Source organism: Massilibacillus massiliensis, from assembly GCF_900086705.1.
Classification (GTDB): domain Bacteria; phylum Bacillota; class Negativicutes; order FLKF01; family FLKF01; genus Massilibacillus; species Massilibacillus massiliensis.
Genome location: NZ_LT575483.1, coordinates 3,846,387 through 3,904,057, shown reverse-complemented (window position 1 = coordinate 3,904,057; position 57,671 = coordinate 3,846,387). Strand labels below are relative to the sequence as shown.

51 protein-coding genes, 4 rRNA genes and 1 other annotated feature (2 of these 56 cut by a window edge) are annotated in these 57,671 nt (G+C 36.5%); of the genes, 18 read left to right on the top strand and 37 right to left on the bottom strand.

Annotation, left to right across the window (positions count from 1 at the left end):
* The 6 genes from murB to cobO form a co-directional block, all read right to left on the bottom strand.
* Positions 1-475, bottom strand: the 5' portion of a protein-coding gene (gene murB, locus BN6559_RS18645) for a UDP-N-acetylmuramate dehydrogenase (RefSeq protein WP_456060977.1). 443 nt of this gene lie to the left of the window's left edge; 475 of the gene's 918 nt are visible here — the first part of the coding sequence; it begins with the start codon at positions 473-475; its stop codon lies beyond the left edge, outside the window.
* Between the two features lie 115 nt (positions 476-590).
* Positions 591-1,049, bottom strand: a complete 459-nt coding sequence (trmL, locus tag BN6559_RS18640; protein WP_110956128.1) for a tRNA (uridine(34)/cytosine(34)/5-carboxymethylaminomethyluridine(34)-2'-O)-methyltransferase TrmL — start codon at positions 1,047-1,049, stop codon at positions 591-593.
* Between the two features lie 126 nt (positions 1,050-1,175).
* Positions 1,176-2,594 carry a [FeFe] hydrogenase H-cluster radical SAM maturase HydG gene (gene hydG / locus BN6559_RS18635; RefSeq protein ID WP_110956127.1) on the bottom strand — a complete coding sequence of 473 codons (1,419 nt, stop codon included), beginning with the start codon at positions 2,592-2,594 and terminating at the stop codon, positions 1,176-1,178.
* Between the two features lie 83 nt (positions 2,595-2,677).
* Positions 2,678-2,923, bottom strand: a complete 246-nt coding sequence (locus tag BN6559_RS18630; protein ID WP_110956126.1) for a TM1266 family iron-only hydrogenase system putative regulator — start codon at positions 2,921-2,923, stop codon at positions 2,678-2,680.
* 370 nt (positions 2,924-3,293) lie between these two features.
* Complete coding sequence (gene ilvD / locus BN6559_RS18625; RefSeq protein WP_110956125.1) at positions 3,294-4,946, bottom strand: dihydroxy-acid dehydratase; 1,653 nt, start codon at positions 4,944-4,946, stop codon at positions 3,294-3,296.
* A 189-nt stretch (positions 4,947-5,135) separates the two neighbouring features.
* A complete protein-coding gene (gene cobO / locus BN6559_RS18620) occupies positions 5,136-5,666 on the bottom strand; it encodes a cob(I)yrinic acid a,c-diamide adenosyltransferase (RefSeq protein WP_110956124.1) in 531 nt (176 codons plus the stop codon).
* 91 nt (positions 5,667-5,757) lie between these two features.
* Between cobO and BN6559_RS18615 the strand changes: the two genes are divergently transcribed.
* On the top strand, positions 5,758-7,137 hold the full coding sequence (locus BN6559_RS18615; RefSeq protein ID WP_110956123.1) for an SGNH/GDSL hydrolase family protein: 1,380 nt from the start codon (positions 5,758-5,760) through the stop codon (positions 7,135-7,137).
* Positions 7,138-7,229: 92 nt separating this feature from the next.
* Here BN6559_RS18615 and BN6559_RS18610 read toward each other — a convergent pair whose 3' ends face one another.
* From BN6559_RS18610 to BN6559_RS18585, 6 genes are all read right to left on the bottom strand, one after another.
* The gene (locus BN6559_RS18610; RefSeq protein WP_110956122.1) at positions 7,230-8,117 is read right to left on the bottom strand and encodes a prephenate dehydrogenase; all 888 of its coding nucleotides are present in this window, start codon (positions 8,115-8,117) and stop codon (positions 7,230-7,232) included.
* Positions 8,110-9,126 carry a 3-deoxy-7-phosphoheptulonate synthase gene (gene aroF, locus BN6559_RS18605; RefSeq protein ID WP_110956121.1) on the bottom strand — a complete coding sequence of 339 codons (1,017 nt, stop codon included), beginning with the start codon at positions 9,124-9,126 and terminating at the stop codon, positions 8,110-8,112. The genes BN6559_RS18610 and aroF overlap by 8 nt, the downstream gene beginning before the upstream one ends.
* A 56-nt stretch (positions 9,127-9,182) precedes the next feature.
* Positions 9,183-9,425, bottom strand: a binding site (T-box leader).
* 203 nt (positions 9,426-9,628) lie between these two features.
* Positions 9,629-10,081 (bottom strand): N-acetyltransferase, encoded by a 453-nt coding sequence (locus BN6559_RS18600; RefSeq protein ID WP_110956120.1) that lies wholly within the window; start codon positions 10,079-10,081, stop codon positions 9,629-9,631.
* Positions 10,082-10,130: 49 nt separating this feature from the next.
* A complete protein-coding gene (gene nth / locus BN6559_RS18595) occupies positions 10,131-10,766 on the bottom strand; it encodes an endonuclease III (RefSeq protein ID WP_110956472.1) in 636 nt (211 codons plus the stop codon).
* Between the two features lie 68 nt (positions 10,767-10,834).
* Positions 10,835-12,193: a PFL family protein gene (locus tag BN6559_RS18590; protein WP_110956119.1), complete on the bottom strand. Its 1,359-nt coding sequence runs from the start codon at positions 12,191-12,193 to the stop codon at positions 10,835-10,837.
* A 21-nt stretch (positions 12,194-12,214) separates the two neighbouring features.
* Positions 12,215-12,484 carry an ACT domain-containing protein gene (locus tag BN6559_RS18585; protein ID WP_110956118.1) on the bottom strand — a complete coding sequence of 90 codons (270 nt, stop codon included), beginning with the start codon at positions 12,482-12,484 and terminating at the stop codon, positions 12,215-12,217.
* 436 nt (positions 12,485-12,920) lie between these two features.
* Here BN6559_RS18585 and dat point away from each other — a divergent pair, with 436 nt between their 5' ends.
* The 5 genes from dat to BN6559_RS18560 all read left to right on the top strand — a co-directional run bounded on the left by dat (position 12,921) and on the right by BN6559_RS18560 (position 17,889).
* Positions 12,921-13,778 carry a D-amino-acid transaminase gene (dat, locus tag BN6559_RS18580; protein ID WP_110956117.1) on the top strand — a complete coding sequence of 286 codons (858 nt, stop codon included), beginning with the start codon at positions 12,921-12,923 and terminating at the stop codon, positions 13,776-13,778.
* Between the two features lie 136 nt (positions 13,779-13,914).
* A complete protein-coding gene (locus BN6559_RS18575; RefSeq protein WP_110956116.1) occupies positions 13,915-14,109 on the top strand; it encodes a DUF896 domain-containing protein in 195 nt (64 codons plus the stop codon).
* Positions 14,110-14,114: 5 nt separating this feature from the next.
* Positions 14,115-15,311: an MFS transporter gene (locus BN6559_RS18570; protein WP_199884146.1), complete on the top strand. Its 1,197-nt coding sequence runs from the start codon at positions 14,115-14,117 to the stop codon at positions 15,309-15,311.
* Positions 15,312-15,446: 135 nt separating this feature from the next.
* Positions 15,447-16,292: a GGDEF domain-containing protein gene (locus BN6559_RS18565; RefSeq protein WP_110956471.1), complete on the top strand. Its 846-nt coding sequence runs from the start codon at positions 15,447-15,449 to the stop codon at positions 16,290-16,292.
* Between the two features lie 250 nt (positions 16,293-16,542).
* Positions 16,543-17,889, top strand: a complete 1,347-nt coding sequence (locus BN6559_RS18560; RefSeq protein ID WP_110956114.1) for a pyruvate carboxylase subunit B — start codon at positions 16,543-16,545, stop codon at positions 17,887-17,889.
* 98 nt (positions 17,890-17,987) lie between these two features.
* On the opposite strand, the gene dapF is transcribed toward BN6559_RS18560, so the two are convergent.
* Positions 17,988-18,830: a diaminopimelate epimerase gene (dapF, locus tag BN6559_RS18555; RefSeq protein ID WP_110956113.1), complete on the bottom strand. Its 843-nt coding sequence runs from the start codon at positions 18,828-18,830 to the stop codon at positions 17,988-17,990.
* Between the two features lie 175 nt (positions 18,831-19,005).
* Here dapF and BN6559_RS18550 point away from each other — a divergent pair, with 175 nt between their 5' ends.
* On the top strand, positions 19,006-19,857 hold the full coding sequence (locus BN6559_RS18550; protein ID WP_110956112.1) for an AraC family transcriptional regulator: 852 nt from the start codon (positions 19,006-19,008) through the stop codon (positions 19,855-19,857).
* 79 nt (positions 19,858-19,936) lie between these two features.
* Here BN6559_RS18550 and BN6559_RS19620 read toward each other — a convergent pair whose 3' ends face one another.
* The 5 genes from BN6559_RS19620 to BN6559_RS18525 form a co-directional block, all read right to left on the bottom strand.
* The gene (locus BN6559_RS19620; RefSeq protein WP_110956111.1) at positions 19,937-21,601 is read right to left on the bottom strand and encodes a nucleoside kinase; all 1,665 of its coding nucleotides are present in this window, start codon (positions 21,599-21,601) and stop codon (positions 19,937-19,939) included.
* Positions 21,602-21,684: 83 nt separating this feature from the next.
* A complete protein-coding gene (locus BN6559_RS18540) occupies positions 21,685-22,683 on the bottom strand; it encodes an inorganic phosphate transporter (protein ID WP_110956110.1) in 999 nt (332 codons plus the stop codon).
* On the bottom strand, positions 22,676-23,302 hold the full coding sequence (locus BN6559_RS18535; RefSeq protein ID WP_110956109.1) for a DUF47 domain-containing protein: 627 nt from the start codon (positions 23,300-23,302) through the stop codon (positions 22,676-22,678). The genes BN6559_RS18540 and BN6559_RS18535 overlap by 8 nt, the downstream gene beginning before the upstream one ends.
* A gap of 283 nt (positions 23,303-23,585) precedes the next feature.
* Positions 23,586-24,836 carry an aminotransferase class I/II-fold pyridoxal phosphate-dependent enzyme gene (locus BN6559_RS18530; RefSeq protein WP_110956108.1) on the bottom strand — a complete coding sequence of 417 codons (1,251 nt, stop codon included), beginning with the start codon at positions 24,834-24,836 and terminating at the stop codon, positions 23,586-23,588.
* Between the two features lie 162 nt (positions 24,837-24,998).
* A complete protein-coding gene (locus BN6559_RS18525; RefSeq protein ID WP_110956107.1) occupies positions 24,999-26,228 on the bottom strand; it encodes an aspartate kinase in 1,230 nt (409 codons plus the stop codon).
* Positions 26,229-26,605: 377 nt separating this feature from the next.
* Between BN6559_RS18525 and uraA the strand changes: the two genes are divergently transcribed.
* Complete coding sequence (gene uraA, locus BN6559_RS18520; RefSeq protein ID WP_110956106.1) at positions 26,606-27,850, top strand: uracil permease; 1,245 nt, start codon at positions 26,606-26,608, stop codon at positions 27,848-27,850.
* A gap of 66 nt (positions 27,851-27,916) precedes the next feature.
* On the opposite strand, the gene BN6559_RS18515 is transcribed toward uraA, so the two are convergent.
* A complete protein-coding gene (locus tag BN6559_RS18515; protein WP_110956105.1) occupies positions 27,917-28,411 on the bottom strand; it encodes a YajQ family cyclic di-GMP-binding protein in 495 nt (164 codons plus the stop codon).
* Between the two features lie 171 nt (positions 28,412-28,582).
* Between BN6559_RS18515 and BN6559_RS18510 the strand changes: the two genes are divergently transcribed.
* The 4 genes from BN6559_RS18510 to fba all read left to right on the top strand — a co-directional run bounded on the left by BN6559_RS18510 (position 28,583) and on the right by fba (position 31,431).
* On the top strand, positions 28,583-28,894 hold the full coding sequence (locus BN6559_RS18510) for a hypothetical protein (protein WP_110956104.1): 312 nt from the start codon (positions 28,583-28,585) through the stop codon (positions 28,892-28,894).
* A 43-nt stretch (positions 28,895-28,937) separates the two neighbouring features.
* The gene (locus BN6559_RS19440) at positions 28,938-29,402 is read left to right on the top strand and encodes a hypothetical protein (RefSeq protein ID WP_199884144.1); all 465 of its coding nucleotides are present in this window, start codon (positions 28,938-28,940) and stop codon (positions 29,400-29,402) included.
* A 112-nt stretch (positions 29,403-29,514) separates the two neighbouring features.
* Entirely contained in the window at positions 29,515-30,390 is an 876-nt protein-coding gene (locus BN6559_RS18500; RefSeq protein WP_110956103.1) for an RluA family pseudouridine synthase, read from the top strand.
* A 105-nt stretch (positions 30,391-30,495) separates the two neighbouring features.
* Complete coding sequence (gene fba, locus BN6559_RS18495; RefSeq protein ID WP_110956102.1) at positions 30,496-31,431, top strand: class II fructose-1,6-bisphosphate aldolase; 936 nt, start codon at positions 30,496-30,498, stop codon at positions 31,429-31,431.
* 98 nt (positions 31,432-31,529) lie between these two features.
* Here the strand turns inward: fba and BN6559_RS18490 are convergent, their stop codons facing one another.
* The 7 genes from BN6559_RS18490 to BN6559_RS18460 all read right to left on the bottom strand — a co-directional run bounded on the left by BN6559_RS18490 (position 31,530) and on the right by BN6559_RS18460 (position 40,918).
* The gene (locus BN6559_RS18490; RefSeq protein ID WP_110956101.1) at positions 31,530-32,594 is read right to left on the bottom strand and encodes an HD-GYP domain-containing protein; all 1,065 of its coding nucleotides are present in this window, start codon (positions 32,592-32,594) and stop codon (positions 31,530-31,532) included.
* A gap of 402 nt (positions 32,595-32,996) precedes the next feature.
* Positions 32,997-33,107 (bottom strand): 5S ribosomal RNA (gene rrf, locus BN6559_RS18485).
* 179 nt (positions 33,108-33,286) lie between these two features.
* Positions 33,287-33,403: ribosomal RNA gene (gene rrf / locus BN6559_RS18480) — 5S ribosomal RNA — on the bottom strand.
* A 107-nt stretch (positions 33,404-33,510) separates the two neighbouring features.
* Positions 33,511-36,445 (bottom strand): 23S ribosomal RNA (locus tag BN6559_RS18475).
* A 290-nt stretch (positions 36,446-36,735) separates the two neighbouring features.
* Positions 36,736-38,399 (bottom strand): 16S ribosomal RNA (locus BN6559_RS18470).
* Together the 16S, 23S and 5S rRNA genes form the textbook arrangement of a ribosomal RNA operon.
* A gap of 554 nt (positions 38,400-38,953) precedes the next feature.
* The gene (locus BN6559_RS18465; protein WP_110956100.1) at positions 38,954-40,174 is read right to left on the bottom strand and encodes a hypothetical protein; all 1,221 of its coding nucleotides are present in this window, start codon (positions 40,172-40,174) and stop codon (positions 38,954-38,956) included.
* Between the two features lie 78 nt (positions 40,175-40,252).
* Complete coding sequence (locus BN6559_RS18460) at positions 40,253-40,918, bottom strand: Crp/Fnr family transcriptional regulator (RefSeq protein WP_110956099.1); 666 nt, start codon at positions 40,916-40,918, stop codon at positions 40,253-40,255.
* A 95-nt stretch (positions 40,919-41,013) separates the two neighbouring features.
* On the opposite strand from BN6559_RS18460, the gene hcp reads away from it, so the two are divergent.
* Entirely contained in the window at positions 41,014-42,591 is a 1,578-nt protein-coding gene (gene hcp, locus BN6559_RS18455) for a hydroxylamine reductase (RefSeq protein ID WP_110956098.1), read from the top strand.
* Between the two features lie 81 nt (positions 42,592-42,672).
* Here hcp and sdaAA read toward each other — a convergent pair whose 3' ends face one another.
* From sdaAA to BN6559_RS18440, 3 genes are all read right to left on the bottom strand, one after another.
* Positions 42,673-43,557: an L-serine ammonia-lyase, iron-sulfur-dependent, subunit alpha gene (gene sdaAA / locus BN6559_RS18450; RefSeq protein ID WP_110956097.1), complete on the bottom strand. Its 885-nt coding sequence runs from the start codon at positions 43,555-43,557 to the stop codon at positions 42,673-42,675.
* Between the two features lie 21 nt (positions 43,558-43,578).
* Entirely contained in the window at positions 43,579-44,241 is a 663-nt protein-coding gene (gene sdaAB, locus BN6559_RS18445; protein ID WP_110956096.1) for an L-serine ammonia-lyase, iron-sulfur-dependent subunit beta, read from the bottom strand.
* A 127-nt stretch (positions 44,242-44,368) separates the two neighbouring features.
* The gene (locus BN6559_RS18440) at positions 44,369-45,511 is read right to left on the bottom strand and encodes an iron-containing alcohol dehydrogenase (RefSeq protein WP_110956095.1); all 1,143 of its coding nucleotides are present in this window, start codon (positions 45,509-45,511) and stop codon (positions 44,369-44,371) included.
* Between the two features lie 176 nt (positions 45,512-45,687).
* Here BN6559_RS18440 and BN6559_RS18435 point away from each other — a divergent pair, with 176 nt between their 5' ends.
* Positions 45,688-46,338, top strand: coding sequence for an ATP-binding protein (locus BN6559_RS18435; RefSeq protein ID WP_110956094.1), 651 nt, complete (start codon positions 45,688-45,690; stop codon positions 46,336-46,338).
* A 139-nt stretch (positions 46,339-46,477) separates the two neighbouring features.
* Positions 46,478-46,750: a hypothetical protein gene (locus BN6559_RS18430; protein ID WP_110956093.1), complete on the top strand. Its 273-nt coding sequence runs from the start codon at positions 46,478-46,480 to the stop codon at positions 46,748-46,750.
* A 119-nt stretch (positions 46,751-46,869) separates the two neighbouring features.
* Here BN6559_RS18430 and BN6559_RS18425 read toward each other — a convergent pair whose 3' ends face one another.
* The 4 genes from BN6559_RS18425 to ttdA all read right to left on the bottom strand — a co-directional run bounded on the left by BN6559_RS18425 (position 46,870) and on the right by ttdA (position 50,320).
* A complete protein-coding gene (locus BN6559_RS18425) occupies positions 46,870-47,157 on the bottom strand; it encodes an acylphosphatase (protein ID WP_234407864.1) in 288 nt (95 codons plus the stop codon).
* A 141-nt stretch (positions 47,158-47,298) separates the two neighbouring features.
* Positions 47,299-48,642 (bottom strand): anaerobic C4-dicarboxylate transporter, encoded by a 1,344-nt coding sequence (locus BN6559_RS18420; RefSeq protein WP_110956092.1) that lies wholly within the window; start codon positions 48,640-48,642, stop codon positions 47,299-47,301.
* 167 nt (positions 48,643-48,809) lie between these two features.
* A complete protein-coding gene (gene ttdB / locus BN6559_RS18415) occupies positions 48,810-49,424 on the bottom strand; it encodes a L(+)-tartrate dehydratase subunit beta (protein WP_456060916.1) in 615 nt (204 codons plus the stop codon).
* Positions 49,421-50,320, bottom strand: coding sequence for a L(+)-tartrate dehydratase subunit alpha (gene ttdA / locus BN6559_RS18410; RefSeq protein WP_110956090.1), 900 nt, complete (start codon positions 50,318-50,320; stop codon positions 49,421-49,423). Before ttdA ends, ttdB begins: the two co-directional genes overlap by 4 nt.
* 137 nt (positions 50,321-50,457) lie before the next feature.
* On the opposite strand from ttdA, the gene BN6559_RS18405 reads away from it, so the two are divergent.
* The 3 genes from BN6559_RS18405 (at position 50,458) to mutY (ending at position 53,110) form a co-directional block, all read left to right on the top strand.
* On the top strand, positions 50,458-51,393 hold the full coding sequence (locus BN6559_RS18405) for a LysR family transcriptional regulator (protein WP_110956089.1): 936 nt from the start codon (positions 50,458-50,460) through the stop codon (positions 51,391-51,393).
* A gap of 93 nt (positions 51,394-51,486) precedes the next feature.
* Positions 51,487-52,065 (top strand): NUDIX hydrolase, encoded by a 579-nt coding sequence (locus BN6559_RS18400; protein WP_110956088.1) that lies wholly within the window; start codon positions 51,487-51,489, stop codon positions 52,063-52,065.
* Positions 52,046-53,110, top strand: a complete 1,065-nt coding sequence (gene mutY, locus BN6559_RS18395) for an A/G-specific adenine glycosylase (protein WP_110956087.1) — start codon at positions 52,046-52,048, stop codon at positions 53,108-53,110. The genes BN6559_RS18400 and mutY overlap by 20 nt, the downstream gene beginning before the upstream one ends.
* Before the next feature lie 96 nt (positions 53,111-53,206).
* Here the strand turns inward: mutY and BN6559_RS18390 are convergent, their stop codons facing one another.
* The 4 genes from BN6559_RS18390 to BN6559_RS18375 form a co-directional block, all read right to left on the bottom strand.
* Positions 53,207-54,445 carry an IS256 family transposase gene (locus tag BN6559_RS18390; protein ID WP_110952991.1) on the bottom strand — a complete coding sequence of 413 codons (1,239 nt, stop codon included), beginning with the start codon at positions 54,443-54,445 and terminating at the stop codon, positions 53,207-53,209.
* Positions 54,446-54,559: 114 nt separating this feature from the next.
* On the bottom strand, positions 54,560-54,979 hold the full coding sequence (locus BN6559_RS18385; protein ID WP_110956086.1) for a MarR family winged helix-turn-helix transcriptional regulator: 420 nt from the start codon (positions 54,977-54,979) through the stop codon (positions 54,560-54,562).
* Between the two features lie 398 nt (positions 54,980-55,377).
* Entirely contained in the window at positions 55,378-56,661 is a 1,284-nt protein-coding gene (locus BN6559_RS18380) for a dicarboxylate/amino acid:cation symporter (protein ID WP_110956085.1), read from the bottom strand.
* A gap of 496 nt (positions 56,662-57,157) precedes the next feature.
* On the bottom strand, positions 57,158-57,671 hold the 3' portion of the coding sequence (locus BN6559_RS18375) for an alpha/beta hydrolase (protein ID WP_110956084.1). Its footprint extends 194 nt past the window's final position; 514 of the gene's 708 nt are visible here — the last part of the coding sequence; its start codon lies off the right edge, out of view; it ends in the stop codon at positions 57,158-57,160.

The window sequence follows — 57,671 nt, the reverse complement described above, 5'->3', positions numbered from 1 at the left end:
CCGTTACTTTAGTTACAATATTACTTATTTCTCCGTCATAGGCACCCGCATTCATAAAAATAGCGCCACCAATACTGCCTGGTATACCAATTGCGAATTCCATACCGCTTAAAGATAAACTTGCTGCAAACACACACACATCTTTTAACAGTGATCCAGAACCAACAAAAATTTTATTTCCCTCAGACTTCATATAAGACATTCTCTCGTCAAATTTAACGACAACTCCACGTATTCCGTTATCTAAGACCAGTACATTAGATCCGTTGCCAAGCACAGTAAATGGCATTCCATATTTTTTTATTAATCCAAAAACATTTACAACCTCTTCGACAGTCGAAGGTAAAACCAAACAATCGGCAGGTCCACCGATTTTAAATGTTGTATGATTTTTCATGGGCTCATCTAATAAAACCCTCGATTTAGGTAATATATTATTTAGCGATGCTATAAATTCACTGTTTTTTTGCAAGATACATTCATTCCTCCAATCAAATAATACTATAAATACACCTTTTTAATAGTCTTTTTAGGGTTACTCTACTAATCTATTGCTATTCATCCTATTTTTAAATTAGTATAATAAAACTTCAACACAAATTCGGGAATTTTTGTTGTTTTAGTGCCTCATACGCGACGATCGCCACAGAATTAGATAAATTTAAAGAACGTGCATCACTGATCATCGGAATTCGAATACAATTTTCCCAATTTTCTTTTAAAATATTTTCTGGAATTCCAGCAGTTTCTTTCCCAAAAACCAAAAAATCATCTGGAGTAAATTTAATTTCACTATAAGATTTCGTTGTTTTGGTCGTATTATAATAAAACTTATGTTCACTATACTGTTCTAAAACCTCGGAGAAATTTTCGTGATATTGTATTTTTACTAAACTCCAATAATCAAGCCCCGCCCTTTTTAAATATTTATCATCAACAGAAAAACCTAATGGTTTTACTAAATGAAGTTCACAGCCTGTCGCCGCACAAAGTCTAGCAATATTTCCTGTATTTCCTGGTATTTCTGGTTCAATCAATACGATATGCATACTTACACCTCTATAAAAATTCATTTCAATCTATTTAATCAAAACACACAATCTTAATATATTCCACAAAAAAAAAAAAAATCCTACTAAACTATCAAGTAGGATTTTAATTCCCTTAAAAAATGATTAAAATCTAAAATCACGTTTTCCTTCATGTAATTGTGTTAAATATTCTTCAGCAATTTTTCTTACTTTTTCGTTCGGAATCCGTGTAAGTTCTTCCAAAATTACTTTTTCCCCTCGCTCCTTTGTATCCGCCGCTGCATAATCCTCCAAATACTCTTTCAATGTCATAAGTGCATTAGGTTGACAACAATTTGCAATTTGCCCTGCCTTTACAAGCGTCATAAATCGGTCACCTGTACGACCTTCCCGATAACAAGCAGTACAAAAACTAGGTATATATCCCAAACTTAACAGCCAATTTACAATTTCATCAAGCGTACGAGTGTCATTCACATCAAATTGCGCTGAATTATCATTCTCATCTTCAGGTTCCACGTACCCACCAACACTTGTGCTCGAGCCTCCGCTAATTTGAGAAACACCCAATTTCAGAACACGTTCACGTGTCTTTTTCGACTCACGTGTAGATACAATCATCCCAGTATAGGGAACTGCAATCCGAAGTACTGCAACAATTTTTTCGAAAATATCATCTGAGATTGCATTGCTAAAATTTTCTGGATCAATATCATCCGCGGGACGAATCCTAGGCACACTAATCGTATGCGGTCCAACCCCCATAGTTGCCTCCAAATGCTGTGCATGCATAAGTAAGCCAACAAAATCATATCGATACATATTTAAACCAAATAAAACACCAATCCCAACATCATCGATCCCGGCTTCCATGGCACGATCCATAGCCTCAGTATGATATGCATAATCACGTTTTGGGCCTGTCGGATGAAGTTCTTCATAACTTTTTTTGTGATAAGTTTCTTGAAAAAGAATATAGGTACCAATCCCAGCTTCTTTTAATTTACGATAATTCTCTACCGTAGTCGCTGCAATATTTACATTAACACGACGAATCGCTCCATTTTTATGTTTAATACTATAAATAGTTTTAATACTCTCCAATACATATTCAAGCGGATTATGTATCGGATCTTCCCCAGTTTCTAAAGCTAACCGTTTATGTCCCATATCTTGTAAAGCAATCACTTCACGCGCAATATCTTCTTGCGAAAGTTTTTTACGTGAAATATTTTTATTCTTTAAATGATATGGACAATACACGCAGCCATTTATACAATAATTTGACAAATATAGAGGAGCAAACATCACAATACGATTGCCATAAAATTTTTGTTTGATTTCTTTTGCTAAATCAAACATCTTTTTATTTGCATCGTCTAAATCACATTCTAATAAAACAGCAGCTTCCCTATAGGATAAACCTTTACATGCTCTTGCACGCTCAATAATACCAGTAATCAATGCACGATTGCTTTTATTTGCTTTTGCATAAGCAATTGTATCTAAAATTTCCTGGTCGTCAATAAATTCAGTTGCAGTTTTCGATTTTACATTGTACATCCTTAAAACGCCTCTTTACTTTTCATAGATTTCTGCTCAAATTATCTTTTTGATTCATGCTCATTTCACTTAAAAATTCACATTTACATTTTTGCATATACCGTCTTACTGCTTACATTGGGAAGCATCCCTAGTTTTCCTGAAAAAGCACTGATAATATCAGCCGGTGCATCTATAACAATACTGATCACAGAAACATTTTTCTTATGATAGGGAATCCCCATTCTTCCAACGATATAGTCTCCATACTCTTGAATAATAGCATTTAGTCGTACAACCGACTCTCTACTACCTAGCATGATACCAATTAAAGCTACACGTGTTTCCATTGTATGAACCCTCTCTTTTTAAAAATAATAAAAATCCTTGAGCACAAAAAGGCCCAAGGATAGCATCTCAAACTACGAAGAAATAGAAACTATAATGAATTTCTCGCAATATTTTCAACTATTCTACCGCCTTCTCATTAGGGACAAACCCGCATGTTGTCAGAACGATAACAATTTTCAAAAAAGAAGGTTTACTGTCAGATATGCTTTTAACATTATCTTAACCGAGCACCTTAATTACGCATTTAGTATACTATGAATTCATACAAAAAGCTAGGATATTTTATAAATAAGACTTATTCATAAAATATCCCTAATTATATACTTAGATAAACAGTTCGACAAAACAGCCCGCTTATCTTTATTGCTTTTATTCCAAAACTGCTCCCGTACTTGCAGAAGTTGCCAATCGTGCATAACGAGATAAATACCCTTTTGTTACTTTTGGTTGCGGTCTAATCCAAGCAGCTCGGCGATTTTTCAATTCCTCCTCACTAACTAATAAATCAAGTTTACGGTTTGGAATATCAATATCAATTTCATCTCCGTCTTGGACAAGTGCAATCGGTCCACCTGCCATTGCTTCCGGAGAAACATGTCCAATACAAGCCCCACGCGTCGCACCGCTAAAACGTCCATCCGTAAGCAATGCCACTTTTAATCCCATACCTGTAATTACGGCAGTCGGATTGAGCATTTCACGCATTCCCGGTCCGCCTTTCGGTCCTTCATAGCGAATAATGACTACATGTCCATCTTTAATTTCACCGCTGACAATCGCTTCAATCGCTTGTTCTTCTGAATCATATACTTTAGCTGTACCTTTAAATACAAGCATATCCTCAGTAACCGCACTTTCTTTGACAACTGCGTAATCTGGCGCCAAATTCCCCTTTAATATTGCTATACCACCTTTATTACGATATGGTGCGTCTACGGTTTTAATAACATCTGCGCGTGTAATTTTTGCATCTTTAATACGTTTTTCAAGAGTTCCCGTAACCGTAAGTGCATCTAAATGAAGTAAGTTTTTATTTGCAAGTTCATGCATTACTGCATTTAACCCGCCCGCTTCATTTAAATCTTGCATATGATGTGTGCCGCCTGGACTTAATTTCGTAATATAAGGCGTCTTCGCACTGATTTGATCAAACAATGGCAACGGCAATGTAATCCCTGCTTCGTGAGCAATTGCAGTCAAATGAAGGACTGTATTAGAAGACCCACCGATTGCCATATCTACAGTAATCGCATTTTCAAATGCTTCTTTTGTCATAATATCGCATGGTTTTATATCCCGTTTTACTAGATCTAAAATAACTTGTCCAGCTTTTTTGGCTAGCATTCTCCTCGCCCCAGTTTGTGCAGCTGGAATTGTGCCATTCCCCGGTAATCCCATACCTAAAACTTCAGTTAAAGAATTCATGGTATTTGCGGTAAATAAGCCAGAGCAAGAACCACACCCTGGGCAAGCTGCTTTTTCAAGTTCCGAAAGTTCATCTGCCGTAATTTTGCCAGATTCAAATTGTCCTGCTGCTTCAAATATACTGCTTACACTGACATCAGTTCCTTTATAACGCCCCGCCATCATTGGACCGCCACTTACTACTACACAAGGAATATTCAGTCGAGCAGCTGCCATAAGCATTCCTGGAACTACTTTATCACAGTTAGGAATCAACACTAAACCATCGAATCCATGCCCTGTTGCTACCGCTTCTATTGAATCAGCAATTAGTTCACGACTTGCCAAAGAAAATTTCATTCCTTCATGCCCCATCGCGATTCCATCGCAAACACCAATCGCTGGAAATTCTATTGGTGTTCCGCCGGCAGCAGCGACCCCAAGTTTTACTGCTTCTGCAATTGTCCGTAAGTGAAAATGCCCTGGAATAATCTCATTAAAGGCATTTACCACACCAATCAACGGTTTTTCCAAATCTTCTGGTCCATATCCCATCGCATAAAATAAAGCTCTATGTGCAGCACGCGTTGACCCTTTTTTTACAATATCACTTCTCATATAAACTCCCCACCTATTCTTTCAGATATAAATTTCTATATCATAATTTATAAAATTTATCTAGCTCGACAAAACCTTGTATACAACTTTACACTTTTTGTCGTGAATTATACTAATTCAATGCGGACTTCTATAATCCTTCTAAAATACTTTTTAAGAAACAAAATTTTCTCTTTTTCTTTATTTACATTAAAATTCTATGCCTTTTTGTGCTTTTACACCTTGTTTATAAGGATGTTTAATTTCTTTCATTTCAGTTACTAAGTCTGCACAAGCAATAATTTCTTCTCTTGCTTCGCGTCCAGTAATAACCAAATGCAAATTATTTGATTTGAGTGCAATCAAATCCATCACCGGTTCAAGTTGAATCAGTCCAAATTTTAGCGCATAATTTAACTCATCTAAAATAATCATATCCCAAGAGCCCGAAATTATTTCTCGTTTCGCAATTTCTAAAGTTTTTTTCGCTGCTGCAATATGTTTTTCTTTATCATCATGATCCTTTTGACTAAACCCCTCACCCATCTGCTGAATTACAATTCCAGGCGAAAGCTGTTGCAACGCTTTTAATTCACCATATTTCCAACTGCCTTTTATAAATTGTAAGATTAAAGTTTTATATCCATTTCCCCATGCTCTAAGTGCAAGTCCCAAAGCAGCTGTAGTTTTCCCCTTACCATTTCCTGTATGAACAATAAGCAACCCTTGTCGATTTTCCATTTTATGCTCCTTTCATCTTATGAAAAAGAGAACCATTTTAAAATTTACAAAAAGTGATATACTATATGTTACCACAAATTAAGGAGTCAATATGAAAAAATTTATGATGGCTTTATGCATAGCCGCTTCTATCATTTACATAATAAATTTTCTATTCAACACACAAAAAACTCCAGATCAAGCAAATATAGAGCAGATGAAGCAACAAATTACGCAAGAAAAAAATGTATTCTCAGAAGCAAATAAACCGACTTTAATTACTAAATATACAACGGAAAAACCCGCTAGCGTAACCCCGCTCCTACTTTGGCATACATTTCCCGGCGCGGTCTCTTACGAACTAGAATTTTTAAACCAAACACCTGAAATTCCAAATGGTATTGTTGCATCTCGCTATCGAATTTTCAGCACCAATGAAATATTTACAAATGGATATTACGCCGACTTATCCGATTATTTAAATAATGAGAAATTTTATTGGCGCGTTCGCGCTTTAGATTATGATGGAAATGCCATCAGCGAATTTTCTGATGCAGAGCAAATTATTGTAAACAAGAAACTGCATATTACACAGAAACCTATTATAAATAATATAGATAGAATAATGAATCTTCCGATTCCCCTGTATCCCGTATATAATTGGATCCCTATTCATAATATTACAGATTATGAGGTAGAGTTATTATCTGAACCGCCGGAGATAGAAAACAATACGATCCCTTCTGAAAATCGTATTTGGAGTAAAATCGTCAATAATACATTAGACTGTTACGATGATTTTGCACGGCTATTATCACCAGGCACTTATTATTGGCGCGTTCGCGCTATTGATGCAAATGGCAATACAATTGGAGAATACTCCGATACGGAAAGTTTTGTTGTCACAGAACAATCCCACCGCGTCCAAATTGCCACATTCGGGGATAGCATTACACATGGAGGCGGTGCACTTTCATATTCACCTGCAAATTATGAATACAGTTATCAAACCTATTTAGAATTTGCTACTCTTAACCTCGGTAAAAGTGGTGACACTTCAAAAAGTATGGTAGAACGTTTCGATAGTGATGTTTTACCTTTTAGACCGAAAAACTTAATTATTTTGTGCGGCGCAAATAGCATTCGTGCCGGTACATCAGCAAATGAGATCATTAAGGATTTAAATTCGATTAAAACTAAATGTTATTTACACAATATCCGCCCAATTTTCTTAACTCTTTTGCCATTAAATCCTGCCAACATTTCTAAAACCTTTGGAACAGAAACTTCTCCTAATTGGAAGCTAGAACTTACTAAAGTCAATGCGTTTATTCGCACACAACATTACTATATTGATATTGAACCTTATTTCTATGATGAAAACGGTGAAATGGCAACCTATTTGGCAACGGATGGACTCCACCCTGATATTATTGGGAAAAAACTTATGGCGGAAATTATAAATGCAAATAAAAACCGTGTTCTTCGTTAAGCACTTGACCACACTCTATTTAAACTATGTCATATCACAATTCACCAAAACGAGATATCAAAGTAAAGAACATGCAAAATGCATGTTCTTTACTATACCTCAAATAAATTATTGGCTTTATCCAAAATAGTATCACGTCTCTGTTTGGCTGATGAAAAATAATCATACAATCCTTGTCGGTCAGTTTCCCCAATGTGCGTAATCACCACATCGAGAATTTCTTTTAATTCTTGTAAATTGCGCATAATAGGCTCTGCATTTGATATGCAAATATCTGCCCACATATCTGCATTCGAAGATGCAATCCTTGTCGTATCTTTAAACCCACCACCCGCAAGTTTCAAGTTTGCCTCTATATCACTTGAACTTTGATTGAGCAGTGTTACCAAAGCCGCTGCTACCACATGCGGCACATGACTGATAATAGAAGCGCAGCGATCATGTTGGGCAATATCCATCGTTGTGATATTTGCCTTCGTTGCTTTTAATATCTCGCAAACTTTTTCGATCGCGTGATTTGGTGCTCCTGTATCTTGAACAATAACATAGCTCTTATTCCGAAAAAGATTTTTATCTGCCGCCATAATACCACTATGCTCTTTGCCCGCCATTGGATGTCCGGCAACATAGTAAATATCATTAGGAAGGATATTTTTTATCCGATCCCATATATAACGTTTTGTACTTCCTGTATCTGTAATAATGGTACCGGCTTTTAAAAAGGGCAAAATCATTTCTATCATTGGAACAATTTGCAAAACCGGAGTGCTCAAAAAAACCATATCGGCATCTTTTACCGCAACTCCATATTCGCAAGTAAACGAATCAATCGCGCCAAGCGCTGCAGCTTTTTTCAATGTTTCCTCATGAGAATCTAATCCCCAAATATGAACATCTTCTTTAAAATAATCCTTAATCGCAAGTCCAAGAGATCCACCAATTAAGCCAATCCCGATAATTACAATATTTTTTTTATTCATTTACTTTTCCCATCAAGTTTGCAACAGCTTTTACTTCATCCATTACAATACGAAAATTTTCTGGTGTTAAAGATTGATTTCCATCACACAAAGCGATTTCAGGATGCGGATGCACTTCAATCATGAGACCATCTGCTCCAGCAGCAATTGCCGCTCTAGACATTGGACGAACCATTTTCCACCGACCAGTTCCATGACTTGGATCCACAATAATTGGTAAATGAGACAATTGTTTTACTGCAGCTACGGCAGCTAAGTCTAATGTATTACGTGTATATGTTTCAAAAGTCCGTACACCACGTTCACATAAAATGACATTATAATTACCTTCACTCATAATATATTCTGCTGCATTTAACCACTCGCTGATTGTAGCTGATAAACCTCTTTTTAATAGGACTGGTTTATTGGCTTTTCCTACCACTTTTAACAAATGAAAATTTTGCATATTTCTTGCACCCACTTGAAGCACATCCGCGTACGCACAATGTAAATCAATTGCGTTCACATCAACAATTTCTGTGACTACTTTTAAATCATATTTCTGACCTGCTTCGGCAAGCATTTTTAAGCCGGTTTCAGCTAATCCTTGGAAATCATATGGCGATGTACGAGGTTTAAAGGCTCCGCCCCGTAAAAAATGAGCACCGGCACTTTTTACACAATGAGCAGCTTCAAAAAGCTGTTCTCTGCTTTCAACTGCACAAGGTCCTGCCATAACTCCGATGTGTCCGCCGCCAACTAAAACTCCTTTTACATCTACAATGGTATCGGCTGGCTTAAATTCTCGACTCACGAGTTTATAGCTTTCTGTGATTCGGACAGATTTTTCAACGCCATCAAATACATCCATTTGTAACTGTGCAATCGTTTTTTTGTCACCAATTACTCCCACAATCGTGCGAGACTGCCCCTGAGATAAATGATATTCCAGCCCCGAACTTATTATCTTTTTGGTTACCCTATCAATTTCTTCTTGTGTTGCATCTGAACTCATTACAATAATCATAATTCAAACTACCTCCCAAATTAATAAAAATAAATACAAAAAAACCCGCCCCTAAAATCAGGGACGAGTTAACTACCCGTGGTACCACCCTACTTGCAAGATAAAGCAAGCCGCTCAAATTCAAGTACAAACATACTCTAGCCTATGATAACGGTGGCACTCCGATACAACTTACTAAACAAAAGTCGTTCAGTCTATAGCTCACAAGTGTATTTCTATCAGCCCATTTACTAGGTTACACCATCCCCTAGCTCTCTAAAAAATGTAACTTATATACTTCTCTTGATCTTCGCATTTGCTCTGTATTAATTGTTAATATAACAAAGTAAAACTCAATTGTCAATTAAAACTTTATATAAATTTACACTTTCAAGCAATCCAGATCATAATTCCAACGAAAACTGTAATGAATTTTAACAAAACATACTAGATTATTACAAAATATACTCTAATCCCGCTCAATCCTATGCTTTATAAATCCTATCGTTATTTACTAAATATTTCATATCTTCCTCATCATAGCGATCTCGTCACAATTTGGGAATTTAGGGCAATTAATACATTCTTTCCAAACTTTATGCGGCAATAATTCTTTAGTAATTTCATCAAAGCCTAGTTTTCCAAAGAACTCCGGTTGATAAGTAAGCGTAAATAATGTTTTCACGCCTAACAAGCTTCCTTCTTCAACCAGCATATTCACAATTTTCCTGCCAATTCCTTGTCTTGTTACTTCTTTAGAAATAGCCATTGCTCTAATTTCAGCAAGCTCGTCCCAAACTAAATGAAGTGCACCAACCCCTACAATTCTTCCATCTTCCTCCGCAACTATCATATCACGTAAAGTTTCATAAAGGACATTGCGTGATCGTGCCAGCATTACACCATCATTCGCATAAGCATTGACTAATTCATAGATCTGTTCTACATCCTGAAATGTCGGTTTGCGGTAAATCATTTATTTTCATCCCTTCGTTTTAAGTATAATTATACTATTATTATAATATTTATGCACTCACATTGCTAGGGCAAAGATGCTGTAACGGACATTTCTTACATAAAGGCGCACGTGATTTACATAATAACCTGCCATGCCAAATTAGCCAGTGATGTGCCGCTGACCACTTCTCTATTGGTATAACTTTTTTCAGTTTTGCTTCAACCTCATCAGGTGTTTCACCAATTGCTAAATGCAATCGATTTGAAACTCTAAAAACATGCGTATCAACAGCAATAGCAGGTGTATTAAACGCTATACTAACAACAACATTTGCCGTCTTTCTTCCTACACCAGGCAATTTTATTAACTCATCGAATGTCTCAGGAACTTGCCCATTATATTCAGAACAAATTCTTTGGCAGGTAGCAATAATATTTTTTGCTTTACTGCGAAAAAGACCGCAGTCTCTTATTTCATTTTCCAAATTTTCAATACCCAGCTTTAAAATAGCTTCAGGTGTATTCGCATATGCGAATAATCTTTCCGTTGTTATATTGACTCTTACATCTGTACATTGCGCAGATAAAATAACAGCAATCAAAAGCTCAAACGGCGATTTAAATTTGAGTGCAGGCTTTACGTCAATATAAGTCTCCTCTAGTATAGCAATCATACTTTGTTTAATTTGCTTTGTTATGCGCAAATCAATCACCTCTTTTAAAAGAAAAGCAGACTGGTTTTCATGAACCAGTCTGCTTAATTTTTCACTCACTAATTTGTCAAACTGCGTACTGGCGCAGGAATTCGACCCCCTCGGGCTATAAAACCTTCTGATTTAAATTTGCTTACTGGAATAATCGGACTATAACCGAGCAATCCGCCAAATTCTACTGTATCGCCAACCTTCTTACCCGGTACCGGAATAATTCTGACCGCGGTTGTCTTATTGTTAATCATACCAATCGCAGCTTCATCAGCAATAATACCTGAAATCGTTGCAGCAGAAGTCTCGCCTGCAACGGCGATCATATCTAAGCCGACAGAACAAACACAAGTCATTGCCTCTAATTTTTCTAAAGAAAGACTTCCACATTCTACAGCTGCGATCATGCCAGCATCCTCACTGACAGGAATAAACGCCCCACTTAAACCTCCAACATGAGAAGATGCCATCAACCCACCTTTTTTTACAGCATCATTAAGAAGTGCAAGTGCAGCTGTTGTACCTGGAGCACCACAGCTTTCAAGTCCCATTTCTTCAAGGATATGTGCGACACTATCCCCAATTGCCGGTGTCGGTGCAAGCGATAAATCAATAATACCAAAAGGAACCCCTAAACGTTTGGAAGCTTCTTGCGCAACCAATTGACCAACACGCGTAATCTTAAAAGCTGTTTTCTTTATCGTTTCAGCGACTTGACTAAAGTCAGCGCCTTTCATGTCTTCCAACGCTCTTTTCACTACGCCAGGCCCACTTACGCCAACATTAATGACTTTTTCCGGCTCGCCTACGCCGTGAAAAGCACCTGCCATAAACGGATTATCGCCAGGAACATTTGCAAATATAACTAATTTCGCACAACCAATTGCATCACGGTCACGCGTTAATTCAGCAGTACGCTTTACGATTTCTCCCATTTCTCGCACACAGTCCATATTAATTCCGGCTTTAGTAGATCCTAAATTTACAGAAGAACAAACTCTTTCAGTTGTCGCCAAAGCCTGCGGAATAGATTTGATTAAGATTCGATCACCATTTGTATATCCCTTTTCAACCAATGCAGAAAATCCGCCAATAAAATTGACTCCAACCTCTTTGGCAGCTGCATCAAGTGCTTCTGCAACAGGCACATAACTATCCGTGCGGCATGCTTCAGCTGCAATAGCGATTGGCGTAACAGAAATACGTTTGTTAATAATCGGAATTCCATATTCTGCTTCTATTTCTTCACCGGTCGATACTAAAAATTCAGCGGAACTCGTAATTTTATCATAAATGTTTTGGCAAAATTGCTTGATATTTGGATGCGCACAATCTCTGAGGCTTATCCCCATCGTGATCGTTCTAACATCAAGTTTATTCTCAGTAATCATACGGTTGGTCTCTAATATATCATGTATCGTTATCACGTTTCTACCCCCAAAAATCCGTTATATTTTGTGCATAATATTAAAAATGTCTTGATGTTGCGCTTTGATCTCAAGATTAATCGCTTCGCCTTTTTCTCGTAATATTTCTTGAAGATCTTTTAGCTTAATTTTACTCTCGCTCATTTCAGCAATCATTACCATGTTGAAAAAACCATCTAATATATTTTGGTTAATATTTAAAATATTTACATTGTTTTCTGCTAAAATATTGCTTACCATCGCAATAATACCAACACGATCTTTTCCCACAATTGTAACTACTATTTTCATATGATATACGCTCCCCATTTTTCAAAAATTAATCAGCTAAATATCTATTTCATTTAAATATGAAACATATATTTATATTTATTATACGCATATTTACAAAAAAGCCAAGAAATTTTTATAAACGTTTATTAAATGTTTCAATATTTAATGGATGTATTTTAAATACTAAATACTTATTATCATTATAAATAACAAGAAATCCTATCTTTCTTCCTCATAAAGCCTTGTTTTTTTTGAAACACAATTTATTTTTTAAGGTATTTTGTATACATATATACATTTTATAAATTTTTTCAGAAAAAATATTTATATTTTAAATATAAAGGCAGGAATATATAAAATAGAATGGAATACATAGAAAAACGATTCTATTAAAACAATATCAATTAATAGAAGATCAAATAAAATTGTGATTTATCAGGAGGCGCACAAAAGAATGAGTGTATTAGGTTATTTTGATGGAAAATTTATTGATGTAGAAAATGATAAAATTATTGGCATGGAAGATCGCGGACATCAATTTGGTGATGGTATTTATGAAGCAACTAGATTTTACAATGGTAAATGTTTTCAGCTAAAACGTCATTTAGACAGATGCATGCGGTCATTAGAAAAAGTCAGAATGACAATTCCTTATACAATTGAAGAGTTAACCAATCTGCATGAAGAATTAATTCATAAAAGTGGATTTAAAAATGGTGTAATATATTTTCAATTTACACGTGGCACCGCACCTCGCGATCATCATTTTCCATCTGTAAAACCACATTTATCTATGTCCATCCGTAGTTCTGAAGTCGACGAACACCAACAGGCTCAAGGAGTTAAATGTTTCTTAACAGAAGATATACGTTGGCATCATTGCGATATAAAATCTCTTAATTTATTAGGAAACGTTTTAGCAAAACAAGCAGCAGCTGATGAAGGATGCTATGAAGCTGTTTTATATCGCCCTGACACAAAGGAAATTACAGAGTGTGGAAGCAGCAATTTTTTTGTAGTGAAAGATGGTGTCCTTTGGTCACATCCAACAAATAATCTCATTCTAAAAGGCATAACGCTTTCGGTTTTATTAGAAGACATTGCTCCAAAACTTAACATTCAAGTTATGGAAAAAGAATTTACGCCGGAATTTGCGCGCAACGCTGACGAAGCTTTCATTACTAGTACTAGCCTTGAAGTAACGCCTTGTGTTGAAATAAGCGGTAAAGTAATTAGCAATGGAAAACCAGGTGAAGTTACACTAAAACTGCAAAAAGCTTATAAGGAAGCCGTAAAAAAAGAATGTTTCTAAAACCCATGATGCGGCTTGCATTAAAACAAAAATAGAATTACAATAGAAACTAAAGTTATTTAGGCTCTAACTTTTTATAAGTTAGAGCCTAAATAATTTTATATTTTAAATATATAGTTTAGTGAGGAGTTTTAGATTGATTACCCCAGAAATCATTACCAGAATTAATGAATTAGCAAAAAAAAAGAAAACGATTGGCTTAAACGAGGAAGAATTAAACGAGCAAAGAAAACTTCATCGTATTTATATTGATAATATCAAAATTCAATTGAAGGATAATCTAGAGAAAATTGAATTCGTTGATGCACCGCCAACGAGACAAAGGCATTGATACTAATGGATAAAAAAATTCAGACACATAGCTGGTATTCTGTTGCCTTATTAACGGCAGGACACTTTTTCAGTGATTTTTATTCTAATTTTTTACCAGTCCTACTCCCTATTGTTATTCCTAAACTGGGTTTATCTCTTACATTAAGTGGATTACTAATTATGGTGTTATCTTTTACCTCAAACGTTATGCAACCATTCTTTGGCTATTTAATTGATAAAAAAAATTTGAATTGGCTTTTATACCTTACAGTTCCAGCCAGTGCCATATTTATTTGCTACACAGGCTTTGCTGATACGAAGACATTATTATTCATTTTAGTTGCTCTAAATGGTCTTTTCATTTCGATTTTCCATCCCCTTGCTTCTAGTCTTGTTAGTAAGGTTTCTGCTACATCAAAATTGGGATTATCCATTTCCTTTTTTGTCGCTGGCGGTAATTTAGGATTTGCTTTTGCACCTATTATTATCATTTATTTTACAAATACATATGGTCTATCTGCTTTACCAGTTCTAATCCTCCCCAGCATTGTACTGACTTGGGCTTTTTATAAAGCTAGAATAACACAAAAAACATATTCATCTAATCAAGTGAACCAACGTACTGATATTGTCTTACAGCCATTTATTCTGACGAAGTATATGGATTTAATAAAGTTAAACATTGCTATGGGGTTACGTGCTTGGACTCATGTTTCTATTACTACATTCTTGCCGGTTTTACTTGTCTCTCAAGCATATAGTACGATCTTTGCAGGTGCAATGCTTACTATATTTCTAGTTGGTGCTGCTCTTGGTGGATTATATGGCGGCTATCTAAATGATAAAATCGGCTATAAAAAAGTAATTGTGGCTTCACTCACATTAGGAATCGTACCAACATATTTATTCCTAATAAATACAGAAATTACTTGGTGGTCTATGATTGTACTCTTTTTCTGTGGCGCGTGCTTACAAGGAGCTGCGCCAAGTTCTTTAGTTTGGGCGCAAAATTTATTACCTAATAATGCAGGTGTAGCATCCGGTATGATGCTTGGTCTTTCCTTTGGCCTAGGTGGTATTGGTGCAGCAATTACAGGTGCACTTGCTGATTATATCAGCCTACCCTCTTCTTTATTAATGACCATAATACCACTTGCATGCGCTGCACTCACAACACTGACGATTCCCGAAAAAGCCAATAACCTTCCGCGTAAAGAATAATCCATTACTAAAAACAGTACCTATAATCACTAGGTACTGTTTTTTATTTACATAATATCACTCACCACTTTGATTTTTTCTGCATATTTTATAATAAAGAAATTACTGCTGAGAGGAGTGATCAATTTGTTATGGATGATTCATATCTTTTTAATCACCAATATTATTTTAGGGGTTGCATTATGTATTACAACGAAATACTCTTTAAAACAACATAGCAAACATTTCTATTGGTTTCATGTCATAGTATTATCTATTAGTATTTTTGAACTTCTCTTAGGTTTATTATTCCTTTTTATAGAACAATATCAAGAATTTATATTTTCAATTTCTACACAACTCATCTGGAGTTGTGTATTATTATACACAATTTTGGTAAATGAAAGATTAAAAAACACGAATCATGATTTACACCAAGAACTAAAAAAACATCTGCATCTCTATGAAGAAATTAAATCTATGGCTTTGTCTGACGGACTAACCAATATCGCAAATCGACGCAGTTTTGATATGTTTTTAAAAACAGAACTCAAACGCGCAACAGCACTTGATCATCCGGTAAGCTTAATCATTCTAGATCTTGATAAATTTAAAATATATAATGATACTTTTGGACATATTAGTGGTGATAAACTACTTGCACAAATCGGTCAAATTCTTCGCCAAAATATCCGCCCGATTGATTTTCCCGCACGCTATGGTGGTGAAGAATTTAGCATTATTCTACCTGAAAGCACATTAGAAGATGCTATAAAAATCGCCGAGAACCTGCGTCAAATTATTGAGAGAAGTTGTTTTCCTGATACAGTCGGTACGTTTACGGCAAAAATAACTGCAAGCTTCGGTATCGCAACCTATGATCCTAAAATTCTCTCTGTACCACCTGATTCAGAAAAAATTATCTCCATTGCTGACAAGGCATTATATAAAGCTAAGCATCAAGGAAGAAACTGTGTTTTCGCTGCAAATATATTTCAGTAATTATTATGAAAATTTCCACTATTTATTAAAACTATGATTATTTCACTGATAAATAAACGCCTAAAAATTATGTTAAAAAAATCACTTTTTTTCATTGACAATCTATATTCAAATATCTATACTGGATATGTGATATGAATTTAATGATAATTTAAATTTATTATCGCAAACTTATACTATACTATATTAAACCCTATCTTTTAATTGGGCTTAAATTTTAAAGTGTATCATATTAGGAGGCGTTTATTTTATGGCTAAAAAAACTGTAAAAATCACTGAAACTGTACTTCGCGATGGACAACAATCTTTGACTGCTACGCGCATGCGTATTGAAGATATGTTGCCACAATTAGAAGCACTTGACGAAGCAGGATTTTATGCAATTGAAGCTTGGGGCGGTGCCACATTTGATAGTTGCTTACGTTTCTTAGGTGAAGATCCATGGGAACGTTTGGACACACTTAAAAAACACTTAAAAACTCCAATCTCGATGTTATTAAGAGGTCAAAATATTCTAGGATATAACCATTATGCAGATGATGTTGTAGACGAATTTGTAAAGAAAGCTGTAGAACATGGTGTTAGTATCATTCGTGTATTTGACGCCTTAAATGATGTACGGAATATAAAAGTCGCAATCGAAGCAGGGATAAAATATAAAGCACATGTACAAGGTACTCTTGTTTACACAATCAGCCCTTACCATACGAATCAAACTTTTGTGGATCTTGCGAAAGAATTAGAAAAAATGGGCGTTCATTCTATCTGTATCAAAGATATGTCAGGTTTATTAAAACCTTATGTTGCAGAAGATCTTGTTAAATCCTTGAAAGCGGCTGTTAAATTACCAATTGAATTGCATACACATTATACTAGTGGCTTTGGTTCCATGACTTACATGAAAGCAATTGAAGCTGGTGTAGATATTATAGATTGTGCATTATCACCATTCTCACTTGGTACATCACAACCTTGTACAGAAACAATGATTGCTGCATTAGAGGGAACTGAATACGATACAGGCATCAATCGTAAAGCATTAACTCCTATTGCTCAACATTTCTTAAGTGTGAAAAATAAAGTTATTGGTGAATTCAAACTTAAAAATCATTTTGATGTTGACCCTAATGTACTTGACTTCCAAATTCCTGGCGGCATGCTTTCAAATCTTTACAATCAACTTAAAGAGCAAGGTATGGAAGACAAATATCAAGATTTGCTTGAAGAAATGCCTCGCGTTCGTGCTGACCTTGGCTATCCTCCATTAGTAACTCCATCCAGCCAAATCGTTGGTTCTATGGCAACATTTAATGTCATGATGGGTAAACGTTACGCTATTGTACCTCGCGAAGTTAAAGATTTAGCACGCGGTAAATATGGTAAAACTCCAATGCCAGTTGCTGATGAAGTACGTGAATTAATCATTGGCGATGAAAAGATTATTGATTATCGTCCGGCAGATGATATCGAACCACAAATGGAAAAATTAAAAGCAGAATTAGCTGAAAAAGGTTATCCAAATGCTTCCACTGAAGACGTTCTTTCTTACGCATTATTCCCAGAAGTTGCGTTGGAATTCTTCAAAAAACATCGTTAATTTATAATATATTAGGCATGTACTTCTAGTACATGCCTTCAGTTTGTAAATAAAAAGAGCTAGAAATTCATTTTATGAACTTCTAGCTCTTTTTATTTTTATTTTATATAATTTCCCCGAAAAACTTCTTCAGCCGGGCCAGATAAATAGACGTGTTGATCTACGCCCCATTCGACAAATAAATCTCCACCATCTAATTCAATTTTTGCACTGCGCCCTTCTATTTTTTTATTAAGAATCGCAGCTACGATCGTTGCACAAGATCCAGTTCCACACGCTAAGGTAATTCCTGCCCCTCTCTCCCACACGCGCATTCTAAGGTGATCTTTATTCTTCACTTCAACAAATTCTACATTAATTTTTCTTGGGAAAATCTGTGCTGTTTCGATCATCGGACCTATTTTTTCAAGATCTATTTCATTGATATCTTCAACGAAAATTACACAATGAGGATTTCCCATAGATACACATGTAATATCATAAGTTTTATCTAAAATTGTTAATGGTTTATGAATTACCTCCTCCTTGCCAAAGCCAGAGACAGGAATGTCTTCAGCCTTTAGAATAGGTTCTCCCATATCAACTTTTACTGTTTCGAACTTTCCATTTTTAAAAATAAGCTCCGGTTTAATAATACCTGCTTTTGTTTCAATACTAATCTTAGTCTTTAAGGTCAATTTTTCTTCATACAAGTACCGTGCGATACAACGTGTTGCATTCCCACACATTTCTGCTTCACTGCCATCAGAATTAAAAATACGCATTTTAAAATCCGCTATTTCTGACGGTAAAATCATGACCAGCCCATCTGCACCAATTCCAAAATGTCGATCACAAACTTCAAGTGCTGTTTTATGATAATCTTCAATTTGTTCTTTACTACCATCTACAATAATAAAATCATTGCCAATCCCATGCCACTTTGAAAAATAAAACTTCATATCTTCAACCTCCTAAGAATTTTAAATTCTATTTATAAATAAAAGTATCTTTTATCAAATACTCATCTTATAATATATTATATACAACATTTTTACTATTAATAGCGCATATATTGCTTAAAACATTGCAAAAAGTGCTCTATATTCCATTGCTCTATGAATTTGGAGGTATTATATGTACAATCGATACGCGAATAATAGATCTGGTTACTTAAACCACGATTTTCGGGTTTTTCATTTACGTGATAAAAAGCAGCAAGAATTTGAATTCCACTATCATGATTTTAAAAAAATTATCTTCTTTTTATCGGGAAAAGTCACTTACCTGATTGAAGGTAAATCTTATATTTTAAAACCTGGTGATATCTTACTAGTCGATAACCATGATATACATAAACCTTTGATTGATCCTTCCGAGACCTACGAAAGGATCATTATTTGGGCAAATATGCACCTAATCGAAGCCTACCGCCATAAAGACTGTGATATTGCTAGATGTTTTCAAGTAGCAAAGGAAAAAAAATCAAACTTAATTCGTCTAGAGTCATCCACCGCCAGAGATAAAATGAAAACGGTGCTAACAGAGTTAGAGACATCTTTGACAACAACAGAATTCGGCAGTAATTTATTAAGCAAAGCATTATTTATTCAATTGATGATTTACCTGAATCGAATGCAACTTAATCATCAAGCTTATAACCTTGATGATGCAATTACCTATGACAAACAAATAGAAAAAATTTTAAATTATATTAATGAACATTTAGCAGAAGATATTTCTATTACATTTCTTGCTGAAAAATTTTTTCTCAGCCGATATTATATGATGCATAAATTCAAAAAAGCGACCGGCTATAGCCTACACAATTATGTTCTGCAAAAACGGCTTATAGTAACGGCTAATTTAATAAAACAAGGCATTCCCATAACTAAAGCAGCCACGCAATGTGGATTTCATGATTATTCAAATTTTCTACGTGCTTTTAAAAAATTATTTAAAAAATCACCTCGTGAATGGATTTCATAAATCTCGCAAAATGTATTCAAAAATTAAACAGAGCCCAAATAGGCTGTCGCAATTTTTCTATTGCGGCAGCCTATTTGTATTAAAAAAAGCAAGAATTACCAATAAACTCTTGAATAATAGAATTTGTTGGAATTTCATTCTCTTCAACGATATCATCAAAATATTCTAGAAAATCTAAAAGTCTAATAGCTTCTGCATATTCGGGCAAGCTTTGATCAACCGCTTCCAATAATGGTTTTGCGTATTTCTTTAAAACTCCTAATTCATAAATTAGAGCAGAATTAAACATAATATCCGCATCCTCTTGAAATGGAAAAATATTTTTCTCCTCACCATTTCTTACTGACGGCCATTGCTTAATTGTTTTAAGTGCGTTTGACCCTCTAAATTGATGATCGCGAACCATACGCCGGATTAAACGTGCGTCTGTAGTAGGAACCCTATTATGCCCATCAATCGCCAGCTGTGTTAATGCACTAATATAAATTTTATATTTATTCTCACGCGGAATCCCTTTTGTTAGCGCCTCATTCAATCCGTGAATTCCCTCAACAATAACAGGCTGATCTTTTCCTAACTTAAGAATATTACCTCGATATTCTCGTTTACCAGTTAAAAAATTATAGTACGGAACCTCAACGGCTTCTCCCTTTAATAAACGAAGCAAATGTTCATTAAACAACTCTAGATCCAATGCTTCAAGTGCCTCAAAATCATATTCACCCTGTGCGTCTCTTGGCGTATAAATACGATCTAAGAAATAATCATCTAATGAAATCGATACAGGTACTATACCATTTACCCTTAGTTGAATACCTAGCCGCTGTGCAAAAGTAGTTTTTCCTGAAGAAGAAGGCCCTGCGATTAATATAAGCCTAACTTTTTCAATATGTCCCGCAATAAAATCGGCAATCTGTGCAATTTTCTTTTCGTGCAAAGCCTCGGACACACGAATAATATCACCAATATTCCCTTCTTTATGATATGCGTTCAACTTCGCTACATAATTACAGTTTAATATTTGCGACCATTTTTCGGCTTCAGCAAAAATATGTGCCAATTTAGCTTGTTCCTGAAACGCTGATACAACGAATGGATTTTTCGCCTCTGGTACCCGAATAATCATCCCAGGCTTATAGAAATCAAGTGAAAATACTGTCAATACACCCGTTTCAGAAACCATTGGTCCATATAAATAATCATAAAAATCACCACAATAATAGACACTTACTGTTTCTCGATTCAATGACGCAATCAGCTCTACTCGTTCTAATTGTCCGCTCTGATTAAATAATTCAATCACATCATCTTTCGGCAAAAATTTTTTGATGATTGGACGATTTTCTTTGACAATCTCACGCATCCTTACTTCAATTTTATAGACATCTTCCTGCGTAAGATCTCGACCTAAATAAACTTCACAATACAATCCTCTACTTAATGAATGCTCCACAGTGATTTCAACGTCTTGAAAAAGCTCATGCACGGCTGTAATCATTAAAAAAGTAACAGAACGTTGATATACTTTTATTCCATCTTCACTCGACATATCTATAAATTCAACTTTAGAATCTTCTACCAAGTAATTTTGCAGATCTTTCATTACATGATCCACTTTTGCAGCAACAACTAAAGTTTCATAAGATTCTTTAAACGATTCACTTATCTCTTGCAAAGTTATATATTTTTTACACTTAATTTTTTTCTGGTTTTTTACATCAACTAAAATTTCTTCTTTTATCATTTAAAAATCCTCCAACAAAAAAATAAAAAGCATACTACTATAATAGTATACTTTTCATCTTACTTTTGCTAGCAAAATTTAAATTAACCAAATATATATTTGACAAAAAAATAGATAATAGCGCCCATCGCTGCGGTACAAGGAATCGTCAAAATCCATGCTACCACCATCTGTTGGGCTACTCCCCAACGTACTGCACTAATACGTTTTGCACTTCCTACCCCCATAATAGAACCAGATACAACATGGGTTGTGCTTACTGGTAAATGCAATAATGTTGCACTAAATACAACAATAGAAGAATTCAAATCTGCTGCAAAGCCACTAATCGGTTCCAGCTTAAAAATCTTTCCACCCATAGTTTTTATAATCTTCCAGCCACCAGCTGCAGTACCACACCCCATAGAAGTTGCAGCGGCAATTTTAACCCAAGTAGGAACTTCTAAAGAACTTACATATCCGCCGCTCAACAATGCTAATGTTATAATTCCCATTGCCTTTTGGGCATCATTCGAACCATGTGAAAAAGACATCATCGCTGCAGATAATATCTGCATTCTTTTAAATTTATTATTGATTGTAGACGGTGAGAAACTACCAAAAATCCAATATAGTAACATCATAATGACAAACCCACTTGCAATTGCAATAATAGGTGAAAAAATTAAAGACAATACAATTTTAAAAATACCATAAAAATTAAGTCCTATAGGCCCAGCCGAAACTAAAACTGCGCCAACGATACCGCCAACAAGCGCATGTGACGAACTACTTGGAATGCCAAACCACCATGTAGCCAAATTCCATATAATTGAACCAATTAAAGCAGCAATGATCACTTTTTCATCGACATGCTGCGCAGAACTTACAATATCGCCACCAATTGTTTTGGCAACGCCTGTACTATACATAGCCCCAAGAAAATTTAAACAAGCAGCCATCATAATCGCTACTTTTGGTGGAAGTGCCCTCGTGGATACTGATGTTGCAATCGCATTCGCTGTATCATGAAACCCATTGATATAGTCAAACAATAACGCTAAAGCAACAACAGTAAAAATTAAATACTGTAACTCAAGCATATTTCATTACCACACCTCTAATTAGATCTGAAATATCCTCACAGTGGTCTAATGTATTTTCCAGGTATTCTAAAACTTCTTTCCACTTGATGACCTCAATTGGGTTTACACATGAATCAAATAGATGTGCTACTTCTTTACGATACAAGCGATCGCCTTCACTCTCTAATTTTTCAATTCGCCGTGTATGATCCAAGATCTTATGCTGATTGGTCTTAATATTTTTCAATAATGTAAACGCCTTCACCAATTCATCGGTACTCTCTATAAGTAATTGTGTCAATTCTATAGCGCCATCCCTCGCTTCTCCAGTACGATAAAGCACCATCCTTTGAATCGTGCCTTGCAAGAAATCCACACCATCATCAAGCCCATTTGCCAATGCATAAATATCTTCGCGATCGATAGGCGTAATAAAAGTTTGATTTAATTTGTCGATAATACGATCATTAATATCATCTGCATCATGCTCAAGGTCAATAATTTCCTTCATTTTACTTTCAGCTTTGTTATAATCCCTCATTACTTCATTCATTAACAAGGCACCCTTATTAAAGTAATTAGCACTATCAACAAATAAATCAAAAAACTCGTCATCTTTGTGCTTGAAGTTAAACATATTTTGTTTTGCCCCCCAAAATCTTTGTTAGTTTCCCTGTAGATTTGACCATACTTTTTACTATATCATTATTCACAAAATTACACAATATCAAAAATTGGGCGTACAAATTACATATTTTTTCATATATTTTGTATTAAAATTCTCTTTATTTGACGATTTGGAAAATATTTTAAACTTTCCACTTCAAATATACCCACTTTTATATTTATATTATTATATCCAAAAAAATAAACTTACTTATAGATAAAATTATAAGTAAGTTTATAAAAATTAAATAAATTTATTTATTTGCAACATATTGCATTGCTTTTAATGTTTTTTCTGCCATCCCTTTTACCTTAGCTGCAGATATTGCACAAACAGCAATTCGAACGCCCATCTTCAATGGTACTGCAAAAATTAAATCATCATGTAACTTTTCGCAAACAGCATCTGGGTCATCTGCTGGAATAGAAATAAAGAAGCCTGCCCTATATGGAAGTACATTTAATCCGCATGCTTTAGATTCTTCCATAAAGATACTTGCACGTTCACGAATCATTTTATATAAAACATCGCGCTCTGCTTCAAACTGCGCAAGTAATGTTTTATCTTGATCAATTGTTGTTAAAAGGCGCATTGCACCACGATTAATATTTGACCAAGTCGCACGACTTGTATATTGGTTAATCGCTGCAAATTCCTCAATAATTGCTTTACTAGAAGATATACCGATCATAGCACCTGTACGTTGTCCATACATCGTATATCCTTTCGACATACTAAACGCTAAAATCCCCAGAATATTTTCTGGTAAGTTGCTAAACTTCCGTAAAAATTTACGCGATTCGTTCTTTTCACCAGCATAATCAATATACGCAATATCAACTAAAATCGTAATCTTTTTATCCGGATTCTTTGCCTGTGCTTTACATACATCTAGTACTTTAGTCCAATCTTCATCAGTCAGGCTAAACCCTGTTGGATTATGTGCTGGCGTATTAATTATAATGACGATAGAACTTTGTTTTGCCAAGATTTCATTTACTTTAGACTCAAATCCCTTAATATTAAAATTTTGATTTTCATCAAATAATTGATATGTATCTAAATTTCTCAAAGCTTCTTTACAAAGAACATTGTATGGTCCCCAGTACCAATCAGAAGTAAGTACCGTATCTCCTATTTCAGAATAGTTCCAAATCGTATGATGAATAACCCCGCTGCCACCTGCAGTAGCAACTGAATTAAAATATGCTTCTGGTTTATTATCTGCAAAGGCAAGATTAATTGTAGCTTGCAAATACTCAGGCAAACCAGAAATCGGCGCATAAGCGATCAATTCTTGGATTGGTAACCCACGCAACACTTTTTCCACTGTAGGTATACAAGTCAAATTTTCGTTATCATCCATAATAGCGCCAATTGTAGCGTTTACAACTTTCTCTTTACCATATTGTTCACAAGCCTTTACAGCAGCACCACTTGCTCCAAAAATCTTGTCAGTTGCAAATTTTCCCTTTGAATGAGATGCAGCAATACTAGTTAACATTTATTTCTCCCCCTAATAGCCATTTTGGCAAATAAAATTAATATTTTAAATAATCAAATGTCTTATATTTTATAAAACATTGAATTTCTTTTTAACCTATATATAACACACACAAGAAAACTAGCTACTCATCAGAGCAGCTAGCATATGAACTTTTCAATATTATTTCGCCGGAAAAAATTCCTCATGAATTGCATTTACTGCTTCCTGCAATTTCGTATTTTTTATTAGACACGATATACTGATTTCAGAGGTACTAATTACCTCAATATTAACTCCAGCTTTTGATAACGCACCAAACATCCTAGCTGCTATCCCAGGGCTGCCCAACATGCCTGCACCTACAATAGAAACTTTTGCAACATCTTCTTCAATGAGCACAGCAATTGCATTTAAATCTTCGGCTACTTTATCGACAAGCTTCTTTGCCTCTGGTAAGTCTGTAATTGCAACAGTAAACACCATGTCTGTTACATTTTTCTCAATATTACGGATACTTTGTACAATCATATCAACATCAACATTTGCATCCGCAAGTGCAGAAAAAATAGCATGTGCAATTCCAGGATTATTAGGAACACCTAATACAGCAATCTTTGCCACATCATTATCATGTGCAACGCCTCTAATTGTAAACTCTTTATCTTCCATTGTATATTCCTCCCTAATAAAAGTACCCGGTTGTGTAGTAAACGTTGAACGAACATGAATGGGAATATTAAAATACTTGCCCATTTCGACAGATCTAGGCTGCATTACCCCTGCACCTAATCTGGCCATTTCAAGCATTTCATGATACGTAATTTCTTTCATTTTACGCGCATCTTTAACAATTCGCGGATCAGCAGAATAAATACCATCAACGTCGGTAAAAATTTCACAACTATCAGCTTTGAGAGCTCCAGCAAGTGCTACAGCAGAAGTATCAGATCCGCCTCTGCCAAGTGTTACTGGATCACCAGCATCATCCGAGCCTTGAAAACCAGCCACAACAACGATATTCCCCTTATCAAGTTCAGCAAGCACTCTTTCTGGTTTAATATCCGTTATTTTTCCTTTTGTATGTACAGAATTCGTTTTCACTCCTGCGAGCGAACCTGTTAATGATATAGCGGGCTGACCAAGTGTTTTAAATGCCATTGTAAGCAATGAAATAGATACTTGTTCACCAGTTGTCAAAAGCATATCCATTTCACGTGCATATTGATATGGTTCTTTATTAATTTTTTTAGCAAGTGCGATTAAATCATCCGTTGTATCTCCCATTGCAGATACAACCATAACAATTTTATCATTTGGCTGCTTTTCATCTATGATTCTTTTGGCTACTGCCATAATTTTTTCTATATTGCCAACAGAACTACCACCAAACTTTTTTACAATTAACCCCATTGCTCTCCCCCTAAACTTGTTTAACACTTTATCATTTTTGTAATTCTTCGCAAAAACACAAAGTCCTCTTGTACATGGACAAATTATTACAAAAAAAATAAATTTAATATTTAATCATTATAACCGATATCAGATATAAATGTAATACTTTTTAACTTGTTTATAAAAATTTTGTCAACATACTGTTGTAATCAGTAAAACCAACTAGACTTTTTTCTGAATCTGTGATAAGTTTTAAGGGTAGTATCCTTTTAATGTAGTCCTGTGAGACTGAAAAGGTGCATAATAGAATGAATTATGTACATTTTCTGTCTCTTACATGCTTGTAAGAGATTTTTATTTTGCCCAAATCATTTATATAAGGAGAGATTTATTACATGAATAATCGTGTCATAAAAGTCGAAGAAAAATTACCATTGTTTACAACAATTCCACTTAGCCTCCAACATTTATTTGCTATGTTTGGTGCTACCGTGTTAGTTCCAATTTTATTTAAAGTAAATCCAGCAACAATTTTACTCTTTAATGGGATTGGAACACTACTTTATTTATTCATTTGTAAGGGTAAAATCCCTGCCTACTTAGGTTCTAGTTTTGCATTTATTTCACCTGTTTTTGTAATCTTACCACAATACGGTTACGAAGCAACCCTCGGTGGATTTATCGTTGTAGGTATAGTATTTTCTCTTGTCGGGTTGAGTATTCGTGCTCTTGGCACCCAATGGATCGATGTAGTATTTCCACCAGCAGCCATGGGTGCAATTGTCGCCGTAATAGGCTTGGAATTAATGCCTACAGCTGCAGGTATGGCAGGATTAACGGGCGATGTCATCGATGCCAAAGTAATCACTGTATCTATATTTACTCTACTCGTAACCATTTTAGGCTCAGTCGCCTTTCGCGGATTTCTAGCTATTATTCCAATCTTAATTGGTGTACTAAGTGGTTATGCATTATCGCTATTCATGGGTTTAGTAGATTTATCTCCAATTTATACTGCTGCATGGTTTGCTATGCCAACAATTTATTCTCCTATATTTAATATGAGTGCAATCGTCATTATATTACCGGCAGCACTCGTAGTTATCGCTGAACACATCGGTCACTTAATCGTTACTGGCAACATTATTGATAAAGACTTAACAAAAGATCCTGGACTTGATAAATCCTTATTAGGCAATGGTATATCTACCATTATTTCTGGCTTCTTTGGTTCCACACCAAACACAACGTACGGTGAAAATATCGGCGTTCTTGCAATCACTAAAGTTTACAGTGTATGGGTAATCGGAGGCGCAGCAATTTTTGCTATTATCCTCTCTTTCGTGGGCAAACTTGCTGCAGCAATTCAAACGATCCCCGTTCCTGTTATGGGCGGTGTCTCCTTATTACTGTTTGGTGTAATTGCAACATCTGGACTTCGAATGTTAGTCGAAGCAAAAGTAGATTACAACAAACCTGCTAACTTAATTCTTACCTCTGTCGTACTTGGTATCGGTGTTAGCGGTGCAAGCATAACACTAGGTACAGTTACCATGAAAGGAATGGCATTAGCAACAATTGTTGCAATAATTCTAAGTCTATCTTTTAGAATTATTGAATTAATCAATAAAAAATCATAAGAGAATTTAACATAAATAAAGCGAGCAATGATTTCGAATAGAAATACATTGCTCGCTTTATTTATGTTATGCTCTAAAATTTATAAACTGCAAATCAATGTCAAGATCTGCTTGTCTTAATTTTGCAATAATCTGCTGTAAATCATCTTTATTTTTTCCAGACACGCGCACTTGATCATCTTGAATCTGCGCTTGCACTTTTAGCTTTGTTTCTTTGATTAAATTTATCACTTTTTTAGCATTTTCTTTGCTAATTCCACTTTTCACTTTAACTATTTGCCGCACAGTTCCTTGCGCTGCTGCCTCAATCTTACCATAATCAAAACTCTTTGTAGACACATTCCGTTTAATTGCCTTGGCTTTCAGTATATCTAATACATTCTCTAATTTAAATTCATCATCACTGATTATTTTTAAATCATTCCCCTCTAAAGTAATATTAGATTTACTATTTCTAAAATCAAAACGCTGACCAATTTCCTTCATTGCTTGATTTACAGCATTATTAACTTCCTGCATATCTGTTTCAGATACTACATCAAATGAACAATCTTTTGCCATAAAACTCCTCCTAAAATACTTTTTGTTATTATTCTTGACTATTTTGCGAAATTCCTGCAAATCATTTTTAAACAATCTCTCTTTTATCTGGTAGCATTATTATAAATTTATTCATATTATACTCTAAATCCAACTTTATCTTTCCTTAACATAGAGGAGGTCGAATGCTTTATGGATTGTAACTATCCACATTGGTATAATAACGAATGCGCTGAACCGAATAATGATATGGGATATAACTGCTATGATCAGCGAATGTGTGGTACATTTCCTGATGCGTCATTCAAGGATCGTTTACTCGGCATGCTCGGATGTAAAATTATATTTTCCGTAGATGCCAGAGTCTGTGGTCGAGAAACATTATGTGGTTCACTTTGCTATGTAGGCTGTGATTTTATCATTGTCAATCTTTGCATGCATCGTAAATCACTTTCAATGTACATTCCTATTTGTATGATTAGATTTCTAGCACTTGATAAATAGCAATATTTGGCATAGGAATAAACTTTAACAGGGGGTAATCTATTTGCGAAATTTCCGTAATCGTAAACCTATGTCAATGGACTTTGACCATATGAAAGCATTACATGAAGAATGTATTGAACAGCTGGATTTAATGCGAACTGCATTAGATTCTGCGCAACTTGCAAGCGGTACCATGCGCGACACATTAGATAATATTGCAAATCATCATTGGCATACCTATATAGATGTAATTCATCTAATTTGCATGCATGATGAAGAAATGAACGTTTCACTCAATAAAATCGGATTAGATCTTCGTACAGAAGCAGATACTAGTGAAAATTCACACCAAATCAAACGAGTTTTTATCGCAAGCCTTATCCATGCCCTAATTCGTCGACATCAACGAGTTATATATATCTACAAAATAAATGGAGAACCAATGAAAGATTATTTAATTGAATCAACACTAGTAGAACGCGACTGTATCGCTACAATCATTTCTATGATACACTCAACATTGTAAAAACAGGGGTGGGTAATTATCCACTCCTACCTTAACTTTTCTTACATATTATAAAGATATTCTGTATAATATAATTGATTCAAATACATAATTAACATTACAAGGAGATTTTATGCCTACTTTCACTGTTCCTAATGAAATAGAAGCTCAACCTATCAAAAACTATCTACGTAAGTACGAAAATATTTCTCTTACCCTTTGGCGTAAAATAAAAAATAATAATTGCCTCAAAATTAATGGTATATTAATTAATCCTGGAACTGCAATGATAAAAGCAAATGATCATATCAGCTATGAAATTGAAGAACATTGTCAGATTTCCCCCATTGAAATGCCGTTAAATATTTGTTACGAGGATGAATATCTCATTGTCATTGACAAACCAGCTGGACAGTTAGTACACCCAACAACCAAAGAACACTACACAACCTTAGCAAACGCGCTCTTATATCATTATAAAAAGCAAGGATTGCCATTATCTTTTCATCCAGTTCATCGCTTAGATAAAAACACATCTGGCCTTGTCTTGATCGCCAAAATGCCCCATATTCAAAATCTTTTCTCTTTTTCTTCACAACAAAAAACACTGCATCGTACATATCAAGCCTTAGTTTTAGGCACGCCTGCCCCAACTGAAGGAATCATTCATGCACCGATTGCCCGAAAACCCAATAGCATTATCGAACGCGTGGTCTCAGAAAATGGACAAGAAGCGATTACACATTATAAAATAATAAAAACTTTTTCAGATTTCTCCTTAGTAGAACTCGAACTTACAACAGGGCGCACACACCAACTTCGTGTTCACTTATCTTTCATAGGACACCCAATTCTAGGCGACGACTTATACGGTAAAGCAACGGAACTAATTCATCGCCAAGCATTGCATGCAAAACAATTAGCTTTTATTCACCCAATTACAAAACAAAAAATTGAATTAACCAGTCAATTGCCCAAAGATATCCAACAAATTATCAATACACAATAATAATTTTAGAATAAATTTAAAGTATAACTATATTTTAAAACTATAAAATATGTTATAATGAACGAGCTAGTAGTATTTTATATAATTTACTTAGGGGGTAATATTATGCCATTAGTTACAACTAAAGAAATGTTTAAAAAAGCTTATGAAGGCGGCTATGCAATCGGTGCTTTCAATGTAAACAACATGGAAATTGTTCAAGGAATTACAGAAGCGGCTAAAGAAGAAAATGCACCTCTTATTTTACAAGTTTCTGCTGGTGCAAGAAAATATGCAAAACATACTTACTTAGTGCATTTAGTTCAAGCAGCTCTTGAAGATACTGACCTTCCAATCGCACTTCATTTAGATCACGGTGCTGATTTTGATATTTGTAAATCTTGTATCGATGGTGGATTCACTTCAGTTATGATTGATGGTTCACATCATAGTTTCAAAGACAATATCGAATTAACTAAACGTGTTGTTGACTATGCACACAGTAAAGGCGTTGTAGTAGAAGGTGAATTAGGACAACTTGCAGGTATTGAAGATGATGTAAACGTATCCGCTGAAGATGCTTCCTATACGCAACCAGAACAAGTTGAAGAATTTGTTAAAAGCACTGGTGTGGATTCTTTAGCAATTGCAATCGGGACAAGTCATGGTGCTTTCAAATTTAAACCTGGTCAAAAACCAAAATTACGTTTTGATATTTTGGAAGAGATTGAATCCAGACTTCCTAATTTCCCAATCGTTCTACATGGTGCTTCTTCTGTCGTTCCAAAATATGTTGAAGCAATCAATAAAAACGGCGGTAATCTAGCAGATGCAATCGGCATCCCAGAAGACATGTTACGTCAAGCTGCTAAAATGGCAGTCTGCAAAATTAATATTGATTCTGATTTACGCCTTGCTTTAACTGCTGGTATTAGAGAACACTTATTCACAAATCCTTCTCACTTTGACCCAAGACAATATTTAACTCCAGCTAGAGCAAATATCAAAGAATTAGTTAAACATAAATTGGTACATGTTCTTGGCTGTAATGGTAAAGCTTAACCTAAAGAAAAATCTATAATCTCTTTATAAATTGTAAATGGTCTAAATCATCAATGATTTAGACCATTTACTTTTTCTTTTTTATAAAATAACAAAAATCACGCTGGATTATATTCAATAATGTTCAAAGCTGCTTCTTTATTTAAATCAATAATGACACCGGTATCTAATTTTACCAATGGTAATGCAGCATAATCCTTCGGATATTGAATAATTTGTCCCTTCGTTTTATCAGATAACAATATTGTGGAGCCAATAAAAGCCTGCTGGACATTCATTACGAATGGCATACATATTCTTGGATCCAAAATATCGAACATACCTTTCGTAATCATCACCAATGCCGAGAACGGCGTTTGCTTTAAAAAACCTTCTCTTTCTGTTGTAATATTATCATATGTATTTGCTACAGCCACTATTTTTGCATAATCATGAATATCATCACCTAACAAATTAAAAGGAAAACCAGTACCATCGACTTTTTCATGATGCTGTAACACAGCTCTCTTAACACCTTCAGATAAATTTGCATTATTTGATACAATTTTATTCCCCTCTATTGGATGCTGAATATAGATTTCTTTTTCCTCGTCAGACAAATTCTCAATATTCTTTTCAATTATTTTTTGATCCAACTGAGTTTTTCCAATATCGTGTAAAAAACCTGCAAAAATAACATCTTGGATAGCAGCTTCCTCATACTCTAGCCATTTAGCTAATACACCAGCTAAAATTGCAACGCGCAATGAATGATTATAAGTTGAATTATCCATAGATTTTAACTCATACAAATAATCAATAACACCACTTTGGCGTACCATGGGTACAATCGTATCATTTACTAACTTTTTCATCTTTTTCACTGGAACATCTTTATCATTTGCGATTTCTTTAAAAAGCTTTTCCACAACAATCAAAACTTCTTTATACTCCGCAACAAAGCCATTACTACGATTCAGCATAGATTGCACAAGCAATTCTCTAGGATTCAAATCATAATCATCTTTAATATACAGACTCTCTATACCTAAAAACTTCAATCTGGTAATATGTGCTTCTGATAAAAGCGTATTCTCCGCCAATACAACAATCATATTATCATTAATTATTGTACGCGCTAAAGTCATGCCTGGTCTAATTTCACTAATATTTATATTTCTCATAATTACACCCCTTACTACAATTATAAAAAAAAAATCACAATGTAGCACTCTTACTAAAGACCTATTTATTCGAATTATTTAAAAATTTTTATATAAATAAGCACTTTTCATGGAAAAAATACTTATTTTTCTCCCTCCCATTAGAATTATATCAAACGCAGCCTACAAAAAATACAAAAATTTCATAATTAAATCAACAAAAAATTGTAAACCAAAAACTTTTTGCTTACCTGAAAAAATCCATCCACCTTAAAATTATAATTGTACCAGAATAAAACTAGCACTTCCACATCTCAGGCTCTCTTCCTCGTAGTTGTAGCACTCTGTCAGTCTTGTTCTTCTGCGAATCTATTTCTGCACTACAACAAAAAAGCACTCACAAGCGTGAGTGCTTTTCAACTTAACCAGCAACTACCGACTTTCCCAGGGCGTTTCCACCCAAGTATCCTTGGCCTCTAAGTGCTTAACTACTGTGTTCGGTAGTGGAACAGGTGAATCCACTTAGATGCCCGACATGGCGATAGCACCACATCTGCGTCGTCACTCCTGCGATCCTTCGTTTCACGTACATGGAGTACTGTTCACCTCAGGTTCTCGTCCTTCCTAGCAGTTGCAGCACTCTCACCAGTCTTGTTCCTGCGAATCATTTTTATACAAAAAAAGCACTCACGTTTGTGAGTGCTTTCCATCTTAACCGGCAACTACCTATCCTCCCAGGGCGTTTCCACCCAAGTACTTTCGGCGTTTATAGGCTTAACTACTGTGTTCGGTATGGGAACAGGTGGATCCCTATAGCTGTCGTCACCAGATTCTTCAGAGTTATTCTCTGAAAACTATACAGAAGTTTTATTCTTGTATGAATTCTTGCATTTTAGTTTCTTTCTTCTCTAGACACCTTCTGGTGTCTGGCTTTTTTTAAGTCAAGCCCTCGACCTATTAGTACCAGTCAGCTGAACACATTACTGTACTTACACTCCTGGCCTATCAACCTTGTCTTCTTCAAGGGGTCTTACTAGATTACTCTATGAGAAACCTCATCTTAAGGCTGGTTTCACGCTTAGATGCTTTCAGCGTTTATCCTTTCCGAACGTAGCTACCCAACTGTACTCCTGGCGGAATAATTGGTACACCATTGGTTCGTCCACTCCGGTCCTCTCGTACTAGGAGCAGCTCCCTTCAAGTTTCTTACGCCCGCGATGGATAGGGACCGAACTGTCTCACGACGTTCTGAACCCAGCTCACGTACCACTTTAATGGGCGAACAGCCCAACCCTTGGGACCTACTTCAGCCCCAGGATGTGATGAGCCGACATCGAGGTGCCAAACCTCCCCGTCGATATGGACTCTTGGGAGAGATTAGCCTGTTATCCCCAGGGTAGCTTTTATCCGTTGAGCGATGGCCCTTCCACTCGGTACCACCGGATCACTAAGCCCGACTTTCGTCCCTGCTCGACCTGTCCGTCTCGCAGTCAAGCTCCCTTCTGCCTTTGCACTCTTCGCGCGATTTCTGTCCGCGCTGAGGGAACCTTTGGGCGCCTCCGTTACTCTTTCGGAGGCGACCGCCCCAGTCAAACTGCCCGCCTGACACTGTCTTGAATTTCGTTACTCTTACAGTTAGAATTCCAGTAAATGAAGGGTGGTATCCCAACAATGACTCCTACAAAACTTGCGTTCTATATTCTCAGTCTCCCACCTATCCTGTACATCATTTACCAAAATTCAATGTCAGGTTGCAGTAAAGCTCCATGGGGTCTTTCTGTCCAGTCGCGGGTAACCTGCATCTTCACAGGTATTTCAATTTCACCGGGTCCCTCGTTGAGACAGTGCCCAAGTCGTTACACCTTTCGTGCGGGTCGGAACTTACCCGACAAGGAATTTCGCTACCTTAGGACCGTTATAGTTACGGCCGCCGTTTACTGGGGCTTCAATTCACATCTTCGAATTACTTCTAAACGCTCCTCTTAACCTTCCAGCACCGGGCAGGTGTCAGCACCTATACGTCAGATTTCTCTTTAGCAGGCACCTGTGTTTGTGGTAAACAGTCGCTTGGGCCTCTCTTCTGTCGCCTTCAGTCGCTTTGCTCTGCTTGAGAGCTCACAACCAATGGCCATCCTTTTCCCGAAGTTACGGATGCATTTTGCCGAGTTCCTTAACGAGGGTTTTCCCGCGCACCTTAGGATTCTCTCCCCGCCTACCTGTGTCGGTTTGCGGTACGGGCACCTCTAATCTCGCTAGAAGCTTTTCTTGACAGCGTGGTCCATTCGATTTCTCTTCGGCCGAAGCCTCAGATACCCATCACTCCTCAGGTATTCAAGAGACGGATTTACCTGTCTCTCACCCTACAAGCTTAGACATACTATTCCATCAGTATGCTCGAACTTCCTTCTGTGTCACTCCATCACTCAAACAATTATTGGTGGTACTGGAATTTTTGCCAGTTGTCCATCGCCTACGCTCTTTGCCTCGGCTTAGGTCCCGACTTACCCTGAGTCGACGATCGTTGCTCAGGAAACCTTAGGCTTTCGGTGGAACAGATTCTCACTGTTCTTTTCGCTACTCATACCGGCATTCTCACTTCTATACTCTCCAGCACTCCTCACGGTATACCTTCTTCGTGTATAGAACGCTCCCCTACCCAAGATATATTTTTCAATATCTTGACGCGACTTCGGTTCTGTGCTTTAGCCCCGGACATCTTCGGCGCAAAACCTCTCGACCAGTGAGCTATTACGCACTCTTTAAATGGTGGCTGCTTCTGAGCCAACATCCTGGTTGTTTGTGAAGTTTTACATCCTTTGCCACTTAGCACAGCATTGGGGACCTTAGTCGGCGTTCTGGGCTGTTTCCCTCTTGACTACGGATCTTATCATTCGCAGTCTGACTCCCAAGCTATCAGTATAGCCATTCGCAGTTTGACTGGGTTCGGTAAGCTTTACGCCCCCTAGCCCGATCAGAGCTCTACCGTCTATACTTATCACTTGAGGCTAGCCCTAAAGCTATTTCGGGGAGAACCAGCTATCTCCGCGTTCGATTGGCATTTCACCCCTATCCACAACTCATCCCAAAACTTTTCAACGTTCACGGGTTCGGTCCTCCACGCAATTTTACCTGCGCTTCAACCTGGTCATGGATAGATCACTGCGGTTTCGGGTCTACAATATATAACTCTCGCCCTATTAAGACTCGCTTTCGCTTCGGCTCCGTATTTTCTACTTAACCTCGCTATATACTGTAACTCGCCGGTTCATTCTTCAATAGGCACGCTGTTGACCACATAAGGGTCTTCAACTGCTTGTAGACATACGGTTTCAGGTTCTATTTCACTCCCCTCCCGGGGTTCTTTTCACCTTTCCCTCACGGTACTATGCGCTATCGGTCGCCAAGGAGTATTTTGCCTTGGAGGGTGGTCCCCCCTGCTTCCCACAAGGTTCCTCGTGTCTCGTGGTACTCTGGATCCTGACCCTCAGATGCAGCTTTTTGCTTACAGGAGTTTTACCTTCTACGCTCGATCTTCCCAGATCGTTCAGCTAAGCCATTTCTGATTTATGTCAGTCCTCAACCCCAGTCAACCGAAGTTGGCTGGTTTGGGCTCTTCCCCGTTCGCTCGCCGCTACTTAGGGAATCTCAATTGATTACTTTTCCTCCGGGTACTTAGATGTTTCAGTTCCCCGGGTCTACCTCCTCATGCTCTCAGGCATGGGTAACAGTCCATTACGACTGCTGGGTTCCCCCATTCGGATATTCATGGATCAATGCCTACTTGCGGCTCCCCATGACTTTTCGCAGCTTATCGCGTCCTTCTTCGGCTCTTGGCGCCTAGGCATCCGCCGTATGCCCTTAGTAGCTTGACTTACGCATTCACCGGACTCGTCTATTTCTAGCCAGTCCTAGCTTTTGCTTTAAATCAATTTAGCCATTAAGTTTATACTTAAATGCTTAATTTTAATTTTGAATCCTAAAATGCTCGTTAATTCACTCTCTAAAATTTAGAGAGGTTTTCATACATTTTATTTTCTTCTGTGTAGTTTTCAAAGAACATCTTGAGATCATACTTTCGTATTCTCTCAAAACTAGACAATGTAGTGCCAAATGTGTCGACCTTGGATTACGAAAGTGCATTTAAACTTTCTTGTCTCCTTAGAAAGGAGGTGATCCAGCCGCACCTTCCGATACGGCTACCTTGTTACGACTTCACCCCAATCATCGGCCCCACCTTAGACGGCTGGCTCCTTACGGTTACCCCACCGGCTTTGGGTGTGACTGACTTTCGTGGTGTGACGGGCGGTGTGTACAAGGCCCGGGAACGTATTCACCGCAGTATGCTGACCTGCGATTACTAGCGATTCCGACTTCATGTAGGCGAGTTGCAGCCTACAATCCGAACTGAGAGCTTGTTTGTGGGTTTGGCTCCACCTCGCGGTCTTGCTTCCCTCTATTTAAGCCCATTGTAGTACGTGTGTAGCCCAGGACATAAGGGGCATGATGACTTGACGTCATCCCCGCCTTCCTCCGCGTTCTCCGCGGCAGTCTCCCATGAGTTCCCACCTTTACGTGCTGGCAACATAGGATAGGGGTTGCGCTCGTTGCGGGACTTAACCCAACATCTCACGACACGAGCTGACGACAGCCATGCACCACCTGTTTTCTTGTCTTCCGAAGAAGAGGAATATATCTCTATACTTTTCAATCAATGTCAAGTCCTGGTAAGGTTCTTCGCGTTGCGTCGAATTAAACCACATACTCCACCGCTTGTGCGGGCCCCCGTCAATTCCTTTGAGTTTCAACCTTGCGGCCGTACTCCCCAGGCGGGGTACTTATTGCGTTAACTCCGGCACAGAAGGGGTCGATACCTCCTACACCTAGTACCCATCGTTTACGGCTAGGACTACCGGGGTATCTAATCCCGTTCGCTCCCCTAGCTTTCGAGCCTCAGTGTCAGTTACAGTCCAGAAAGTCGCCTTCGCCACTGGTGTTCCTCCTAATATCTACGCATTTCACCGCTACACTAGGAATTCCACTTTCCTCTCCTGCACTCAAGAAATGTAGTTTCTATCCCATCACGGGGTTGAGCCCCGCACTTTTAAGATTGACTTACATTCCCACCTGCGCTCCCTTTACGCCCAATAATTCCGGACAACGCTTGCCACCTACGTATTACCGCGGCTGCTGGCACGTAGTTAGCCGTGGCTTTCTCGTTAAGTACCGTCATTATAAATCATTATTTACAATCTATACATTCGTCCTTAACAACAGAGCTTTACGATCCGAAAACCTTCTTCACTCACGCGGCGTTGCTCCGTCAGACTTTCGTCCATTGCGGAAGATTCCCCACTGCTGCCTCCCGTAGGAGTCTGGGCCGTGTCTCAGTCCCAGTGTGGCCGTTCATCCTCTCAGACCGGCTACTGATCGTTGCCTTGGTGAGCTTTTATCTCACCAACTAGCTAATCAGACGCAGACCCATCCTTTAGCGATAGCTTATATATAGAGGCCATCTTTTGTAAAAGAAACATGCGTTTCTTTTACAATATTCGGTATTAGCAGACCTTTCGATCTGTTGTCCCCATCTTAAGGGTAGGTTGTCTACGCGTTACTCACCCGTTCGCCACTAAATTACGCTCAACACCCAATTCTTATGGGTTGGCACTTTTTTATGCGTGGTGAATTCACTTCGTTCATTCACCGCATAAGCAGCTTAACATCCAACCTTTTATTAAGAAATCGGTGTTAAGCGTAATTCCGTTCGACTTGCATGTGTTAGGCACGCCGCCAGCGTTCGTCCTGAGCCAGGATCAAACTCTCCAATAAATTTATTATTAGAAAGCCTAAAAGGCTCAATTAATATCTTGTTTCTTTAATTAAAAGAAATTGTTTTTGTTTTGTGTTTATCTTACGATAGACACCGCACATCTGGCATTTATTACATCTACATTGTTTAGTTTTCAGAGAACACTTGCTGGCAAGCTTCGTTGTCAGCTCATTTATATTAACACAACGTTTAAGTTGTTGTCAACATCTTTTTTATCGCCGCGCTTTGTTCATCAGCGACTTGTATTATGTTACACGTTTTATTCGATTATGTCAACACTTTTTTAAAAGTTTTTTTAAACTTTTTCATAAAAAACTAATCAACTCTTCGCACGGCAATGTTTCAGCCCACTGAAACGCGCTCCTTGTTTTCGTTCTTCTATTGTATAGTTGTTTCTAATTATAGTATAGAGAGCAGCTTTACATAAGAAAACAATCCAACGAAGGCAATGAGATGAATCAGAGTCTATACGGAGTAAAACCGACTTATGTCTGACCGTAGGGAGTTTAAGTCGGTTTTGCGGTCTTAGCATTTGTACTACCTTAAGATTGATTCATCTCGCGCCGTCTTGTTTGTTTTCGTTGTGAAGTATCTGCTCTCGCATTAACTTATCCTTCTCCTCTCTTACAGACTGTAGCAGTACTTTAAGAGAATCTGATAATAATTCAAATTCATCACCTGTATGAAATTCTAATTTTTTTTGCAACTGCTCACGCTCTAGCTCTTGCTGCACATCAGCTGAAACCTCTTCAACCGCAGACGTTAATATATTCAGCGGCTTAGATATATGTTTCTCTAATTGCCATAAAATTGCAAAAGCAGAAAAAGAGAAAAGATGAACTGTCACAATCATGCTTACAATGAAATAATGCCAAGCCAAAGCAGTGTCCGCAATCAAATGATTTATAAATGCACCATATATCACTCCACCTACATACACGAACATTATAAAGGAAAAGATTAAAAATCTGTATACCACCTTTGTTTTTATCGGGAACTTGACTAAAGTACTATTTAATTTTACTGAGCTCTGACGAATTACAATTGGTTTTTGCGTAAATAATGTCAGCAGTACAAACATGATCATCCATAAACTAAATGCTATATTAGGATTACTTGTTTCTGAAAAAGCTATATACCCATTTCCAATACAGATAACACAGTATAGCAATATATCGTAATAACCAGCAGAACCAAGTTTTTTCTTATCGCCTTCAGGTATATATATCTTTACATTAGCTTGTGACGCTATTAGAAAAATTAAGCTTCCTAATATGACAGCTATATCAAAATTGTAAAGAAAACATAATAAGAAATCTCTACTATTTACTCCCACGCCACTAGACCCTGTGATCATAGCGAAAAATGAACTAACTGTAAATACACTAAGAAATACAATATAAACGAACTTAAAAAGACTCTTTATGTCACTTATCAAATAACGATCTTCAGGACGTACTTTTATCGTATGCCATAATTTATAAGGAATAAATGCATAAAAAAAGTTCGCAATTGCGCTAGTAATTGCAATATACAAATCATCGCCCAATACAAGATTCCCAACAAAACTACTTATAGCAATACCCGTCGCTGCTATTGGCCCCCAAAGAATGCCTAAGACCGGCGGCAAAAAAACAGCAATTTGAACTCCTGCATTTAAAATAAAAGAAAATACAAATTTAGAAAACAACATCGCTATTAAATAAAAGATACTACTTAAAATTATATGTTTCACATTCATCTTGCTAAAAATATTTTTAAAAAATGCTTTCATAAATACGCTCCGAATTATATCTATTTTCAATCTGCCTAAATTATATATCATACTAAAAAACAAAATTCCATGCTTCTATTACAACTTCATAATTTCAAATTCATTTTTATTAAATTTTATTTTCCCTTGATCTCTTAATTTGCTTAATTCTCTAGATAATGCACTACGATCAACACAAAGAAAATCTGCCAATTCATTGCGGGAAAATGGAATCATAAATTTATCACTTCCCGTTTTTTCCATTTCACTCAAAAAATAAGTTCTCAATTTTTCCCCAATCGTTCGTTGGGAAAGCAAATTCAATTTGTAATTTAATACGATATTTTTTTGTGCAATTATATTTAACATATTTTCAATTAATTTAGAGTGAAATTCACAACTGGAAGTACAACTTGTAATAATGCGCCGAAATCCAATAAATAGAATTTCACAATTTGTCATTGCAACAGTAGTCACCGGACTATTTAAAACTCCAGCACATGCTAATGTCTCAGCAAAAAGTTCTCCTTCTGTCAAGTGCGCAACAATACTTCTATTTCCTAACATATCTTCTTTTATCACTTGAACGGTTCCTTTTAGAATAATCCCAACCTCAGAAATAGGATCTCCCGCCATAAATATCATCGTGTCTTTTTTATATCTGCGTTCAACAGCACCAAGACAGTTCATCATTACCTCAATTTTTTCATTGTCCATATCACGAAATAAGCGTACTTTTCTTAAAAATTCTACATTTTTTTTCATAATGTCACACCTCCGTTGCAAATGCAACAGCCATTTTCGATTAATCATATTATACTCAAATTAGAAAATCAATACAAATTTATGGAGGTATAAAAATGTCTAATATGTTTTGCTTTCAATGTGAACAAACAATCAGTGGTACTGGTTGTCAGGGTGGTGCTGGTGCTTGCGGAAAAAAAGCAGATACGGCAAATTTACAAGATGATTTAACAAGCAGCCTGATCCATTTAGCAAAAATCGTTGAAACAAATGCTCCAACAGACAATACAAATAAAATTGTTCTTGAAGGTCTATTTACTACAATAACAAACGTTAATTTTAACAATTCATCTATAAAAGAACAAATTGAAAAAACTGAACAAGAAACTGCAAAATTTTCTTCCAACTGTTCATCTAATACACGGTATGACGTAAGTACACTATGGCAAGAACATGAAGATATTCGTTCCTTAAAATCGCTTATTTTATTTGGCATAAGAGGAACTGCCGCTTACGCTTATCATGCAATGATACTTGGCTATCAAGACGAAAAAGTCAATCACTTCTTTTATAAAGCGCTCCGCGCAATTCGTGAAGATTTATCTGCTGATGAATTATTGGCAATTGTTATGGAAACCGGTGAAGTCAATTTAAGCTGCATGGCAATGCTTGATAAAGCAAATACTGAAACTTATGGAAATCCTGAACCAACGACTGTTAGTCTAACGATTGAAAAAGGCCCTTTCATCGTTGTTACTGGTCATGATTTATATGATTTAGAACAACTACTAAAGCAAACCGAAGGTACAGGCATCAATATTTATACACATAGTGAAATGCTGCCAGCACATGCATATCCAAAATTAAAAGCTTATCCACATCTAAAAGGGAATTTCGGCACAGCATGGCAAAATCAACAAAATGAATTTGATCATATTCCTGCACCTATTTTATATACTACAAATTGTTTGATGCCAGTAAAAGACAGCTATTCTGATCGCGTGTTTACAACAGAAGTTGTCTCATATCCTGGAATAGTACATATTGCAACAAACGAGCATAAAAAAGATTTTACTCCCCTTATTCAAAAAGCGCTTACGCTTGGTGGTTATACAGAAGATAAAGTTATGACTGGTATCAATGGTGGTAAAACAGTCATGACCGGCTTCGCAAAAAACACAGTTTTATCTGTTGCCGACAAAGTAATTGATGCGGTAAAAGCCGGTGCAATTAAACATTTCTTCTTAGTTGGCGGGTGCGATGGCGCTAAAGTAGGTCGTAATTATTATACAGATTTTGTAAAACAAGCTCCGCAAGACAGCGTTATTTTGACTTTAGCCTGCGGCAAATACCGCTTCAACGATTTAGATCTTGGAACGATTGGTGGTTTACCTCGTATCATGGATATGGGACAATGCAACGATGCCTATAGTGCAATTCAAGTCGCAGTGGCTTTAGCCAATGCATTTGAATGTGAAGTAAATGATCTACCATTAACTCTAGTATTATCCTGGTATGAACAAAAAGCCGTTTGCATCTTGCTTACTTTACTTTCCTTAGGCATTAAAAACATCTACATCGGTCCATCCTTGCCTGCATTTGTTTCTCCAAATATTTTAAAAGTACTCGTTGAAAAATTCAATCTTACGCCAATTTCAACACCAGAAGAAGATTTGAAAAAAATTCTTGGCTAACAAAAAATAAGCGAATGATACTTCACTAAACGCTAAAAAAATCAACATTACCTTTTTGAGTAATGTTGATTTTTATTTTTATTATTTCTTTTCATATAACTTTTTTTCAATAATTCTGGCCGTCGGCGTATCAGCCAATCCTGCTTCGGATGTTTCACGCAAAGATTTCGGTAATGCCAAGCCAATCTTATACATCGCTTCAATCACCTCATCCACTGGAATTACGCTTTCTATGCCTGCTAATGCCATATCCGCTGCAACCATAGCATGTACGGACGCAAAGCCATTACGTTTTACACAGGGTACTTCTACTAAACCGGCTACAGGATCACAGACAAGCCCTAAAAGATTTTTTAATGCCAGAGCAACCGCCTGTCCAACTTGTTCAGGTGTCCCCTCTGCGAGTTCTACTAATGCAGCAGTTGCCATCGCGGCCGCTGAGCCGCATTCTGCCTGACATCCACCTTCAGCACCAGCAATTGAAGCATTTTGTGCAATGACCATACCAATGCCTGCAGCTGTAAATAACGCATCTATAATTTTATCTTCACTACAATTTTTCTGCTCTGCACCAGCTAATACTGCTGCTGGCAAGATTCCACAAGATCCCGCCGTAGGACACGCAACAATTTTCCCCATAACCGCATTGACTTCACCAACGGCCAATGCATAAGAAGCAACTTTAAGCGGTGTAACACCTGCATAAGGTTTAGCAGAATCGGTTGCATATGCATACATTTTCTTTGCATCGCCGCCTACTAGTCCGCTCGCAGATTTATCCTGATTCTGAATGCCACTTTCTACAGATTCGCGCATAACTTTCCAATTTTGTTTCATACGCTCCAATATCTTTTCAGTCGAAACCTGCGCCGTTTGTGCTTCATATTGTATAACAACGTCGTAGATCCCAATATTTTTCTCATTTGCAAGTGTAATTAACTCTTGAATATTTTTAAACTTTATCATATATGCCTCCGTCGTCCTTTATTAAATAGGTGGAATATGGAAAGATTTTGCTACTCCAGGCACCTCTTTTATTTCTTCCAGCACCTCTTCCGAAATTTGATCGTCAACTTCAATCATCATTAACGCTTCCGCACCTCTAGACTTACGAAAAACTCGCATAAATGCAATATTAATTTTATATTTGGCTAATATACTCGTCACCATTGTAATCATCCCAGGGCGATCATGATGAATACTAATTAATGTATGATATTGCCCAGTTAATTCAACATCATATCCGTCAATATTGGTAATTCGTATATTTCCCCCACCGATTGATGCTCCAACAACTCGTGTCATATGACCTGACTGCCCATACAAATAAATGACGGCAGTGTTTGGATGTGCATCACCTAAATCAATCGTATGAATCTCATATTTCAACCCTTTATGAAGCGCAATATTTAAAGACTCTTTAATTCTCTCATCATCTGTCGCAAATCCCATAATTCCAGCTACAATAGCCTTATCTGTACCATGTCCTTTATACGTTTGTGCAAAAGAGCCATGAAATTCAATGGTGGCTTGCGTCGGTTCTTCGCCCAAAATTTTCCGTGTCATTAAGCCAAGTCTAACAGCTCCTGCCGTATGAGAACTCGAAGGCCCAATCATAATTGGTCCAATAATATCAAAAACACCACGCATAAAAACGCTCCTTTTTCTTCTAATATCCTTATGTTAACCTCATTTTGTTTTTTAATCAAATTTATTTTATCTACTTATATATAATAAAAAGCTCTCCACAGAAATGAAGAGCTTTTTTTGTTATAACTTAAAATGCAAGGCGAAGAATATTTTTTACATCTTCCTCCGTTAATGTTTGCAACCTGCCAATTGTCCCACGCGCTGCGATCATTTTAGCAAGTTTCGGAATATCCTCTTCTTTGACACCCAATTGCTGAAGCTTAGTAGCACCTTGCCAGCTGCGGACTAAATTTCTAAATTTAATGACACCTTCCTCAATATCAATGCAATCGAAAATTGCGCGTGCAAAACGGTTAAATTGGTGTTCATTCGTTTCACACACATATTCCATCCAAGCAGGAAAAAGAACACCTAATGCCGCACCATGTGCAATTGAAGGATACAGTGAACTAATGCTATGTGACATATCATGACAAGCCCAATCACCGCCTTTTAAACCCGCGCCACTCATTCCATTCAATCCCATAGTAATAGCCCAGGCTAAATTTGCGCGTGCAATACTATCATCTTGTTTCAGTTTCAATTTACTCATTGCCTTTATAATACTTTTTAATAAAGCTTCATCAATACCAAGAACGGTTTCTTCCAATGTTCCCATAAAGTAATATTCCATGATATGTGCCATTGCGTCTAAGGCTCCATTTACAGTCTGATTCCATGGTAAACTATTTTGTACTGAAGGATCGATGATCGATACGGTTGGATAAAGACACGGATGTCCAGTACCATATTTCTTGCCTTCTTGCTCATTTGTGATGACCGCACTACAATTCATTTCTGAAGCAGTTGCTGATAATGTAAGTACCGTAAAAATAGGCAATGCCTTGCTTATTTTTTCTTCACGTTCAAAAACCTTCCAAATATCATGAGCAAACACACCTGCAGCGGTCACTTTACTCGTATCTATCACACTGCCGCCACCAACGGCAAGAATCGCTTCTACCTTTTCTTTTTTTGCTATTTCAATGGCTTCTCGAACCTTAGTCAGACAAGGATTGGCTTGTACACCCCAACATTCAACCCAAATAACGTTATGCTCTTGCAAGGAATTTATCACCATATCATAAACGCCATTTTGCTTGATTGAACCACCACCAGCAATCATTAATATTTTCTGATAGCCACGTTCGGCAATGAATGCACCAAGTTTTTTAATTTTATTTTCACCAAAAACAAGTCTCGTTGGATTGTAAAAATTATACTCAATCATAAAAACACCCCTTTGATCTATTCAACACAATTCCTTTATTTCTACAAATAAAGCATGAACTCCTTGCAGATGAAAATAAATTCCACTGGTTGCAATTGCAACAGCTATTACAAAACGTCTATAGTATACTTTAATCATAGTAAAGTTCCGTTAAAACAAACGAAAAGGAGATCTATATGCTAAGAAAAATTATTAAAATTGATACAGAAAAATGTAACGGTTGCGGACTTTGTGCAAAAGCTTGTCATGAAAGTGCCATTGCAATGATCAATGGTAAAGCCGTATTGATTCGAGATGATTATTGCGATGGTCTAGGCGATTGCTTACCTGTATGCCCGACAAATGCAATTCAATTTGAAGAACGAGAAGCCCTCCCCTATGATGAAATTGCCGTGAAAGAAAACATGAAAAATAAGACCACTCCACAAATACACCTCCAATCGAGTGTACAATCTGAGCTTAAACAATGGCCAGTACAAATTAAGCTCGTTCAGCCGAATGCCAAATTTTTTGATCAGTCCGACTTACTCATCGCAGCAGATTGTACAGCTTATGCCTATGCAAATTTCCATAACGATTTTATAAAAGGCAAAACTATTTTAATTGGTTGTCCTAAATTAGATATGGTAGATTACACTGAAAAATTAACAGAAATTTTCAAGCAGAATGTAATTCGTAGTATCACTGTCACACGAATGATTGTTCCTTGCTGCGGCGGCATTGAATTTGCTGTCAAAAAAGCAATTGAAAATAGCAATAAAAATCTACCATGTAAAATAGTCACAATTGATACCGATGGTACGATATTGAATAAAAATAGCAACTAGTCAAAAGCTAGCTGCTATTTTTATTTCCTTATATAACAAAATAATATAAACACTCTAAAAACCACCCAGAATATCATAACACTTCTACTGGAATTTTTATTCTATTATTATAATATACTAACCATGGGAGGTTTTATAAATGTTAGGTTTAAGCAAAGAAGAATTGGATATCCTTATCAACAATCTGGAACAAACAAAATATTTTAAAATCTACAATGAAGAAATCACCAAATATTACAACTTACTAAAACCAGATAACGCAAGTTCCAATGATATTACTGCCAGACTCAGCGAATTCACAAATATCTATTTAGATAAAATTGTAAAACCACTGATAACAGACCTTATAGAAGAAAATAATAAAAAAATAGAACAAGATATCCGCCAAGTCATCGCACAATATCTTCGTTAATATAGAAAATAATGTAGATAACCTACGAACATTTTCAATTTTATTTCTAAAAGAAGCCCCCGCAGTTGGAGTATCTTTAAACTGCGGGGCCTTCTTTTTCTCAATCGAATGAGCTTCAACTATCGTATGATCTTAAAACCGTCATTTTCCTCATAAATATCTATATCTCTAACCTCTAAATGATCCACTCTACAAAACATATTTCCTTCTTTAATCATAGATAATAGTTGATTTACATTTACTTCAGGTCCTTGGATTTCCATTGTTACAGTTCCATCCTCCATATTTTTCACCCAACCTGCCAGCGAATATTTTAATGCATTTGTTTGCACAAAATAACGAAAGCCAACACCTTGTACATGACCTGATGCAACAGCAAAAATTCTTACTATAGTATCGCTTTCCATTTATATGCCCCTTTCTATTTTAATTGATTGCAAATTTATCTTTATAATAGAGCCATTTTGTTGAATTTGCAATACAACGATATTTCAATATAAAAATAGAGAGTTGGAACTGAAAACATTCCAACTCTCTGTCTCTGTGCCTTATAAAATCATATGTGCAATAATATATCCACTACAGCACCCGACAAATACTCCAATTAATCCCGGAATTAAGAAACTATGATTGATAACAAATTTCCCAATCCTCGTTGTACCCGATCGATCGAATCCAATACAAGCTAAATCAGAAGGATAGGTAGGAATAACAAAATATCCATAGCAAGCCGAAATAAAAGATACGATAATAATTGGCTGAACGCCAACACTTAACGCCATTGGAACAATAATTGAAACTGCAGCTGCTTGTGAATTCACAAGTTTAGATGTCAACCAGATAACAATAGCATACGCCCAAGGATAAGTAGTTACGGTTTCTCCCAAAAATCCTTTTAGCATTACGATATGATTATTAAAAAATGTTTCTGACATCCAAGCAACACCATATACAGATACGATTGCGACCATGCCTGCTTTAAATACCGAACCATTGTTAACATCCTTCGCTTTTACCTTACATACCAGCATTATAATGCCTGCAATAAGCAGCATTAACATTTGAATCATAACAGTCATGGACAACGCAGCCGGAGGTTTCCCAGCAGCAGCTGCAAACTTTGGAACCAGATTAGGAAAACTACCAAAAATGGCAATAGCCGCAATACCTGCTAAAAAAATTCCCGTAGCAATATATGCTGTTTTGGGTAAACTTTTATGCATTAAACTTTCTGTATCACCATAAATATATGCTTTTTGCTCAGGATCAGCAATCCTTGCTTGAAATTCTGGATCGTTTGCCAGATCCTTACCACGCCGAACACTCCATATTGCAGCAGCGATAACCCCTATAAAGGTAGCTGGAATTGCAACCGAAAGCAACTGAATAATGCCATAATTTCCACCAGCATTCGCCATGAAGGCTACCATTGAAACAATCGCAACCGATGCTGGAGAAGCACAAACCCCCATCTGCGACGCCACAGACGCCACAGCCATCGGACGTTCCGGACGAATTCCCTGTCTTATTGCAATATCATAGATAATCGGAAACATCGTATATACCACATGTCCAGTACCACACAAAATTGTTAGAACCCATGTGGTCAACGGTGCAAGAATTGTAACATATTTGGGGTTACTGCGTAAAAATTTCTCTGCATATTTTAGCATTACAGTTAACCCTTCCGAAGCCTGCAAAAAACCGGCACAAGTAACAACTGCCATAATCGTTAACATTACATCAATTGGTGCTTTTCCAGGCTTATAACCAAAAATAAAAGTAAAGATAATTAGGCCTATGCCGCTTACAACTGCTAAACCCAAGCCCCCATGACGAACCCCAATTACTAAACAAGCTAACAAAGTTAAAAATCCTAATATAATTTCCATAGTAAACCTCCTATTGCTTTATGACATACTTTAAATACGAATAAATTAGAATATACAGAAAATTACAAAAACAACATTTTAATTAACTATAGCGAACAGGCGATACGTACTTTCATACCTTGCTTATCACTCATTATCGCCTGTCCCAAAAATCTATTTATCTAAAATCAATCAAGAAAGTCAACGTGTTTACATATTTCATTTACGACTACATCTTTACGCTTATTAAATGTTTGCTTATTTTGTTCGAATAAATTATTGCCGTGTGTGTCGATAGATACAATTAACGGCCCAAATTCCTTCACACGCATAACCCACATTGCTTCCGGCATTCCGAGATCCAGCCATTCTACCGCTTCTACTTCTTCTACACATTGTGCCGCAAGCACTGCACAGCCTCCTGGAAATACTGTATGGACAGCTTTACTTTCTTTACAGCCTGCTACCGTATTAGCGCCCATGCCGCCTTTACCTACAATCAATCTTAAACCTGTTTCCGCGATGAATTCACGCTCATATTTATCCATTCGCATACTTGTCGTTGGCCCGATTGAAATAACTTCGTACTTACCAGATTTACCTTCGATTTCTCTCATAATAGGGCCCGCATGAAAAATAGCTTTTCCCTTTAAATCCACTGGCAACTCACGTTTCTGCTTAATAAGTCTTTGATGCACGTCGTCACGGCTTGTAATCAAGTACCCATTTAAATATACGATATCACCAATTACTAAATCTTCTAAATCCTTAGCTTGGATTGGTGTCGTTAATACTTTTTTCATAATTGAACCCCCTTGTGAGACAACATTTCATAAGATAGATCTGCATGAATTCTGATTGACGAACGACGATGCGCCCAGCAGCCTGTAGAAAGTGCAACAGCAATCGTTGCTGGATGACGTGCGGCCTGTTCTATATTTACACCCATTACGGAATTTTCACCAGAAAGTCCGCCGGGTCCTAATTTAATCTCATTTAGCCCTTTCTCAATCATCTCTTCCAGCATAGCACCACGAGCATTACTATTTTTAGATCCAGCAGGTCTAAGCAATGCTTTTTTAGATAATTTAGCCGCAACTTCAACAGACCCGGCAATTCCAATTCCGACTAGAAGAGGTGGACATGCGTTAATTCCATACGAAGTAATTTGATCAAAAACAAATTTAATTGCTCCTTCATACCCTTCTAATGGCATGAGTACTTTTGCAGTTCCTGGTAAACTGCAACCGCCACCAGCCATGTACGCATACACTTTTATATCATCACGGTTAGGGATTATTTCCCAGTCAATCCAAGGTATTCTGGTTCCGACATTATTGCCTGTATTCTTTTCATCAAAAACTTCTACAGCATTTGGGCGCAGTGGCGCAAGTTTTGTTGCCTTTTCAACTGCTTCTCGTAAAGCATCTTTAAGCTCATCAATCAGAGGAAACTTGGTTCCAACTTCCACAAAAAATTGAATAACTCCAGTATCCTGACAGCAAGGTCTATCTAACTTTTCCGCCAATTCTAAATCTTCAAACATTGAATCATACACAACTTTTGCTAAATCACTATTTTCATCCTTACGGAGCTCTTTTAATCTATTTAAAATATCATCCGGTAAATGTTTACCTGTATACGCTGTAAACTTTGCTAATAAATCGGTTAGTTCTTGATATTGCCTTAACTTTTCCATAAAATTCCCTCCATGATTCATTTAACTCGTGTTGTACAACCACTAAACAAAGTATATAATACAAAATATGATATCTCCAATACTTTACGATTTATGATTTTGATAGGTTAAAAGTTATAGCACAGGAGGGCATACGCATGGGAAACCGCGAATTCACATATCTTACTAAAATTATTGAAACGGGGAATTTTTCTTTAGCCGCACAAAAACTATATATCGCTCAACCATCTTTAAGTCAATTTGTCAAACGGATTGAAAAAGAAATTGGGGCAGAATTATTTGATCGTACCACTAAACCGGTAACACTTACTTACGCAGGAAAAATCTATATGGATGCTGAACAAAAAATCCAGCAGATCAATCAATCTCGTCAACAACAAATCGATGATATTGATTTATTAAAAAAAGGACACGTAACAATCGGCAGTTCTCATTATCGAAGTTCCTATTTTTTAGATAAAGTTATACCTGTCGTAAAACAAAAGTATCCAGGCATTGAAATCAGTCTAGAAGAAGGCACAACAAAGCAGTTGGAAGAATATTCATTAAATGGAGTTACAGATTTTTCAATCGTACTCTCTCCCCTCTTTTATCCGGAATTAAATTATGAGCAAATTTTTCAAGAAGAGATTTTATTGGCAATCTCGTCTAATCATCCCATCAGCACCAAAGAAAACCTATCATATACCGCCCACTCCCAATACCCGATTGTAGATTTTTCAAAACTTGCAAATGAGCCATTTATTATCATAAAATCAGGTCAAAAAATGCGTAAATCTTTTTTTAACTTTTGTGAACAAGTTAAGATTTCACCTCCGATTATTCTAGAGTCCCAGAGCATGGTAGCTGCGCAAACTTTGGCTTCTGTGGGCGTCGGAGCTACGCTCGTGCCCGACTTATTAGCCAAATATAATACATTAGAAAATCCACCTTGCTATTTCTCCTTGCGGAACTATCTTCCCGATCGCCAGGTCATTATCGCTTATAGAAAAGATAAATATATTAGTAAAGCCGCAAACGCAGTTATCCAGATTATGAAAAATATAGCAAAACAACATTATACGATAAAATAATGAATTAAACCGCTCTATTCATAATCATCGGATTCTATTCGTTGGATCTATGGTAAAATAAAAGCTATGATTATCACAAAAGGAGTTTTCTATTTGAATTTCATCGAACAAATTGAATTATACCAACCAATAAATGAACAAGAGACCACTGATAAAGCTGCTATTTGTATGATGATACAAAACTTTCCAGACACAATTTTATTGCGAGATCATCCAATTGCACATCTAACCGCTTCTGGTTTTATCTTAAATACAACTTATGATAAAACACTCATGATTCATCATAATATTTATCAATCTTGGGGTTGGACGGGCGGACATGCCGATGGAACAGAAGATTTACTTCAAGTGGCATTAAAAGAGGCTCAAGAAGAAACTGGAATCACCTACATCAAACCACTTTTATCAGAGATTGCCTCCCTTGACATTTTGCCTGTCTTTAGCCATATAAAACGAGAAAAATTCATTAATACGCATTTACATCTTTCATGCGCATATTTGCTTGTCGCCGATGATCAAGAGCCTTTGCAGCATGAACCTAGCGAAAATAGTGGGGCAAGCTGGATTTCACTCAAAGACATCAATACCTATGTAACTGAGAAACATATGTTACCAATCTATCAAAAATTAATAAAAAAGGCTGAAATTATTTATGCAAAAAAACACAAATAAAACTCCACATAAATTTCTTTCTGAAATAGTTACCCCCCTGCTGATTTGGTACCATAGTCAAGCTAGAATTCTTCCCTGGCGTGAAAATCCACAGCCTTATTATGTATGGATTTCAGAAATCATGCTGCAACAAACACGTGTCGAAGCAGTAAAACCATATTTTGACCGCTTTATTGCTGCATTGCCCGAAATACAAGATTTAGCCGAAGTCCCCGAAGGAGATCTGCTCAAGCTTTGGGAAGGGCTAGGTTACTATAATCGGGCACGCAATCTACAAAAAGCCGCAAAGCAAATTCTTCATGAACATGGAGGGAAACTTCCTAATTCTTATGACGCGCTTCTAGAATTACCAGGTATCGGACGCTATACGGCAGGTGCCATTGCCTCTATTGCCTATAAAATTCCAGTTCCAGCGGTTGATGGCAATGTACTCCGTGTCATAACACGTCTATTGCTTAGCCGAGAAGATATTATGAAAGAAAAAACAAAAAGAATGATCGAAGGTTATTTACTAAAAATTATGCCTGCGCATACATCCGGTGATTTTAACCAAGCACTGATGGAACTTGGTGCCATGGTCTGCTTGCCTAAAGGCGCAGCAAAATGCCCGTTATGTCCTTTAAAACAACTTTGCTTGAGCTATGCCCAAGGCTGCACGGCTGAGATTCCTATAAAAACACCTAAAAAAGCACGCCGTCTTGAAACCTATACAATGCTTCGCCTGCAATATCAAGACAAAATAGCTTTTCAGCAGAGACCTGCACAAGGATTACTCGCTAATATGTGGGAACTGCCACATGCAGAAAGTCATCTTTCCATCAAAGAGATAAGAGAATACGCCGAAAAATTGCAGTTGCGAGTTAAAACCATACAATCGCTCCCTCCTGCAAAACATATTTTCACACATATTGAATGGCATATGATTGGTTATATTATTAACTTGAATGTATTACCAACGCAGGAAAAATGGCAATGGATCAGTCTAGAGCAGCTTGCAGAAAATTTTGCTGTACCAACAGCCTTTAAAAGTTACATCCAAAAATAAACTTACCTCCATAACAAAATAAATCTCTAGTAAAAATACTAGAGATTTATTTTTATGCAAATTTCTCGGGAGTGTCAAGAATTTTGTGTAACAAGATTAAAAGTGTTGTTCATATTTTTGAAAAATCGGCTGAATCCTAGTATCAATTGAAAGTTGGTTTCGAACCATAGACCAATTGAGAACTGGGCGATCATGCCATTTTTTATAAAGTTCTGTAACTCGTAAATACAATACTTTCAGTATGGCGTTTTCATTTGGAAACGCTCCTTTTTTTGTCACTTTTCGGAAACTTGAATTCACGCTTTCTATGGCATTTGTTGTGTACATAATCTTTCGCACTGCACTACCGTAATTAAAAAGCTGCTCTATATGTGAGAAATTCCGTTCCCATACGCTAACGGCTCCAGGATAGTTTGCCCACGCCACTTTAAATCGCTCAAATTCCGCAATTGCCGCTTTTAAACTTGAAGCTCCATATACTTTCTTTAACTGGGCTGTAAATCCCTTATAGTCCTTACTTGGAACATATTTTATAGAATTTCTTATTAAATGCACGATACATCTCTGTACATTTACGTCTTTAAATATTGCTTTAGCTCCATCTTCTAATCCGCTCAATCCATCCATACAGATGAATCCGATATCTTGTATTCCTCTAGCCTTGAGCTCATCGAAGATTTGCATCCAGGTATGCTTACTTTCATTTTCATTGATCCATAATCCTAAGATATCTTTATGACCATCCATGTTGTACCCAAGAATCGTATAAACTGCGCAACTCTTAACTTCATAATCTTTTCGAATTGTCACGTACATGCAGTCGACAAAAACAAATGGATAGAATGGATTTAAGGGACGTTTTTGCCATTGATCGAGCTCTTCTAATATTTTATCTGTGATGATTGAAATTTGTTCATGAGATATTTCAAAACCATAGATATCTTCAATCGTTGCGGCTATATCTCGTTGACTGAGTCCACGCGCATACATCGCTAAAACTTTTTGCTCAATGTCAGATACATTGGTTTTATGTTTGGGTATAATTTGTGGCTTAAAAGTCGCTTGACGATCACGCGGAACATCAATTGGAATAGAACCCAAAGAACTTTTAAGAGTTTTTTGTGAATACCCATTACGACGATTTGAGGATTCTTTTTCACCACGATCATTACTTGAATAACCAAGATGGTGATCTAATTCACCTTTTAGCATTGCTTGGAACATCGGTCCGAAAATATCTTTTAAGGCATTTTGCATATCTTCGACAGATTTTGGTTGATATTTTGCAATAATTTCTTGGGCAAGCTGTTCTTGTTCAGAGTTTTTTCTAGCCATTTTTTCGTCCTTTTCGTGTTTAATATTTTTTATTATCCAATATTAAAATAATCTGTGCAAGTTTTATACTTACACAGATTATTTTACACTCCCAATTTCTCGATCAAAACTTACTTATTCATTTTTATGAGTGCCTGTAATTTTCTTACATAGTTTAATAAAACAGCTCAGTTCATCCTCGGATAATGCATGTTCAATTACATCCATTGTTTTGTTTCTAAATTGCTCAGCATTTTTCAGAAACTCCTTACCACTTTGCGTAATTGTAATATCATAAATTCGACGATCATTTTCTCTTCTTTGCTGAAAAATATACTTTTTATCCAAAAGTCTTTTCGTTAACTTGGACATTCCAGCCTGAGAAATACCACGAATTTCAGTTAGCTCTTTCGTCGTTTTCATTCCTTGCTTATCCAAGATTTCCAATATAGTATATTGCGCCGTTGTTACTCCTTCTATATTAAATCGGTTCATGTTACGAATTATCATACATTGAAAAGGAATATAAGATTCTTCTAACGCTTTTCTTCTCATAACCGATCTCCTTTCTTATTATATTTCTCTAAATATATCTCTGCTATAGATGAGGTACACTTTATTCACTGTCTGTCCTAATATAATATACGGAACTCTAACTTCTTGCACCAACCAACATATCTTCCATGAATCTCTCTATCAATAAACAGCCTTTAGGGCATTTATATAGCCAAAGTATTATTTAATCAAGTTATATAGTATATCTTTTTAATTGTCTTTGCAAATGAAACTTCATTAAAATTATAACAAATTTATTAAAACTTCTTTCACACTAAAAAACCACAGGTTCATCACTATATCTAGCGAAACGACCTGTGGTTTGTCTCCTGCAGTTGCAAAGAGCACTTTATTTAATGAAAAAACCTCTACGACATTCTAACACTTTAGTATTAAACTTAAGCCAAATCTTCATTAATCTCTAGAGGTTCATCACTATCTAGCGCCCTATGAAGCTGCTCTGTATCAAGTTCTTTCTCTGTTCTAGAAATTACGACAGCGGCAACACCATTCCCAATCAAATTCGTAAGCGCTCTTGCTTCCGACATAAAACGATCAATCCCCAAAATTAGCGCAAGGCCAGCAACCGGAACGGTCGGAATAACCGATAAAGTTGCTGCTAATGTGATAAATCCACCACCAGTTACTGCAGCTGCACCTTTCGATGTTACCATTAAAACAGCCAGCATTGTAAGTTGTTCAACCAAAGTCAGATCTGTATTCGTCGCTTGCGCCACAAAGACAGCAGCCATCGTCAAATAAATTGATGTTCCATCTAAGTTAAAAGAATATCCAGTTGGAATAACTAAACCGACCACTGATTTTGAACAACCCAATTTTTCTAATTTATGCATCATGCGAGGCAAAACGGTTTCAGACGAAGATGTTCCAAGTACAATGAGAAGCTCCTCTTTAATATAATTAATAAATTTAACAATGCTAAAGCCTGTAAATCGGGCAATCCCACCAAGAACAAGGAAAATAAATAAGAAACACGTTAGATAAAAACTACCCATAAGTTTTGCCAAAGGTAAAAGAGATGCTAAACCGTATTTTCCAATCGTAAAAGCAATTGCACCAAATGCACCAATCGGAGCAACTTTCATAATAATAGAAACCACACGGAATAAAGCTAAAGAAATATTTTCAATCATCGCAACGGTTGGTTTTGCTCGTTCCCCAAGATATGATAATGCACAACCAAAAATAACTGAAAATAGTAAGACTTGCAGAATATCGCCTTTTGCAAAAGCATCTACTACGCTGTTGGGAATGATATTCATCATGAAATCAACTGTAGATTGCGATTGCGCTTTAGTTGCATATGCAGAAATAGATGCAGAATCCAGAGTGCTAGCATCTACATTCATTCCGGCACCGGGTTTGACTACATTTACAACTACCAATCCAATAAATAAAGCTACCGTAGAAACAATTTCAAAGTATAACATCGTTTTTCCGCCAACACGACCGACTTTTTTCATGTCATCCATTCCGGCAATACCTAAAACAACAGTACAAAATATAATTGGCGCAATAATCATTTTTATTAACTTAATAAACCCATCCCCAAAGGGTTTCATCGCGACTGCGATTGAGGGATAAAAATGACCGAGCAAAATACCAATCGCAATCGCAAACAACACTTGAACATAAAGAATTTTATAAAGTGGTTTTTTCATAGTTGTTCCTCCCTAATTTCAAATAAATAACTATAAATTTGAGAAAAACAGCCTTATTGGTGCAGCAGACTAAAAATCATGGCTTTTGCAAGTTTTTAGACAGTCATAACTTGGCTGTACTCACACGGCATTAAAGAATCAGAATATTCTTTATTAATAACTTACAGTCATGATAATAATGCCTATTTGTCATTATACAATAAACAAAATAAAATTACTAGTAGATTATATATATTTTATAATTATGATAACGTTATTAAAAGTTATGGCTAAATTAACTTCACATCTGTAGGAAATCTCATAATAAAACTTATCTTTTCAATAGAAATTTTTGATTTTGCATTTTATTTTCTGTTAATGAGCAGAAAAAAACAGCCTATCAATCATAGACTGTTCATTCATTTCTCCCGTAAAATTTTGCGATAGAAAATGATCAATTTAAATTTTACATCATCTTAATATCATCACCAGCAATAAGTTACAAAATATAATTCTATTAATTTACTAGATATTTTTTCAACCATTGTCGAAAAACCCCTAATTGTTTCGGTGTATAAAAATAATGCTCACCATTTTCCATTACTTCTAATGAACAGTGAAATCTATTTACAAAAGAAGATATCTCATCAAAATTACAAAGCTTATCTTCACTTCCGTAAAGAATTGTCGTAGGGCTCTCCCAGTTAACAATTGGATTTGTTTTAACATAACAATAGTAATCCCAGTATAAAGTTTGTCCCATAGGTGTAGGAATTTCTTGTTCAGCTCTTAATTTCTCCTCACTTATTTGTAACCATTTCATCATATCACGAAGGATACGATACATATCAACTACTGGTGACAAAAATAAACTTTGCTGTACAGAAAAATCTTTATACGCAAGCAGACTAAAGTACGCTCCCATGCTACAAGCAAACAAATGGATTTCCTTTGCATACTGCGCAGCAAACTTTCCTATATTATATAGCTCTAGCACACAATTTTGAACTTTGCACGGTGTAGCTTCATTT

What these genes read in the sequence shown, in the direction of transcription:
- BN6559_RS18540 (WP_110956110.1), bottom strand. Translation starts at nt 22,683, where the DNA reads ATGCTTGAGTTACAGTATTTAATTTTTACTGTTGTTGCTTTAGCGTTA.
- BN6559_RS18565 (WP_110956471.1), top strand. Translation starts at nt 15,447, where the DNA reads ATGATTCATATCTTTTTAATCACCAATATTATTTTAGGGGTTGCATTA.
- BN6559_RS18490 (WP_110956101.1), bottom strand. Translation starts at nt 32,594, where the DNA reads ATGAGAAATATAAATATTAGTGAAATTAGACCAGGCATGACTTTAGCG.
- BN6559_RS18630 (WP_110956126.1), bottom strand. Translation starts at nt 2,923, where the DNA reads ATGGAAACACGTGTAGCTTTAATTGGTATCATGCTAGGTAGTAGAGAG.
- sdaAB (WP_110956096.1), bottom strand. Translation starts at nt 44,241, where the DNA reads ATGCGTGGTGTTTTTGATATTATTGGACCAATTATGATTGGGCCTTCG.
- BN6559_RS18515 (WP_110956105.1), bottom strand. Translation starts at nt 28,411, where the DNA reads ATGGCAAAAGATTGTTCATTTGATGTAGTATCTGAAACAGATATGCAG.
- BN6559_RS18525 (WP_110956107.1), bottom strand. Translation starts at nt 26,228, where the DNA reads ATGGGGTTAATTGTAAAAAAGTTTGGTGGTAGTTCTGTTGGCAATATA.
- uraA (WP_110956106.1), top strand. Translation starts at nt 26,606, where the DNA reads ATGAATAATCGTGTCATAAAAGTCGAAGAAAAATTACCATTGTTTACA.
- BN6559_RS18610 (WP_110956122.1), bottom strand. Translation starts at nt 8,117, where the DNA reads ATGAATAAAAAAAATATTGTAATTATCGGGATTGGCTTAATTGGTGGA.
- fba (WP_110956102.1), top strand. Translation starts at nt 30,496, where the DNA reads ATGCCATTAGTTACAACTAAAGAAATGTTTAAAAAAGCTTATGAAGGC.
- ttdB (WP_456060916.1), bottom strand. Translation starts at nt 49,424, where the DNA reads ATGAAAAAAGTATTAACGACACCAATCCAAGCTAAGGATTTAGAAGAT.
- BN6559_RS18570 (WP_199884146.1), top strand. Translation starts at nt 14,115, where the DNA reads ATGGATAAAAAAATTCAGACACATAGCTGGTATTCTGTTGCCTTATTA.
- BN6559_RS18435 (WP_110956094.1), top strand. Translation starts at nt 45,688, where the DNA reads ATGCTAAGAAAAATTATTAAAATTGATACAGAAAAATGTAACGGTTGC.
- ttdA (WP_110956090.1), bottom strand. Translation starts at nt 50,320, where the DNA reads ATGGAAAAGTTAAGGCAATATCAAGAACTAACCGATTTATTAGCAAAG.
- sdaAA (WP_110956097.1), bottom strand. Translation starts at nt 43,557, where the DNA reads ATGATAAAGTTTAAAAATATTCAAGAGTTAATTACACTTGCAAATGAG.
- BN6559_RS18510 (WP_110956104.1), top strand. Translation starts at nt 28,583, where the DNA reads ATGGATTGTAACTATCCACATTGGTATAATAACGAATGCGCTGAACCG.
- cobO (WP_110956124.1), bottom strand. Translation starts at nt 5,666, where the DNA reads ATGGAAAATCGACAAGGGTTGCTTATTGTTCATACAGGAAATGGTAAG.
- ilvD (WP_110956125.1), bottom strand. Translation starts at nt 4,946, where the DNA reads ATGAGAAGTGATATTGTAAAAAAAGGGTCAACGCGTGCTGCACATAGA.
- BN6559_RS18585 (WP_110956118.1), bottom strand. Translation starts at nt 12,484, where the DNA reads ATGAAAATAGTAGTTACAATTGTGGGAAAAGATCGTGTTGGTATTATT.
- BN6559_RS18550 (WP_110956112.1), top strand. Translation starts at nt 19,006, where the DNA reads ATGTACAATCGATACGCGAATAATAGATCTGGTTACTTAAACCACGAT.
- BN6559_RS18430 (WP_110956093.1), top strand. Translation starts at nt 46,478, where the DNA reads ATGTTAGGTTTAAGCAAAGAAGAATTGGATATCCTTATCAACAATCTG.
- BN6559_RS18420 (WP_110956092.1), bottom strand. Translation starts at nt 48,642, where the DNA reads ATGGAAATTATATTAGGATTTTTAACTTTGTTAGCTTGTTTAGTAATT.
- BN6559_RS18530 (WP_110956108.1), bottom strand. Translation starts at nt 24,836, where the DNA reads ATGTTAACTAGTATTGCTGCATCTCATTCAAAGGGAAAATTTGCAACT.
- dat (WP_110956117.1), top strand. Translation starts at nt 12,921, where the DNA reads ATGAGTGTATTAGGTTATTTTGATGGAAAATTTATTGATGTAGAAAAT.
- aroF (WP_110956121.1), bottom strand. Translation starts at nt 9,126, where the DNA reads ATGATTATTGTAATGAGTTCAGATGCAACACAAGAAGAAATTGATAGG.
- hcp (WP_110956098.1), top strand. Translation starts at nt 41,014, where the DNA reads ATGTCTAATATGTTTTGCTTTCAATGTGAACAAACAATCAGTGGTACT.
- BN6559_RS18405 (WP_110956089.1), top strand. Translation starts at nt 50,458, where the DNA reads ATGGGAAACCGCGAATTCACATATCTTACTAAAATTATTGAAACGGGG.
- BN6559_RS18560 (WP_110956114.1), top strand. Translation starts at nt 16,543, where the DNA reads ATGGCTAAAAAAACTGTAAAAATCACTGAAACTGTACTTCGCGATGGA.
- trmL (WP_110956128.1), bottom strand. Translation starts at nt 1,049, where the DNA reads ATGCATATCGTATTGATTGAACCAGAAATACCAGGAAATACAGGAAAT.
- BN6559_RS18535 (WP_110956109.1), bottom strand. Translation starts at nt 23,302, where the DNA reads ATGTTTAACTTCAAGCACAAAGATGACGAGTTTTTTGATTTATTTGTT.
- BN6559_RS18615 (WP_110956123.1), top strand. Translation starts at nt 5,758, where the DNA reads ATGAAAAAATTTATGATGGCTTTATGCATAGCCGCTTCTATCATTTAC.
- BN6559_RS18425 (WP_234407864.1), bottom strand. Translation starts at nt 47,157, where the DNA reads ATGGAAAGCGATACTATAGTAAGAATTTTTGCTGTTGCATCAGGTCAT.
- BN6559_RS18385 (WP_110956086.1), bottom strand. Translation starts at nt 54,979, where the DNA reads ATGAGAAGAAAAGCGTTAGAAGAATCTTATATTCCTTTTCAATGTATG.
- dapF (WP_110956113.1), bottom strand. Translation starts at nt 18,830, where the DNA reads ATGAAGTTTTATTTTTCAAAGTGGCATGGGATTGGCAATGATTTTATT.
- mutY (WP_110956087.1), top strand. Translation starts at nt 52,046, where the DNA reads ATGCAAAAAAACACAAATAAAACTCCACATAAATTTCTTTCTGAAATA.
- BN6559_RS18465 (WP_110956100.1), bottom strand. Translation starts at nt 40,174, where the DNA reads ATGAAAGCATTTTTTAAAAATATTTTTAGCAAGATGAATGTGAAACAT.
- BN6559_RS18460 (WP_110956099.1), bottom strand. Translation starts at nt 40,918, where the DNA reads ATGAAAAAAAATGTAGAATTTTTAAGAAAAGTACGCTTATTTCGTGAT.
- BN6559_RS18500 (WP_110956103.1), top strand. Translation starts at nt 29,515, where the DNA reads ATGCCTACTTTCACTGTTCCTAATGAAATAGAAGCTCAACCTATCAAA.
- BN6559_RS18390 (WP_110952991.1), bottom strand. Translation starts at nt 54,445, where the DNA reads ATGGCTAGAAAAAACTCTGAACAAGAACAGCTTGCCCAAGAAATTATT.
- BN6559_RS18440 (WP_110956095.1), bottom strand. Translation starts at nt 45,511, where the DNA reads ATGATTGAGTATAATTTTTACAATCCAACGAGACTTGTTTTTGGTGAA.
- BN6559_RS18380 (WP_110956085.1), bottom strand. Translation starts at nt 56,661, where the DNA reads ATGAAAAAACCACTTTATAAAATTCTTTATGTTCAAGTGTTGTTTGCG.
- BN6559_RS19620 (WP_110956111.1), bottom strand. Translation starts at nt 21,601, where the DNA reads ATGATAAAAGAAGAAATTTTAGTTGATGTAAAAAACCAGAAAAAAATT.
- hydG (WP_110956127.1), bottom strand. Translation starts at nt 2,594, where the DNA reads ATGTACAATGTAAAATCGAAAACTGCAACTGAATTTATTGACGACCAG.
- BN6559_RS18600 (WP_110956120.1), bottom strand. Translation starts at nt 10,081, where the DNA reads ATGATTTACCGCAAACCGACATTTCAGGATGTAGAACAGATCTATGAA.